Raw genomic sequence first — 57,082 nt, forward strand, 5'->3', positions numbered from 1 at the left:
CCGGTCCCGCGGCGCCGGCGGTCAGGATTGATCCGGTCTTGGTGGGGTAGGTGCCGCCATGGTCGACGCCAATCGGCACGGAGATGACGGGAGTGCGCCGACCCGCGCCGACGGCACCGACCATGCCGGTCTGGCGGCGATCGCCGCCCGGCTTCGCGGCCGTACGGTGGCCACTCTGCGGGACCGCCTGCTTCGGGCACGCGCCATCAGCGGGCTCGCCGTGCAGGCGGGCCTGGCCGCGTCGCTGTCCTGGCTGGTGGTGCACGAGGTGCTGCACATCTCGCAGCCGGTGTTCGCGCCGATCTCCGCGGTGTCGACCCTCGCCGCGTCGGTCGGCCAACGGCTGCGCCGCACGATCGACCTGGTCCTGGGCGTCACGGTCGGGGTGCTGATCGGTGACCTGCTGCTCGCGGTGACCGGTACCGGCTGGTGGCAACTCGCCCTGATCGTCGTGCTGGCGATCGTCGTCGCGTTGTTTCTCGTTGGCAGTGCGGCGGTGGTGATCCAGGCCGGGGCGACAGCGGTGCTCATCGCCACGCTCAGTCCGTCCGTGCGGGACCTGGAGATCCCCCGGTTCGTGGACGCCCTCGTCGGTGGAGCGGTGGCGTTGGTGGTCACCGCCGTACTGCTGCCGCTGAACCCGCTGCGGGTGCTCAACCGGGCCGCACGGCCGGCTCTGGACCTCCTGAGCACACAGCTCGACGCCACGGCCGGCGCGTTGGCCCGGCACGATGCCGCCCCGGCACGTGCCGCCATGGTCAAGCTGCGGCAGAACAAGGACGAGCTGAGCGCACTCGTCGAGGCGACCCAGGGCGCACGGGAGGCCAGCACCCTGTCGCCGGTGCACTGGCACGAACGGCACGGACCGGTGGGCCGGTACGCGCAGGCGGCGGAGCCGATCGACCGGGCGATGCGCAACAGCGGGACGTTGATCCGCCGGTCGGTGAGCCTGATCGAGGACGGCGAGCCGATACCGGAGCCGATGCCGAGGGCGGTCACCGACCTGGCCGAGGCGGTCCGGCTGATGAAGCGGCAGTTCGCCGCCGGCGACGAACCCAAGCGGGCGCGGGAGCAGGCGCTGCGGGCGGTCTGCGCGGCCGGCGACGCCTACCGGGAGGGGGTCGGCTTCTCCGGTGCGGTCGTGGTCGCCCAGGTCCGTACGACCGTCAGTGATCTGCTGGTGGCCACCGGGGTCGCCCAGGAGGCCGCGAACCGCATGGTCCGACGCGCCTTCGGTGAGCTGAGGACGTCCACCCGGGTCCGTGGGTGAGCAGCGCATTTCCGAGCGGAATGACACCCACCCCAGGGCGATGGCATCACTGTGAGCCAAAGGTGTTGCGTGATGAGCCAAAGTGGTGCCATGATGGTGCCATGGAATTGAGGCCGTACGTCGAGAACCTGCGTAACGAGTACGCCGTGGCCGCGGAGGGGGTCGACCCGGACGGCCGGGCCCTGGCCGAGCGGCTCTTCACCCAACTGGAGGCGGCGACCCGTCTCATGCTGCTCGACGCGCTGTCCGACGCGGCCGACGAGATCACCCGCGAGCTCGCGCCGGGCTCGGTGCACGTCCGGCTGCGCGGTCGCGAGCCCGACTTCGTGGTGACGCCGGCCAGCACCCCGGCCGAGCCGGTCGAGGAAGCCGGCCCGCCGGTGCTGCCGACGCCGGTGCCCGCGCCGGACGGTGACGACGGCGGCACGTCGCGGATCAATCTCCGCCTCCCGGACCACCTGAAGACCAGCGTCGAGGAGGCCGCCGGCCGGGCCGGACTGTCGGTCAACGCCTGGCTGGTGCGAGCCGTCGCCGGCGCCGTCGGGGCTGGCGAGCCGGACCGCCGCCCGCCGCGCCGGGTGGAGCCGCGGTCCGGCCAGCACTTCACCGGCTGGGCGCGCTGACCGCGTACCCCTTCTTTCTTTCCCCCCACTCACCTGCGGCGATGCCCGCTGCCCACATTCCGGGAGACCACCATGCCTGTTTTCGATACGCCAGAGCCCATCTCCGTCCAGATCGAGCTGCCCGTCGGGGACGCGTGGATCGCCGCGACCGACCGCACCGACACGGTCGTGCAGGTGCGGCCCCGTGACCCGTCGAGCAAGGCCGACGTGAGCGCCGCCGAGCAGACCACCGTCGAGTACGCCGCCGGCCAACTGATGATCAGAGCGCCGAAGAGTTGGCGTCGCTTCGGCCCCGGCGCTGGACCCTCGGTCGACCTCCTGATCGAGGTGCCGAGCGGGTCACGGATGCACGCCACGGCATCCTGGGCGGCGTTCCGCTGCGAGGGGCGGCTCGGCGAGTGTTACGTCAAGACCGGCGGCGCGATCCGACTCGACCGGACCGGGCCGCTGGAGATCGACACCAGTCACGGCGAGGTGGCCGTGGAGCACGTCGCCGGATCAGCCCGGGTGAAGGCGTCCTCCGGCAAGGTGCGCATCGGTGCGGTCGACGGTGCCGCCGAGATCAAGAACTCGTCCGGGGACTGCTGGATCGGCCGGAGCGACGGCGACGTCCGGGTCAACACCGCCTACGGCGACATCACCCTCGACGGGCCGATGGCCTCAGTGACGGCACGCACCGCCTACGGCAACGTTCGGCTCGGCGAGGTCGTGCGGGGGTCGATCGAGTTGCAGACCTCCTACGGGGCCATCGAGGTTGGCGTCCGCCGCGGGACCGCCGCCTGGCTCGACGTCAGCTCCAGGCACGGCCGGGTGCACAACGCGCTCGAAACGACCGACAGCCCGGCGCAGACCGACGACACGGTCGAGGTCCGGGCGAACACCTCCTACGGCGACATCACGATCCGGCGCGCCTGATGGATCGCACGACGACACCCCGTACACGAATCGAGGAGACCATGGCCAGCCCTTCCCGACCCGCGATAGTCGCGACCGGCCTGCGCAAGTCCTACGGCGACAAGGTCGTGCTCGACGGCGTCGATCTGGAGATCGCCGAAGGAACGATCTTCGCGCTACTCGGCCCCAACGGCGCCGGCAAGACCACCACCGTGCAGATCCTGTCCACCCTGATCGATGCCGACGACGGCGACGCCCGCGTCGGCGGCCACGACCTGACCCGGGAGCCCGACGCGGTACGCGCACTGATCGGCGTCACCGGCCAGTTCTCCGCCGTCGACAACCTGCTCACCGGTCGGGAGAACCTGAGCCTGATGGCCGACCTGCGCCACCTCGGCAGGGCGTCCGGCCGACGACGCGTCGTCGAGCTGCTGGCGCAGTTCGACCTGACGGAGGCGGCGGACAAGCCGGTGGCGACGTACTCCGGCGGGATGCGCCGTCGGCTCGACCTCGCGATGACCCTGGTCGGCGATCCGCGCGTCATCTTCCTCGACGAGCCGACGACCGGCCTGGACCCGCGCAGCCGCCGCGCGATGTGGCAGATCATCCGTGATCTCGTCGCCGACGGCGTCACCATCCTCCTGACCACCCAGTACCTGGAGGAGGCCGATCAACTCGCCAGCCGGATCGCCTTCCTCGACCACGGCCGCCTGATCGCCGAGGGCAGCCCGCACGAGCTGAAACGGCTCATCCCCGGCGGTCACGTCGTGTTGCAGTTCGCCGACCAGGCGGGGCTCGACGCGGCCACTGGCCTGCTGGCGTCGGGCACCCGGGACGACGCGGCACTGACCCTGCAGGTCCCGAGCGACGGTGGGGTCGGGTCGCTCCGAGCCCTGCTCGACCAGCTCGACCGCGCCTCGGTGGGCGTGGCCGGTCTCACCGTGCACGGCCCGGACCTGGACGACGTCTTCCTCACCCTGACCGGCCGACCCGACAACGAAAGGGCCATGGCGCGATGAGCACCCTCACCCTCGCTGCCCGCGACTCGAGCACGATGCTGCGGCGCAACCTCCTGCACATGCGGCGCTATCCGTCGATGACGCTCCTGCTCATCGGCATCCCGGTCATCATCCTGCTGCTCTTCGTCTACGTGTTCGGCGGCACGCTCGGCGCCGGCCTCGGGCCCTCCGGCGACCGGGCCCAGTACGCCAACTACGTCACCCCCGGCATCCTGCTCATCACGGTTGTCAGCGCGGCGCAGGGCACCGCCATCTCGGTTGCCATGGACATGACCGAGGGCATCATCGCCCGGTTCCGCACCATGGCGATCTTCCGACCGTCGGTCCTCACCGGCCACGTGCTGGGCAGCCTGATCCAGACGCTGCTCAGTCTCGCGGTCGTGACCGGCGTGGCACTGCTCGTCGGCTTCCGGCCGAACGCCAACCCGGTCGAGTGGCTCGCCGTGATCGGCGTCCTCGCGATGATTACTCTCGCGCTCACCTGGCTGTCGGTGGCCCTCGGGCTGGTCAGCGAGAGTGTCGAGACGGCCAGCAACCTGCCGATGCCGCTGGTGCTGCTGCCGTTCCTCGGCAGCGGGTTCGTCCCCACCGACTCGATGCCGACGGCGGTGCGCCTGTTCGCCGACTACCAGCCCTTCACCCCGGTGATGGAGACCCTCCGTGGCCTGCTGCTCGGCACCGGGATCGGCGCCAACGGGATCCTCGCGGTCGCCTGGTGTGCCGTCATCACCGTGCTCTGCTTCTTCTGGGCCAGGGCGTTGTACAACCGCAACCCCGCCCGCTGAGCGCAGCGCCCGCTCGCGGTTCAACAGCCGCGAGATCCCGATGGCCCGGCCGACAGGCCGGGCCATCGGCGTGCCGTCCCGCTGTCGGGCTCCCGGCTGACGTTACGGAGCTGTTGCCGGCGGGTGTCTTGACGAGGATAGATGTGAGCGTTAACACTGGGCGCGTTGACGGTGGAGGTGGACATGAATCCTGTGGACGGAGCTGGCGAACGCTACGTCGTCGGTGTCGACTTCGGCACCCTGTCCGGGCGAGCCCTGGTGGTCCGGGTCGGCGACGGCGCCGAGCTGGGGACCGCGGTGCACGAGTACGGCGACGGAGTCATCAGCGCGGCCCTCCCTTCAGGTCGGCCGCTGCCGCCGGACTGGGCTCTGCAGAATCCGGACGACTACCGCGACGTCCTGCGGTACGCCGTCCCGGCCGCCGTGTCCGCCGCGGGGGTGGACCCCGCCGCGATCGTCGGCATCGGCATCGACTTCACCGCCTGCACGGTGCTGCCGACGCTCGCCGACGGCACGCCCCTCTGCGAGGCGCCGGAGCTGCGCGACCGCCCGCACTCCTGGGTCAAGCTGTGGAAGCACCACGCGGCCCAGCCGCACGCCGACCGGATCAACGCCCTCGCCCACGAGCGGGCGGAGCCGTGGATCGGCCGGTACGGCGGAAAGATCTCCGCCGAGTGGCAGTTCGCCAAGGGCCTCCAGATCCTCGAGGAGGACCCCGAGGTCTACCACCGCGCCGAGCGCTTCATCGAAGCCGCGGACTGGATCGTCTGGCAGCTGAGCGGCGCCGAGACCCGCAACGTCTGCACGGCCGGTTACAAGGGCATCCTGCAGGATGGCCGGCACCCGTCGCAGAGCTTCCTGACCGCGCTCAACCCGGCCTTCGGTGACTTCATCGCCAAACTGGACGGTCCGCTGCTGCCGCTGGGCGCCCGGGCCGGCACGCTCACCGCCCGTGCCGCCGCATGGACCGGCCTGCCGGAGGGGATCGCGGTTGCCGCCGGCAACGTCGACGCGCACGTCACCGCGGCGTCCGCGCAGGCCGTGGAGCCAGGTCGACTCGTGGCGATCATGGGCACCTCCACCTGTCACGTGGTCAACAGTTCGCACCTCGCCGAGGTGGCCGGGATGTGCGGCGTCGTCGACGGCGGCATCAGCGCCGGCGCGTGGGGCTACGAGGCCGGGCAGAGCGGAGTCGGCGACATCTTCGGCTGGTTCGTCGAGCACGCCGCCCCGGCCGGGGTCGCCTCGCACGAACGCCTCACCGAGCTGGCCGCCAGCCAGCCGGTCGGCGCGCACGGCCTCGTCGCGCTGGACTGGTGGAACGGCAACCGGTCACCGCTGGTCAACCACGACCTCAGCGGGATGATCGTCGGGATGACCCTGGCCACCCGGCCGCAGGACGTCTACCGGGCGCTGCTGGAGTCCACGGCGTACGGCACGCGAATGATCATTGACGCGTTCGTCGAGGCCGGGGTGGCGGTGAACGACCTGGTGATCGCCGGTGGTCTCACCTCCAACGAGCTGCTGATGCAGATCTACGCCGACGTGACCAACCGGCCGCTGAACATCATCGGCTCCGCGCAGGGGCCGGCGCTCGGATCGGCGATCCATGCCGCCGTCGCCGCCGGCGAGTACCCGTCGATCCACGAGGCGTCGCAGGCGATGGGTCGGGTGCACGAGGCGGTCTACCGACCGGATCCGGACCGGGCCCGCGCGTACGACGCCCTCTACGCCGAGTACCGGACACTGCACGACCACTTCGGTCGTGGAGGCAACGACGTGATGCTCCGTCTGCGCGCGATCCGCAACGCGGCGGTCGAGGCCGGCGCAGCCACGCAAGAGACCGCGCTGGAGGTGGTCGCATGAACGCCGAGGTGAAGCGACAGATTGGCGAGCTGCGCGAGACGGTGGCCCGCCTGCACGGCGAACTGACCCGGTACCGCCTGGTGGCCTGGACGTCCGGCAACATCTCCGCGCGGGTTCCCGGCCGGGACCTCATGGTCATCAAGCCGAGTGGCATCGGCTACGACGACCTCTCGGCGGACACCATGGTGGTCTGCGACCTCGACGGCGTCCTCGTCGAGGGAGACTTCGCCCCGTCCAGCGACACCGCCGCCCACGCCTACGTCTACCGCGCCATGCCGGAGGTCGGCGGGGTGGTGCACACGCACAGCTCGTACGCCACCTCCTGGGCGGCTCGCGGGGAGGCGATTCCCTGCCACCTCACGGCGCAGGCCGACGAGTTCGGCGGGGAGATCCCGGTGGGCCCGTTCGCGCTGATCGGCGGGGACGACATCGGCAAGGGCATCGTCACCACGCTTGCCGGGCACCGCTCACCCGCGGTGCTCATGCGTAACCACGGCGTCTTCACCATCGGCCGTGACGCCCGCGCGGCGGTCAAGGCGGCGGTCATGTGCGAGGACGTGGCCCGCACCGCGCACCTCACCCGCGCACTCGGGCAGCCGTTGCCGATCGCGCAGGCGGACATCGACGCGCTCTACCACCGCTACCAGAACGTCTACGGCCAGCAACCGACCGCACCGGCGAGTTCCTGACCGGCGACCCCGGCACAGCCCGCCGGGCTGCACCACCGACGGCACAGCCTGCACCACCCGCGTACGCCGCCCGCCCCCACGTCGGCGGTCACGCGGGCGCCCAGAACCCCCGAGCCAAGGAGATCCGATGAGAAAGATGCGAACGCACTCCGCTCCGTGGCGCGCCGCCGCGGTCCTCGCCACCGTGCTGCTCGTCGGCAGCGTGGCGGCCTGCGGCAACAGCGACACCGGCGGTGGCGCCGCCGACGACGGCAAGATCACGCTGGGCTTCTCCCAGGTCGGCGCGGAGAGCGGCTGGCGTACCGCGAACACCACCTCGATCAAGGATTCGGCCGCCGCCGCGGGCGTCGAGCTGAAGTTCGACGACGCGCAGCAGAAGCAGGAAAACCAGATCAAGGCGATCCGCAACTACATCCAGCAGAAGGTCGACGTGATCGCCTTCTCGCCGGTGGTGGAGTCCGGTTGGGACACCGTGCTCAAGGAGGCGAAGGATGCCGGCATCCCGGTCATCCTGACCGACCGCTCGGTCGACTCGGCCGACAAGAGCCTCTACAAGACCTTCCTCGGCTCGGACTTCATCAAGGAAGGCCGGCTCGCCGGCGAGTGGCTGGTCGAGCAGAAGAAGACCGCGTCAGGGCCGGTGAACATCGTCGAGTTGCAGGGCAGCGCGGGCGCCGCCCCGGCCAACGACCGCAAGAAGGGCTTCGCCGAGGCGATCGCCGCCAACCCGAACCTGAAGATCATCGCTTCGCAGACCGGTGACTTCACCCGGGCCGGCGGCAAGCAGGTCATGGAGCAGTTCCTCAAGGCCAACCCGAAGATCGACGTGCTGTTCGCGCACAACGACGACATGGGCCTGGGCGCGCTCGAGGCGATCACCGCGGCCGGCAAGGTGCCCGGCAAGGACATCACCATCATCACGGTCGACGCCGTCAAGGACGGCATGCAGGCCCTCGCCGACGGCAAGTTCAACTTCATCGCCGAGTGCAGCCCGCTGCTCGGCCCGCAGCTGATGGACCTGGCCAAGAAGGTCACCGCCGGGGAGGAGGTGCCTGCTCGGATCGAGACCGAGGAGACCACCTTCACGCAGGAGCAGGCCAAGGAGGCCCTGCTCAACCGCAAGTACTGACCGACGCCGGGGGGTCGCCGCGCTCGCGCGGCGGCCCCCGTGTCCAACCTCCAGATGAGGCTTGATCGGATGACGGATAACCGTCCGGTCGTGACGATGACCGGGATCAGCAAGACCTTCCCCGGGGTGCGCGCACTCCACGATGTCAACTTCCGGCTCCTCCCCGGCGAGGTGCACGCCCTGATGGGCGAGAACGGGGCCGGCAAGTCGACCCTGATCAAGGTGCTGACCGGCGTCTACGACACCGATGAGGGTGCGATCACCCTCGACGGTGCGCCGGTGTCCTTCAGCGGGCCGATGCAGGCCACGGCCGCCGGGGTGAGCACCGTCTACCAGGAGGTCAACCTCTGCACCAACCTCTCGGTGGCGGAGACCTTCTTCATCGGACGCGAGCCCCGGCTGCTCGGCGCCGTCCGCTGGGGCGAGGTCCGCCGTCGTGCCCGTACGCTCCTGGCCCGCCTCGACCTCGACCTCGACGTCAGCGCGCCGCTCGGCTCGTACTCCCTGGCCATCCAGCAGATGGTCGCCATCGCGCGCGCCATCGACATCCAGGCCCGGGTGCTGATCCTCGACGAACCGACGTCCAGTCTCGACGCGGGCGAGGTCGCGCAGCTGTTCCGCATCATGCGGCAACTGCGCGACGAGGGCATCGCGATCCTGTTCGTGACCCACTTCCTCGACCAGGTCTACGAGATCGCCGACCGGATCACCGTGCTGCGCAACGGCGGGCTCGTCGGCGAGTACCCGACCGCCGAGCTGCCCCAGCTCAGCCTCGTCGAGAAGATGATCGGCAAGGAACTCGATGTCCTCGAGGGCATCGAGGAGCACTCGCGACGGGACCTGGCCGCCGTGGAGGAGGGCCGCCCGCTGGTGGCGGTGTCGAACCTCGGGCGGGCAGGCGCGGTCGAGCCGTTCAGCCTGACCATCCACGCCGGCGAGGTGGTGGGCCTGGCCGGTCTGCTGGGTTCCGGGCGTACCGAGGTGGCGAGGTTGCTGTTCGGTGCCGACCGGGCGGACGGCGGTCAGGTCGCGGTCGACGGCGAGCCGAGCGGCCTACGCACCCCGGCGCAGGCCATCGACCGGGGCATCGGCTTCTGCTCGGAGAACCGTCGCGCGGAGGGCATCGTCGCCGACCTGTCGGTCCGCGAGAACCTGCTCCTCGCCATGCAGGCCGCCCGGGGCTGGCTTCGGCCCATCCCACGTCGACGCCAGGACGAGCTGGTCGAGAGGTACATCAAGGCCCTCAGCATCCGGCCCGCCGACCCGGAGGTGCCGGTCCGCAATCTCTCCGGCGGCAACCAGCAGAAGGTGCTCCTGGCCCGGTGGCTGATCACCGAGCCGCGGCTGCTGATCCTCGACGAACCCACCCGGGGCATCGACATCGGCGCGAAGACCGAGATCCAGAAACTCGTGACGCAGCTGTCCGACGGCGGCATGGCCGTGCTGTTCATCTCCGCCGAACTGGAGGAGGTGCTGCGCCTCAGTCACAAGGTCGCCGTGATGCGGGACCGGCAGATGGTCGCGCAGCTCGCCAACGACGAGAGCCTCGACGCCGACCGCGTCATGCAGACCATCGCCAGTGGAACCCACCGGGAGGAGGCAGACCGATGAACGACACCGTGGGCCGCTACCGGGCGATCACCGGTCACCGGCTGTTCTGGCCCGCCGCCGTGCTCGTCGTCATGCTCGCCGCGAACACGGTCTACCGGCCCGGGTTCCTGTCCGTCGAGCTCAAGGACGGGCACCTGTACGGCACGCCGATCGACATCCTGCGGCTGAGCGCGCCGCTGATCCTCGTCGCGCTGGGCATGACCGTGGTCATCTCGACCGGCGGAATCGACCTGTCGGTCGGGTCGATGTGCGCGATCAGTGGCGCGACCGCCTGCCTGTACATCAGCCAGCAGCCCGACCAGAACAGCCTTCCCGTGGTGCTGACCGCCCTCGCGATGGCGCTCGGGGTCGCGCTCGTGCTCGGCGCCTGGAACGGGGTGCTGGTCGCCGTGATCGGCATCCAGCCGATCATCGCCACCCTGATCCTGATGGTGGCCGGCCGAGGCCTGGCGCAGCTGATCACCGAGGGCCAGATCATCACGATCAACTCCGGCCCGTACCGGGCGATCGGGCTGGGCCACGTGCTGACGCTGCCACTGGCCATCCTCATCGCGCTCGCCGCGGCGCTGCTCGTCGCCGCGTTCACCCGCCGTACCGCGCTCGGCATGATCATCGAGTCGGTGGGTGGCAACGCCGAGGCGAGCCGACTGGCCGGCATCCGCTCCGGCCGGGTCATCTTCCTCGCGTACGTCCTCAGCGCCGTCTGCGCCGCGGTCGCCGGGTTCATGATGACCGCCAACGTCTCCAGCGCCGACGGCAACGCCGCGGGCCTCTGGGTGGAACTCGACGCCATCCTCGCGGTCGTCATCGGCGGCACGTCCCTCGCGGGCGGGCGGTTCTTCCTCAGCGGCACCATCCTCGGCGCGCTGATCATCCAGACCCTGACCACCACGGTGTACGCCATGAACATCTCACCGCAGACGTCGCTGCTGTTCAAAGCGGTCGTCGTCATCACCGTCTGCCTCATCCAGGCGCCGGCGTTCCGGGCGCGGTTCACCCGTCGCAGGAGCAGTGCCCCGCCGCCCAGCACCGTCACCGACTCGCCGAAGGAGCAGGTGCCGGCATGACCACTGGATCGCTCACCGCTGGCCGTACCCGGTTCCGGCTGCCGAGGCGGCAGATACCGGTCCTGGCCACGCTCGTCCTGCTCCTGGTCATGTACGGCATCGGCGTGTCCCAGTACCAGGCGTTCTCCAACGTGCAGGTCATCTTCAACGTCTTCATCGACAACGGCTTCCTGCTCGTCGTCGCGGTGGGGATGACCTTCGTGATCCTCACCGGCGGCATCGATCTGTCCGTCGGCTCCGTCGTCGCCATGACGGCGATGGTGTCGGCCTCGCTGCTCCAGCAGGGCCTGCCGGCGGCGCTCGTGCTCGTCATCGCCCTGCTCATCGGCCCGACGCTCGGCCTGCTGATGGGCTGCGCCATCCACTTCTTCGACATCCAGCCGTTCATCGTCACGCTCGCCGGGATGTTCTTCGCCCGGGGGATGTGCACGTTCATCTCCGGCTCGTCCATCCCGATCACCGACGGGTTCTGGACCAGGATGTCCCAGGAGCGGATCGGAGATCCCCGGGGCAACTTCGTCTCGATCAGCGTGCTCATCGCGTTCGCCGTGGTCGTCGTCGCCGCGTACACGCTGGCCTACACCCGTCTCGGCCGCAACGTGCACGCCGTCGGCGGTAACCCGCAGTCGGCGCTGCTGATGGGCCTGCCGGTGGGGCGTACCCGGATCGCCGTCTACACGATCAGCGGCCTGTGCTCCGCGATCGGCGGGATCCTGTTGTCCTTCTACACCCTCTCCGGCGCGCCATTGATCGCCGTCGGCATGGAGTTGGATGTCATCGCGGCGGTCGTCATCGGCGGCACCGTGCTCACCGGTGGCTCGGGATACGTCTTCGGCACGGTGCTCGGCGTCCTGGTCCTGGGCGTGATCCAGACCCTCATCACCTTCGACGGAAGCCTCAACTCCTGGTGGACCAAGATCGTGATCGGCGGCCTGCTCTTCGCGTTCATCCTCCTCCAGCGCCTCATCGGAATCCGTTACAAGTGACGCCCCTCTCGCGGAAGGCAACCCCATGGCACCACACACCGCACCCGAGATCTGGTTCCTCACCGGCAGCCAGGGAATGTACGGCGAGGAGACTCTCCGGCAGGTGGCCGAGCAGTCCCGCCTGATCGCGGCCGCGCTCGACGGCTCGCCGCAGATTCCGGCCCGGGTGGTCTGGAAGCCGGTCCTGACCAACAGCGGTGAGATCCTGCGGGTCTGCCGCGAGGCTGCCGCCCAGGGGGCGATCGGGGTCGTCGCGTGGATGCACACCTTCTCTCCGGCGAAGATGTGGATCGCCGGGCTGGACGCCCTGCAGACGCCGCTGCTGCACCTGCACACCCAGGCCAACGTCCTGCTGCCGTGGGACGACATCGACATGGACTTCATGAACCTGAACCAGGCCGCCCACGGCGACCGTGAGTTCGGGTACATCCAGACCCGGCTCGGTGTGGCCCGCAAGACCGTGGCCGGGCACGTCAGCGATCCGCGGGTGACCGCCCGTGTCGGGGCGTGGGCCCGCGCGGCGCTCGGCTGGTCGGCGATGCGGTCGCTGCGGCTGGCCCGCTTCGGCGACAACATGCGCGATGTCGCCGTGACCGAGGGCGACAAGGTCGAGGCGGAGCTGCGCTTCGGGGTGTCGGTCAACACCTACGGCGTCAACGACCTTGTCCAGGTGGTCGACGAGGTCGCCGACGCGCAGGTGGACGATCTGGTCAAGGAGTACGACGACAGCTACCGGATCGTCCCGGCGCTGCGTTCCGGGGGAGAGCGGCACGACTCGTTGCGCTACGCCGCCCGCCTGGAGCTCGGCATGCGCGCCTTCCTGGACTCGGGCGGGTTCCGGGCGTTCACCACGAACTTCGAGGACCTCGGTGGGCTGCGTCAGCTGCCCGGCATCGCCGTGCAGCGGTTGATGGCGGACGGCTACGGGTTCGGTGGCGAGGGCGACTGGAAGACCTCCGTGCTGGTCCACACCCTCAAGGCGATGTCGGTGGGCGTGGACGGCGGCACATCGTTCATGGAGGACTACACCTACGACCTCACCCCGGGCGAGGAACTGGTGCTCGGCGCGCACATGCTGGAGGTCTGCCCGACCATCGCGGGCGGCGTCCCGAACGTGGAGGTCCATCCGCTGAGCATCGGCGGCCGCGAGGATCCGGTCCGGCTCGTGTTCGACGCCGCACCCGGACCGGCGGTGGTGCTGGGGCTGGCCGACATGGGTGAGCGCTTCCGGCTCGTGGCCAACGAGATCGACGTGGTGTCTCCGCCGCAGCCGCTGCGGCGACTGCCGGTGGCCCGGGCGGTCTGGCGTCCGCGACCGCACCTGCCCGGTTCGGCCGAGGCGTGGATCACCGCCGGCGCCCCGCACCACACCGTGCTGTCGCAGGCGGTGGGCGTGGAGGAGTTGCACGACCTGGCGGAGATGAGCCGAACCGAACTGGTCGTCATCGACGCCGACACCGAGCCCCGCCGCTTCGCCGACGAGATCCGCTGGAACCAGGCCTACTACCGGCTGGCCCGCGGTTTCTAACATGATCACGAGGCAGTGACCGTGACAGGCGGCGTGGGCGGCAGGATGCCCTGCCCCGGCAGGAGACGCCCACGCCGCCCGGGACGTCACCCCTGGCCAGCCGCACGCCTGGTCAGGGCTGTGGCTGGCGTAGACTGGCGGCTATCCAGCGCTGGTCAGCGGGGGTTTGGCATCGGCGTGGTGGCTGAGCGCCGGGATCGGCCGACCGCTCCAGTCGACGTCGGCGGGCCGCGACTTCGGGTACGCAGACGGGGGAAGTGACATGGCCGTGCATGGTCCGGCGATGACGGACGTCGCCCGTCTGGCCGGTGTCTCCCACCAGACGGTGTCGCGGGTGCTGAACGGGCACCCCAACGTCCGTGAGCAGACCCGGCTGCGGGTGCGGGCGGCGATCGAGGAACTGGGCTATCGACCCAACGGTGCTGCGCGTGCATTGGTGACCGGCCGATCGCAGGTGATCGGCGTGGTCGCGCAGAACACGACGTTGTACGGGCCGGCGTCGTTGCTGGCCGCGCTGGAGCAGACCGCCGCGGAGGAGGGTTTCGCGGTGAGTGTGGGCAGCGTGCGGGACCTGGACCACCGTTCCATCTCGGACGCGGTCGAGCGGCACCTGTCGCACCGGGTAGCCGGCATCGTCGTCATCGCGCCGGTGGAGTCGGCCGGTGAGGCGCTGGAACGCCTGCCCAAGGACGTCCCGCTGGTGACCGTCGACGGTGACCCCCGCCGTCCGGTGCCGTTGGTGACGGTCGACCAGGTGGCGGGTGCCCGGGCGGCGACCCAGCATCTGCTCGACGCCGGGCACCGCACGGTCTGGCACGTGTCGGGGCCGTCCGACTGGTTCGACAGCGTTGGGCGTATCGAAGGCTGGCGGGAGGCGCTGCTGGCCGCGGGGGTCGACCCGCCACCGTTGATGCAGGGGGACTGGTCCGCGGCCTCGGGTTACCGGTCCGGGCAGCTGCTGGCGCGGATGCCGGAGGTCACCGCGATCTTCACCGCCAACGATCATCTCGCGCTCGGCGTGCTGCGGGCGTTGCACGAGTTCGGTCGACGGGTGCCGGACGAGATCAGCGTGGTCGGCTTCGACGACGTGCCGGAGGCGGCGTACTTCATTCCGCCGCTGACCACCGTCCGGCCGGACTTCGGCGCCGTTGCGCGGGCGAGCATCCAGCTGTTGCTGGCCCAGATCGAATCGGGCACCGGAGGGGCGCTGCGGCAGACCATCGCACCGACCCTGGTCGCCCGCGACAGCGTCGCCCCACCCCCGGCCCGCTGACACTGTCTGGTCGCTGGCGGCCGGCTGGCAGCGCCCAGGCCCATGCCACCTCCGATTCAGACCGGCCGAGCGCGGCTTGTTGCCGCTTGATCGTCTCGTTTTCCTTGATGTCGGGGTGTCCAGGCATCGGGGATGCCCCGGTATCAGTGATGACGAGTCGATCACCGGCGGAACCTCAGGCGGAGGTCCTCAGGGGCGGCTGTCTGGCCGGTCGCTGTCTGGTCGCTGGCCGGCCGACCTCACACCTGCTTCCTGTCGACCTGCTCCAGATGTGGGGCAGGGAGGTGCCTGGACCGGGCCGCGGTCGGATCGGTCCGCCGTCGGTCCGCCGCAGCGGCTCCATGCCGCTTGATCGACTCGGTTTCGTTGATGTCGGGGCGTCCGGGCGTCGGGGAGGCCCCGACATCAACGAAGACGAGTCGATCACCGGCCGCTCTCGGGCGCAGATTCGCAGGGTCGCTGTCAGGGCGGTCGGCAAGTCCGCGCCGGCCAGCTGAGGCCGCGCCGGCCAGCTGAGGCCGCGCTGGCCAGCTGAGGTCGCGCCGGCCAGTCGCGGGCCGCGTCGGCCAGTCGCGGGCCGCGTCGGCGAGGCCGAAGCCGCGCAGGCCGGCTTGCCGGGTGGCCGCCGTTACGAGACCGTGACGCCGGCATTTCGGATTAAGTGTTGACGTGGTCTATGTGAGCGCTAACACTACCCGGGAAGATGACAGGTGGCCCCGGCGGTCGGCTGGGGAGTCCAGAGAGGAGAGGCCCGTGGGCAGGAAGTTCCTGGTTGCTCTCGGCGGCGCGGTGCTGGCGCTGAGCCTGGCGGCGTGCAGTGGCGAGGGTGCTGGCAGCGGCGGTGACACCAGCGCGAAGAAACCCGGCGACCTGACCATCGGCGTCTCGATGCCGACGCAGACCTCCGAGCGGTGGATCGCCGACGGCAACGCGGTGAAGCAGAAGCTGGAGGCCAAGGGCTACAAGGTCGACCTCCAGTACGCGGGCGACGACATCCCCACCCAGTCGCAGCAGGTCGACCAGATGATCACCCAGGGTGCGGACGTTCTGGTCATCGCGGCGATCGACGGCACGGCGCTCAGCGGCCAGTTGCAGGCCGCCGCCGACGCGAAGATCCCGGTGATCGCGTACGACCGGCTGATCCGCGGCAGCAAGAACGTCGACTTCTACGTCAGCTTCGACAACTACAAGGTGGGCGTCGCCCAGGCCACCGGGCTGCTGGTCGGCCTCGGCCTGCAGAACAAGGACGGCTCGAAGGGTACGGCGAAGGGTCCGTTCAACGTCGAGCTGTTCGCCGGGTCGTTGGACGACAACAACACCCAGTACTTCTTCGGCGGCGCGATGGACACGCTGAAGCCGTTCATCGACGCCGGCACGCTGAAGGTGAAGTCGCGACAGACCACCATCGAGCAGGTGGCCATCCTGCGGTGGCAGCAGGAGACCGCGCAGAAGCGGATGGAGGACCTGCTCACCTCCAGCTACAACGACGGCGCGCGGGTCGACGGGGTCCTGTCGCCGTACGACGGCATCTCCCGGGGCATCATCACCGCCCTGCAGAACGCCGGCTACGGCAAGGCGGGTAAGAAGCTCCCGGCGGTGACGGGTCAGGACGCCGAGATCGCCTCGATCAAGCTGATCAACGACGGCGTGCAGACCTGCACGGTCTTCAAGGACACCCGGCTGCTGGCCGAGCAGGCCGTGAACGCCGCCGAGGCGTTCCTGCAGGACAAGCAGCCGCAGGCCAACGACACGCAGACGTACAACAACGGCGTGAAGGTCGTGCCGTCGTACCTGCTGCCGATCGTGACCGTCTACAAGGACGACATCAAGACGGCGCTGATCGACTCGGGCTACTGGACGGCGGAAGAGGTCGCCGCCGGTCAGGCCAAGAAGTAATCTGCCTGCCGGGCTCGGCGTTCACCGCCGGGCCCGGCATCATGGCGTACCGCGTCCCGATCCGACTGAGGACAGTGACCATGGACGACACCATCCTCGAGATGCGTCGCATCACGAAGACCTTCCCCGGGGTGACCGCGCTGGAGGACGTCACCCTCGCGGTGCGCCGGGGCGAGATCCACGCCATCTGCGGCGAGAACGGCGCCGGCAAGTCCACGCTGATGAAGGTGCTCTCCGGGGTGCACCCGTCCGGCTCGTACGACGGCGAGATCCTGTTCGACGGCAAACCGATGCAGTTTCGCGGTATCCGGGACAGCGAGGCCAACGGCATCGTCATCATCCATCAGGAACTCGCCCTGGTGCCGTACCTGTCGATCGCCGAGAACCTCTTCCTCGGCAACGAGCGCCGCGGCCGCAGTGGGCTCATCGACTGGAACCGGGCCAACGCCGACGCGGCGGAGCTGCTGGCGTCCGTCGGGTTGCACGAGAATCCGGTCACTCCCGTCATCCAGCTCGGGGTGGGCAAGCAGCAGCTGGTGGAGATCGCCAAGGCGCTGTCGAAAAAGGTGCGCCTGCTCATCCTGGACGAGCCGACCGCCGCCCTCAACGACGTCGACTCGGCTCACCTGCTCGACCTGTTGCGGCAGCTCAAGGAGCAGGGAATCACCTGCATCATGATCTCGCACAAGCTCAACGAGATCACCGCGATCGCCGACTCCACCACGGTCATCCGGGACGGGCGCGCGGTGGAGACCCTCGACATGAGGGCCGACGACGTGACCCAGCAGCGGATCATCCGGGGCATGGTCGGGCGCGACCTGGACAGCTTCTATCCGGACCGGGTGTCGTCCCCCGGCGAGGAGGTGCTCCGGATCGAGGACTGGACGGTACGGCACCCGACCCAGGACCGGCTGGTCGTCGAGGGCGTCGGCCTGTCCGTGCGGGCCGGTGAGGTCGTCGGTATCGCGGGGCTGATGGGGGCCGGGCGCACCGAGCTGGCGATGAGCGTGTTCGGCCGGTCCTACGGCCGCGACATCAGTGGTCGGCTGTTCGTGCACGGGCGGGAGGCGAAGGCCCGTACGGTCGCGGAGGCGATCGACAACGGCATCGCCTACGTCACGGAGGACCGCAAGCGGTTCGGCCTGAACCTCATCGACGACGTCCGCCGCAACGTCTCCGCCGCCGCGTTGGCCAGGCTGGCCCGGCTGGGCTGGGTGAACGGCAACGAGGAGATCAAGGTCGCCGAGGCGAGCCGGCGGGAGATGAACATCAAGGCGCCCAGCGTCATGGCGGTGGTCGGCAAGCTCTCCGGCGGCAACCAGCAGAAGGTCGTCCTGTCGAAGTGGCTTTTCACCGACCCCGACGTGCTGATCCTGGACGAGCCCACCCGCGGGATCGACGTCGGGGCCAAGTACGAGATCTACACGATCATCAACCGGCTCGTGGGCGAGGGCAAGGCGGTGATCATCATCTCCTCCGAGCTGCCGGAGCTGCTCGGGATGTGTGACCGCATCTACACCCTCGCCGCCGGCCGGATCACCGGTGAGAAGCCGGTCGGCGAGGCGACCCAGGAGAGCCTCATGGAGCTGATGACCAAGGACAAGGAGCTCGTCGGATGACCAGCATCAAGACCCCCTCGACGGAGCGCCCGACGCCCCCGGACAGCGCGCCGGCCGCCGCCCTGCACACCGGGACGAGCGACCTTCGGGCCCTGGTGCTGAACAACCTGCGGCAGAGCGGGATCTACGTCGCCCTGGTCGTCATCGTCGCGCTCTTCGCGATCCTGACCGACGGGGTGTCGCTGAGCCCCGGCAACATCACCAACATCGTCCTGCAGTACTCGTACATCCTGGTGCTCGCGATCGGGATGGTCATCCTGATCATCGGTGGGCACATCGACCTGTCGGTGGGTTCGGTGGTCGCGCTGACCGGAGCGGTCTCCGCGGTCCTGGTGATCCAGCAGGGCTACCCGTGGTGGGTCGGCATCCTGGCCGCGCTCGTCGTCGGCGTCGCGGTGGGCGCCTGGCACGGCTTCTGGGTGGCGTACGCCGGGATCCCGGCGTTCATCGTGACCCTGGCCGGGATGCTGCTGTTCCGGGGTCTCACCCTGCGGGTGCTCGACAACATCTCGCTGTCGCCGTTCCCGGCCGAGTACCAGCGCGTCGCGGCGGGATTCCTCAACGGACTGTTCGGCGGGCAGGGCTTCGACGCCTTCACGCTGCTGATCGGAGCCGTCGCCGTGGCCGGGTACGCGGTGAGCGGTTTCCGCACCCGCGTCGCGCGCATCCGCTACCAGCAGCCCGTCGAGTCGTTCCCGCTGTTCGTCGCCCGGGTCGCCGCGGTCGGCGCGGTCATCATGTACTTCGCCTGGCAGTTGGCGCACGCCCGCGGCCTCCCGATCGTGCTGATCGTGCTGGCGGTCCTCGTCCTGGTCTACGGCCTGCTGACCCGGCGTACCGTGTTCGGTCGTCAGGTCTACGCGATCGGCGGCAACCTCTCGGCCGCGGCGCTGTCCGGGGTGAAGGTCCGCACCGTCAACTTCTGGATGTTCGTCAACATGGGCTTCCTGGCGGCGGTGGCCGGCGTCATCTACTCCTCGCGGTCCAACGGCGCCCAGCCCGCCGCCGGCAACATGTTCGAGCTGGACGCGATCGCTGCGGCGTTCATCGGTGGCGCGGCGGTCACCGGCGGCGTGGGCACCGTGGTGGGCGCGATGGTCGGTGGTCTGATCATGGCGGTGATGAGCAACGGCATGCAGCTGATGGGCGTCGACCAGTCGACACAGTCGGTGGTGAAGGGGCTCGTTCTGCTGGTGGCCGTGGCCTTCGACGTCTATAACAAGCGACGCGCCGCCGGAACCCGCTGACGCCGCGTCGCCCGGCCTGGCCCCTGACCACCGCCGGCGATCCCGCTGCGCCGCGAGCAGCGCAGCGGGGTCGACGGATCAGTGGCAGTTGCCGGTGCCGCTGTCGTTGTAGGTCTGCCCGGCGACCGGCACGAACTGCCAGTCGTAGCTGCCGGCGTGCAGGGTGAACTTCAGTACCCCGAACGCCGAGCTGTTGCGGGCCTCGCTGTTGGGCTGGATGGTGCCGAAGCTGTAGTGGTCCGCACCGCCCATCCCGGCGACGAAGCTGCGCATGCCCCGGCTGGCGTCGTAGCCACCGGCCGGGTTCATCGGGCCGAACCGTTCGTACACGTGGTTGTGCCCCCAGACGACCACGTCGGCGTTGTAGTCGTAGAGCGCCTGGTACAGCGGCCGCGTCGACGTCGACGGCGCGTGGTTCGAGCTCGACGTGAACAGCGGGTGGTGCCAGTAGGCCAGCGTGCACGGCTTGCTGCTGGCCGCGAGGTCGGCCCGTAGCCACTGCTCCTGGGTGGAGCCCGCCGACATGCTGATGTTCGAGTTCAGCGACACGACGTGCCAGTTGCCGAGGTCGTAGGAGTAGTAGCCGCGCCCGCTGGGGCCGGCCTGCGTACCGAAGTAGTTGTAGTAGGGGGTGGCTCCCGAGGTGTTGTAGTCGTGGTTGCCCGGCGCCGGGCGGGTGCGCGCCTTGTGCCGGCCCCAGGTGGGGGCGTAGTAGCTGTTGAACTCGGCGGCGGTGCCGTTGCTGTAGACGTTGTCGCCGGTGGTGAAGACCGTTCCGGGAATGTTGTCGAGCAGGGCAGCGGTGGCGGTGTCGCCCGAGCCGGAGTTGGCGATGTCACCGGCGCCGACCAGGACCGGGTCGCCGGAGGGTGGCGGCGTGGTCCCGGTCGTGACCACCAACTGCGGTGCGTCGGCTCCGCTCTCCCGCGAGTCGTAGTAGACGCCGTCACCGCTGGCGGAGGTCACCCCGAAGCTGTACGTGCCGTTGCCGGTGACCGCCGCCCGGACGTCCAGCTCGTACCAGGTGTCGCCGCTGACCGCCCCGATCGAGCCGAGCGTGGCCCCGTCGATGGCCGGCTGGTTGTTCCAGGTGGTGCCGGTCTCCGACCAGCTCGTGTTGGACATCCTCCGGAACGTGCCACCGGCGTCGCTGCCGCTGTTGCCGCTGATCGTGCGCAGCCGCAGCTTCGCGGTGGTCACCGTGCCGCTGACGCCGCTCACGGTGAAGCGCAGGAACGACCGTCGGACGGGGGAGTTGTCGGCCACGATCTGCGTGGACGTGCCGTAGTTGGTGGACGCCGTGTCGCTCTGGACGTAGGTGTCGGCGACCGGCGCGTACGTCACGGTCGCCGCCGACGCCGCACCTGCGCCGGTCACGACGACCGCGGCGGTGGCGGCGACCAGCACCGCGATCGCCCCCAGCGCCACCGGTGGGCGGGGAAATCGAATGTCCATCCAGGACCCCTTCTCTGCGTGTGTCGAGCGCAAGGAACGTAGGAAGGTCGCCGGACCGGCGGACTACGGCCAGATGAACAGTACGCTCAAACAGCGAAACATTTCGATGTTGGTGACGTGTTCACCCGACGCTCGTCTGCTCGCTCCCGACGGCTCCTTGTAACCCCTCCGATTAGTTCGCAGGATGGCTGACCGTCAGGCCGCCGATTCGAGGAGATGCTCGTGTACCTGTCGACCGTCTCCCGACCGGGCGCCGACCCGCCCCCCTCCGACCCGCCCGCCTCCGGACGGCCCCGCCGCCGGCTGGCCCTGGTCGGCGGCAACGTCGTGGCCCTGGGCACGGTCAGCCTGATCACCGACGTCTCCGCCGAGATGGTGACCGCCGTCCTGCCGCTCTACCTGGTGCTGGGTCTGCAACTCAGCCCACTGGCCTTCGGCGTGCTCGACGGCGTCCACACCGGAGCGAGCGCGCTGCTGCGAGTCGTCGGTGGCTTCGCCGCCGATCGTTTCCGTCGGCACAAGCTGGTGGCCGGCGTCGGCTACGCGCTCTCGGCGGCCGCCAAGCTCGGCCTGCTGTTCGCCGGCCGGTCCGTGCCGGCCATCGGCGCCGTCATCGCCGTCGACCGGCTCGGCAAGGGCATCCGCAGCGCACCGCGCGACGCGCTCATCACGCTCTCCACACCACCCGAGGCGCTGGGCCGGGCGTTCGGTGTGCACCGGGCGATGGACAGTGTCGGCGCGTTCCTCAGGCCGCTGGCCGCGTTCGCGGTGCTGCTGGCCGTCGGGCAGTCGTACGACGCGGTCTTCGTCACCAGCTTCTGCGTCGCCGTGCTGGCCGTCGTCGTGCTCGTGCTCTTCGTCCGGGAGCGTCCGCACGGCGAGCCGACGGACGGCCCGGACGACCCAAAGGTCTCCGTACGCGAGGCGCTCGGTCTGCTGCGCAGCCGCCCCGCCCGCCGCCTGCTGCTGGCGGCGGCACTGCTCGGGCTGGCCACGATCGGCGACGGCTTCGTCTATCTGCTGCTCCAGCGCCGCGAGGACCTCGGCCTGCGGTGGTTTCCGCTGCTCGCGGTGGGGACCAGCCTGGCGTACCTGGTTCTCGCCGCCCCACTCGGTGTGCTCGCCGACCGGATCGGCCGGCTGCCGGTGGTGGTGGGCGGCTACGCGACCCTCGGCGTGACGTACCTGCTGCTGGCCGGCCCGGTCCACGGCTGGCCGGTGCTCGTGCTGACCCTGGCGCTGTACGGCACGTTCTACGCGGCCACTGACGGCGTGCTCATCGCGCTCGCCGGCCCGGTGCTGCCACCACGGCTGCGGACCACCGGCATCGCGCTCGTGCAGACCGGGCAGGCGTTGGCGTACCTCGTCTCCTCGGTCCTGTTCGGTCTCACCTGGCATGCGTGGGGACCGGAGACCGCGATCCGGCTCGCGGCCCTGGCCGTCGGCGGTGTCCTCGTCGTCAAGGTGCTCCTGCTGGCCACCCCGTCCCGCCTGCTCACCCGGAAGGTGCCCCGATGACGTTGTCGACCCGAACGAAACTCGGTGTGGTGGCCGTCTCGACGGTGTTGCTGGGCACCGTGGCGGTCGGATACACCGCCACGGCCGCGCGACGGGACCGGACCCCACCACCCGCCGCCGGCGCGGATCAGGCGGTCACCCTGACGCCCGGGCCGCGCCTGCTCGCGATCACCGACCGGCACGTCTCGTCGGTCGCCGTGGCCGACCCCGCCGGGCCGCGCACCGTGACCAACCTGGAGTGCCTTCGGGTGTACGCGGCGGCCGGCACCGGCGTCTGCCTGAAGCCGGAGACGCCGTGGACGTACCAGGTCGTCGTGCTCGACGCCGCGCTGCGACCGACGCGGTCCGTTCCCGTGCCCGGCCTGCCGAACCGGGCCCGGGTCTCGTCCTCCGGCCGGATGGTCTCCTGGACGACATTCGTCGGCGGTGACTCCTACACCAGCAGCGGGTTCTACACGCGCACGGGCATCCTCGACACCACCACCGGCGCCACGGTGATGTCACTGGAGGAGTTCGCGGTCACCCGGGACGGCCGCGATTACCGCAATCCCGACGTCAACTTCTGGGGCGTCACCTTCACCGCCGACGACAACCGCTTCTACGCGACCATGTCCACCGACGGAAAGCGGTACCTGGTCCGAGGCGACGTCGCCGCCCGCACCCTCGAGACGATGAAGGAGAACGTCGAGTGCCCGTCGCTGTCGCAAGACGGCACGCGGATCGCCTTCAAGGAGGCCGTCGACGCCGACCCGGCGAAGGGCTGGCGGCTGTCGGTCCTCGACCTGTCGACCATGCGGGTGACCGCGACGGCGGAGACGGCCAGCGTCGACGACCAAGCGGCCTGGCTGGACGGCGTCACGCTGGCCTACACGCTGCGCCAGAGCGACGGCCGTCCCGACGTCTGGACCGTCCCGGCCGACGGGTCCGGTGCGCCGACACTGATGCTGCCCGGCGCCGAGTCCCCGTCCCCGGTCACCTGATGGCGAGCGCGGCCGGCGGAGCTGGCTCCACAAACCGGTGGCGGAGCCGAACGGCCGGCATCATGATCAGCGTATGCTCGCCGACCTGTGGCCCCAGTACGGCCTGATCATCTCGACGTCACGACTCGAACTGCGCCTGCCCCGGGACGAGGAGTTGGCGGCGTTGGCCCAGCTTGCCGGCGACGGCGTGCACCGAGCGGATGAGCGTCCGTTCCTGACCCCGTGGACCGACGGCAGCCCGGAGGATCGGGCGCGGTCCGTGTTGCAGGGACACTGGGACCAGCTCGCGGGGTGGAGCGCGGCACGGTGGCGGCTCGGGCTCGGAGTGTTCCACCACGGGCGCCCGCTCGGCGTGGTCACCCTGCGAGCGAACGACTTCGCGGTCGTCCGGGAGGTCACGACATCGGCCTGGCTGGGACTCGACCACCAGGGCAGGGGCTACGGGACCGAGGCCCGCGTGGGTCTGCTCACGCTGGCCTTCGACCACCTGGGCGCGCGGGCCGCCCGCACCGAAGTGTTCCAGGACAACCACGCCTCCCAGGGCGTGTCCCGCAAGCTCGGCTACGAGCACGACGGCATCTCCGTCGACGCTCGTGGCGACGAGGCCCTGGTCTCTGACCGGCTGAGGCTCACCAGGCAGACGTGGACGCGGCAGCAGCGGCCCGCGGTGCGCGTCGACGGGGTGGCGGCCTGCCGGCCGATGTTCGGCCTCTAACGCCGGCTCGTCAACCGGCGGCGGGGCCGCGCTCGCCGCTCGTCACCTCGCCGTTGCGGGAGGTCGACGGGTTCACGGTGGCGCGCAGGGTGATCGACTCGCCGGTGTGGTCGACCTCGAAGAGCGTCCCGGCCGGGAAGGTCGCCAACGTCTCCGGCGGAAGCTGGATAGTGCCGTCCCCGGCCACCACGGCGAAGTCCCGACCGTCCCGTCCCTCCGCGCCCACCCGGCCGTCGCGGATGGTGACGGCTCGACCCAGCTGGGCACCGACGTCACCGTCGTGGGTCACCACGACCACCGTCGTCCCCCGCTCGGAGTTGATGGTGGCCAGCGCGGCGAGCACCTCGTCGCGACCGGCCCCGTCGAGCTGACTGGTCGGCTCGTCGACCAGGAGCAGGCCGGGCCCGGCGGCGAGCCCCTGTGCCAGTGCGGCCCGCTGACGCTGCCCCGGGGTCAGGTCCCTCAAGCGGCGCGCGCCGGCGCCGGCGAGACCGACGAGCTCCAGGATCGCCTCCGGCGGATCCAGCCGGCGCCCGGCGAGCCGCGCCGCCGGCCGCTGGGCCAACCAGATGTTGCGCGACAGCGACACGTACGGCAGCAGGTTGCGTTCGGCGCCCTGCAACACCGTCCCGACCGTGGGCCCGCGGAGGGCGGCCAGACCGGTCGGGGACAGCCGGGACAGGTCGTGCTCGCCCACGTACGCCCGGCCGGCGCTGGGCCGCATGAGCCCGCCGAGAATGGAGACCAGGGTGGACTTGCCCGAGCCGGACGGCCCGACCAGCGCCAGCATCTCGCCGGCGGAGATGGACAGGTCCACGCCGGAGAGCGCGACCACGTCGCCGGTCCCGGTGGAGTAGATGTGGATCAGCCGGTGGCAGGTGACGGGGACGCCCTCGGAGGGCGGTGCGGCGGTCATCGGCCGGTCCGGCGGCGGACCGAGGCGGCGACGAACCGGCCGAGCACCGCCGCGGTGAGGGCGAAGAGAACGACCGTGGGCACCACGAACAACAGCAGTCGGCCAACGTCCGGCCAGTCGGGCAACGGGACCGGCGACCGGCCGTCACCGAACAGGCGCTGCCCACTCCGCATGAGGATCCAGATCACGAGGGTGGCGAGGCCGCCCGCCACGGTGGCGACCGCGACCGGCCATCCGTAGCCGCCGCGGACGGCGCGTGGGGGCAGCCCCTGCCGCCGGAGCGCCACCAGCATGGCGACCCGGTTGCGCTGTTCGGCGGCTGCCGCCGCGATGAGACCGGCCGCCCCGATCAGGACCCCGGCCAACGCGGCGAACAGGTTGAAGCGCAACGCCAACGCCGGCCCCTGCCGGTCGAAGCCCTGCCGCATACTGGCGGTCGTCCGGTCGTATTGGATGACCAGACCCTGTGCCCGCAGCCGGTCGACGATGTCGGCGGGCGCGGTCGGCGCCAACCAGACCTCCTTGACACCGGTCTGGCCGGCGACGGAGAGCCGGTCGGCGTACTCCAGGTCGACGATCATGCCGGATCCCCCGAGTCGGGGCAGTCGGTCCGCCAGGCCCTCAACCGTCGCCTGCGTCGGCGACCCGTCGATCCCCTCGTACGGGTATCCCCGTTGCAGGGATGCCGCCTTGGACCGGGTCAACCAACCGGGTAACGGGAACGGCGAATCGATGACGGCGATGCCGGCCGGCGTGGACCGACGGTTCTCGGCCACATCGAAGACCAGAGCGGCATCCCGGCCACTCGTGGCGGTCAGGAAGGTGTCCGTCGGGTCGGATTGCCGCCACCGTCGCAGGTCGGCCAACTCCGCTCCGGTCAGCCGCTCCGCGTCGCTGTCGCCGGTGCGCAACTCCTCGAAGCGGATCTTCAGCGGCCGGGAGACGACCGGGGCGACGATCTCCATGTTGACCAACCGGCATTCCTGCGCGCACTCGGGCACCTGCACGCGGTATTCGCGAAGGTCGGGACTGATGTCCTTGTGGGCGGTGATCCGGCGGGTGCCGGTCCTGCTGGCGACCGAGACGAAGAGGCGGACACGGTTCCCGCCGAAGGCGTCCTCGTCGTAGCTGGCGGAGAGGACCACGGTGAGTTCACGCCCCCGCAGCAGGAACGGTGCTCCCGGCGCCTCGGGGCGGATCTTTCGTGCGACGTCCGCCAGGGCCACGCCGTACGACGAGTGCGGCGCGGCCACCGTCGCCAGCCGGTCCGAGTCCACGGCGAGCACCGGCGTGCCGACCCCGGTGGCTGCCTCCTTCACCACCGCGGCCATCGCGAAGCGACCCTCGGGGTCGACGGCTCGGACGGACTCCAGCAGGTGCCGGTGCGACAGCGCGTCGACGCCGACCACGCGGGGTGCCCCGACCTCGACGGTCGCCCGATCCGTGTAGGCGGCCGACGCGACCTCGCTCGTCGCGGCGGTGAAGGCGAGCATCGCGACGACCACGGTGAGCAGCGCGATCAGTGGTCGGAATCGTGGTTGGCGGGTCACCTGAACGAGAGCGAGGCCAGCGGTTGTCCGGCCCCGTGCCAGCAGCGCCGCCCCCACCGCCGCCCCGGCGATCATGGCGACCCGCGCCAGCAGGAGGCCCGCGGCGAGCGCGCCGGCCACCGGAGCCAACAGGGCCAACCCCGAGGGCGACCCGCCGGAGCGCAACTGCACCAGGGCGGCCACCGCGATGGACACCGCCACGATGTCGCCGACGGTCGCCCGCCACCCCCGCATCCGCGCTGGCACCCGGCGCAGCAGGTCGACGACCGGTGCGGACAGGGTCCGCGCCTGGGCCAGCAGCACCGCGGTGAGCGCCCCGGCGGCGCCGACGGCGGCGTAGCCGATCACGGTCGTGTCCACCATGACGTCGGCACGGGCGGGCAGGGTGTGCGCGGCGAGCAGTCTGGCGGCGGCGAGGCCACCCAGGCAGCCCAGGGGGATCGCGACCAGCACGGGTACGGCGTGCTCGCCGATCGCCAGTGCCCACAGCCGTCGGCGCTGCACCCCGCGGAGCAGGAGCAGGCCCTGTTCCGGTCGGCGCTCGTCGGCCGCCGAGCTGACCGCCACGAAGAGCACCAGCCAGCAGAGCAGGACGAGCAGGCCGGCACCCAGTGTCACGCCCGCGGCCAGCTGCCCACGTTGGAGGGTGACGCGATCGAGCAGGCTCGGCAGCGAGGTGCCGGCACCGAAACCCTCGCGGCTTCCGTCGCGCGTCACCGCCGCGGCGGTGTCCCGCAGGTCCTGCCCCGACCGGGTCGACACCGCCTGCTCGGTCACGTACAGGTCAGCAATCGATCGGTACAGGATGGCGTCGTCGTCGGCCAAGGGCGAGGACTCGGAGGTGAAGATGGCGTCAGGTGCGCTGCCCACGGCCGACGGGGGCGCCGAACCCGGTGCGGGTGGCCGGAGATATTCGCCGCCGAGCCAGAACGGGTCGGTCGCGTCCAGCGGCCGGTAGACGCCGGCCACCCGCACCGGCACCGCGCCGAACGTGAACTGGCCGCCGGTGGCGACACCCAGATGCGCTGCGGTATTCGTGCTGACCAGCACCTCGGGCAGCTGCCCCTTGGAGGTGGACCGGGGGCAGGCGCCGACAATCACGACCCGTTCGCACACCCCCGCTCGGTAGATCAGGTTCGAGGTCACGCGCCCGGCTGGGCCGGCGGCGACGCCGCCGCTCTGCGCGCCGAGGACGACCACGAACCCGGCCGGCGCGAGTCGCTCGACCTTGGCGGCGAACACACTCCCGGTCGGGTCGCCCGGCATCCCCGGGTACTCCGTGGGGTCGGTGAGCCGCAGCCGCAGTTCGTTCGGGTCGGCGGTGGAGAACTCGTTGCTGGCGAGGGCCCGCCCGGCGGCGGCCACGTAGCCGGGTGCGGCCGCGGCGGCGGCACTGGCGAGCACCGCGAGCAGGAGCACCGCCAGGGCTTGCGCCCGGCGGGCCGCGAGCGCGCCCCCGATGACGGCCAACATGGACGGTGACGCTACCGACGAGCCGGCCCGCGCACCGCCCCGCGTACGCGGATCGATACGGACCGGTTACCTACCGCAAGCTACCTCAATCGCGCACGATCTCCGCTCGCCCGTCGACGAGGTGCAGCTCCGCCGCGCAGGCGGCGGCGACCTCCGCGTCGTGGGTGGCGAACACGACGGCCGCGCCCCGCCGGGCCTCGTCGTGCAACAGATCCAGCACCCGTTGCCGGTTGCCCGCGTCCAGCTCACTGGTCACCTCGTCGGCCAGCAGCACACCGCCGCCCAGGGCCAGGCCGCGGGCGATGGCCGTACGCTGCTGCTGGCCGCCCGACAGCTCCTCGACCAGCTGGTCGGCCTGCCCGGCGAGGCCCAGCTGAGCCAGCGCCGTGGCGGTCTGCCGGCGCGCCTCGGGCGGTGCCACGCCGCCGGCGACGAGAGTCACCTGCACGTTCTCCGCGGCGGTCAGGATCGGGGCCAGCCCGTTGTCCTGGGGGATGAGGACGATCCGGTGGTCCACCGCGTGATCACGGTCGCGGAGCGGCTGCCCGTCAACGGTCACCGCCCCGTCGCGCGGCCGCAGCAGCCCCGCCATGGCGTTGAGCAGGGTGGTCTTGCCCGCGCCCGACGAGCCGGTCAACGCCAGCACCCGACCCGGCCGGACCGTCACCGAGACGTCCGTGAGGACGGGTGGCGCGTCGCCGTACCCGAGCGTCATCCTTTGGATGGTCAACATCTGCAACCGCCCCTCCCCGAGGATTCGCACAGTGCCATGGCGAGCGGGGGCGGCACAATCCGTCGATTCGTCGCGCCGCCGTCGAGAACGTCGTCACTGAACCGGCGCGGTGAACCTCTCGTACAGGACGAGGATGGTGAGGAAGACGGTGAGCAGCCCGAGGGCGGCCAGTGCGGGCAGGACCCCGGCGACCGGCACCAGCAGCAGTGTCACGCCGATGGCGACGAACTGGCTCGGCGAGGTGCGGACGGTCAGCCGGAGGAACAGGAACCGGCCGATCAGGTAGACCGCGGCGCCGCCGTACAACACGATGGCTCACCGCCCCGTCCTCGTGCTGCCACGCGTCGGGGATCACCAGTGTGGCCACGAAGATGGCGGCCATCGCCACGATCATCCCGGCCCGCACCAGGCCGACGTCGGCGCGGACCTGGTTGCTCAGCCAGGTGTAGCAGCTCCAGGCGTACCAGAACCAGGTCGAAGAAGATCTCGAAGGTGGTCGCCCGGTGTGACTCCTCCAGGAGCACCGGTCGGGTCCGAAGGACGCGGCTCATCAGCTCATCCTCGCTCAGGCACCCGTCGTCGAGCCGAAGATCAGGTCGAGGTGGGCATCCAGCGCCACCAAGGCCTGCTCGGCGGTGTACTGCCCGCCCAGCAGATAGATGCCCAGCCCTTCCATCAGCGCCAGCAGGCCGGCCGCGGCGGCGTCGGCGTTCCGAAGGGGCAGCAGGCCGGCGATGAACCCGGTCAGCTGCCCGGTGTCCTCGCGCAGGCTGGACGCGGCTGCCGGCCGCACCGCGGTGTAGGCGAGGAACGCCAGCGCCACCCGGCCGTCGTCGCGGGTCCGCTCGTCGAGTGGCAGCAGGGCGGCGATCATCGTGCGGAGCAGCAGCCGAGGGGCTGGGTCCGGGCCCAGCCGGTCCATCGCCTCGGTGACCCGGATCTGGCTGCGCTCGCGGACCACGGCCAGCGCGAACGCCATCATCTCGTCCTTGGTGCGGAAGTAGTGCTGAACCATGCCGGCGGACACGCCGGCCTCGGCAGCCACGTGACGGAGGCTGACGGCCTCCAGGCCCTGATCCGCGGCGACCCGCATCAGCGCGTCAGCGATGAGGGTGCGTCGCTCCTGGTGATCGACCTTCTTGGGCATGACCTCGATCATCTCAGAGTGGATGGCGCGGACACGCCGCCGACGGGCGGCGGCTACCGGCTGACGGCGCCGGTCGCGGGGGTGCCGCGAGCGCTGCGCAGGAGGCCGTCCGGATCGTCGGCGTACAGCCGCAGCTCGTCCATCGGCTCGGTCCGACCCTTGGGCAGGTCGAAGGTCGTCGGTCGGCGCAGCAGAACGTCGATGCTGGTCTGAGCGCCGACCGAGATGTTCAGGACCCGTCGTTCGCCCTCCTGCTCGACCTGCACCGACCTGCTGGAGGGCAGCGAGCGGTGACGCTTGCGCAGGGCCTCGATGTCCGTCCACGGGATCCAGATGTCGATTCCCGAACTCAGCCGCACCCGCAGGCCCCGGTCACCGACGAGGTGTGGGTGGATCCGCATGCTCGCGTAGAGACCGGCCATCCAGAGCAGACCCCAGATGCCGAGGCCGAGCACGATCCAGCGGGCCGGCCGCCACGGCACCACGTGGGTGACGATGAGGTCGAAGACCGGAATCTCGACGATCGACAGGGCGATGAAGATGCCGAGGATCGGCTTGACCACGCCGAGGTAGCCGAACGGATCGTCGCCCTGGGCCAGCGGCAGCGGCTTACGCCGTGCCCACACGTAGAGGCTGCGCCACATGGCGCCCTCCGTCGCTGCGGCCCGGCGGAGCAGTGGAGCCACCCTCGCCCTGGTCGGGGCCTTCATGTCGGTCATTCCTCGTCCTCGCTCGTGGGCTGGCGGTCAGTGGACGGTGACGGTTCCGGCGCCGCCGTCGACGGTGACGAGTTGGCCGGTGGAGATGGTCCGGGTGGCGTCAGACACGCAGATGACGGCGGGGATGCCGTACTCCCGGGCCACGGTGGGGCCGTGCGCCATGATCGCGCCGGTCTCGGTGACCAGCGCCGAGGCGGTGAGGAACAACGGCGTCCAGCCGGGGTCGGTGGTCGCGGCGACCAGGACCTCGCCGGGCTCGATGTGGGCGGTTGCCGGGTCGTGGACGACCCGGGCGGAGCCGGTCACCCGGCCCGCCGACGCCCCCACACCGGTGAGGGTGCCGTCGCGGGCGGGTTCCGAGGGCAGGATGGTCTCGACGTCGGTGCCGTCGGACAGCAGGGCCACCGGTACCGACCTGCGGCGCAACTCCCGGTGGTGCACCGCCCGGCGGGAGGTGACCGTGGCCCGGTGATCGGTGCTGCGGTGGACCGCAGCCTCCGCCTCGTCCAGGGTCAGGAACATGATGTCGTCGGGCTGCTCCAGCAGACCGGCGGCGGTGAGGTCGGCGCCGATGAGCAGCAGTTGCCGGCGGTTCTCCCGCAACGGGTACAGCCCGGCGAACTTGCCGGCCTCCCGCAGGCCGGCCAACGACCGGGCCCGGCGTAGCAGGAACCCGGCGATGGTGCCGCGTACCGGCCGGCGACGGCGGGCCCGCGCGGCCAGTTCGTCCAGCGCGGTCTCGGCTGCCGCGGCGGCCCGTTGGAAGCGTTGATCGGGCCCCTGCTGCGGGTCGGTGACCCGCAGGTAGTTGGCGATCGCCGCGAAGACCGGTGCCGGATCCTCCGCCCAGCGCGGCACGCCGAGGTCGACCTCAGCGACGCCGCGATGACCGTAGGCGTCCAGGAACGCGGCCATTCCGATGTCGGGCAGCGTGCCGCGCAGATAACGCGCGGCCAACTCGTCCGGCGGGGTGTCGAGCAGGAGTTGGCGGTGCTCGTCCGCGTCCCGGGCGAGTCGCCAGAGCGCCAGGTCCATCTCGATGGTGACGTTGTGCGGCATCCCGCCCAGCACGGTGTGGATCTCGTCCGGGCGGGCGACGCCCTTGAGCAACGAGGCCGGCAACGCGGCGGCGAGCATGCCCGTCACGATGGGCCACATGATGTCGTCCGCACTGTTCTCGCCGTCCTGCGCGCGAAGGAAGCGCAGCCGGTCGGTGGAGGTCCGCAGGTCGTCGGGCGCCGCCGACCGCACTTCCATCCGCTCGACCGCCTGGAACATCCGGATCCGCGCCGCGTCGGGACGGGCCAGCGCGCGCAGGATTCCCACCACCGCACGGCCGGCCGTGCGCAGGGACGCCCCGGCCGCCGCGCCGCGCTCGGTGCTGCCCGTGGTCGGCGCGAACCGCGGATCCGCCAGGACGTGCTCCATCACCGCCTGTGCCCGCGGGCCGAAGTCGACCGCCATGAGCTTGACCAGCCGCTTGCGGGACGACCTGCTCCGGGCCAGCTCGGTCAGGTCACCGTAGAGGCGACCGCCGATGTCGACGATCTCGACCCGGACGCCGAGCGCGGCGAGCATCGCCGCGATCTGTGACCGCAGCGTGGACATGCCCATCGGTGTGACCGGTTGCAGCATGCCCTGAACGTGACCGAACTCCAGATAGACCCGGGGGAGGGGCTTGCCGGTCTCCGGAGGGAGGAGAAACAAGCTGGTGATCGGCCGGGACTGTAGCAACCACAGCAGGCCGTCCCCGTCGATGGCCCATTCCACGTCCTGCGGGGAGCCGAAGTGACCCTGCAGCCGCGCACCCGTGGTCCGCAGCTCCGCCAGGTGCGCCGATGTCAGGCATCCCGTGTCGTCCCGGGTGACGCCGTCGAGGACGTAGTGGTCCACGGTCGTCGCACCTTCCACCACGGTGGTGCCGAGCCCCGGCGCCGCGTCGACCGCCATCTCGTCGCGGCGGCCGGTCAGTGGGTTCGCGGTGAACAGCACTCCCGCCACCACAGGGGTGATCATGTGTTGCACGACGACGGCCATCCGCACCGCCTGATGATCGATGGCACGGGCGTCGCGGTAGGCCGTCGCGCGGGCGGTGTGCAGCGAATCCCAGCACTTCCTGATCGCGGCGATCAGCTCGGTGGCGCCCGTGACGTTCAGGACCGTGTCCTGCTGCCCGGCGAAACTCGCGTCGGGCAGGTCCTCCGCCGTGGCGCTGGAGCGCACCGCCACGGGGCCCGCGCCGAGTCGCTGGTACGCGGCGAGGATCTCGGCCTGCGGGATGACACCGAGCCGGTGAGACTCGGCGGTGACGCAGAACCCCTCGGGGACCCGTTCGCCCAGCCGGATCAGCTCGCCCAGCCCGGCCGCCTTGCCACCCACCAGGTCGACCATGTCGGCGGTTGCCTCGGACAGCGCGATCACGTGCATCTGGGCCCCTTTTCGATGCAATGCAACTGCATTGCATCCCACCGTACCCGGTTCGCGATACGACTGCAATGTCACGTCGGGCGGCGGCCGGACGGCAGCCGTGACCCGGAGCTGAGGCGTTGCCGGGATCTGCCATGCTCGGTGCGGTGACGACCGGCCACCCCACCAGAGTCCGCACCCACCGCCGCGTCCGCAGCCGCACCACCGTCCGGGTTCTCGTCGCGCTCGTCGCGCTCGGAGCCCTCATTGGCGTAGCCGTGGTCGTCGTGCCGATGCTGCGACCGCCGGGCCCGCGTCCGCTCTTCCAACTTCCCGTCTCCTGCGGCGAGACGTGGCAGCTCAGCACCTATCCCGGCCACGACGACTACGACGTCGACCTGTTTCCGACCGAGGGTGAGGCGTGGGGACGGCCGGTGCTCGCGTCCTACGCCGGCACGGTCACTGTGGCGGGCGTCAACGGATCGCTGGGCGGGCGTAACCCGGAGAATCCGGAGGGCCCGCGCGGTCGCGGTGGCGGTTACTGGGTGAAGATCGACCACGGCGGCAAGTGGGAGACCCAGTACCTTCACCTGCTCGAACCGCCGCTGGTCCGGGAGGGGCAGCGGGTCGCCCAGGGCGACCAGATCGGCCGCCTCGGCAGCACCGGCAACTCCGGGGCCCCGCACCTGCACTACGAGCAGCGCCGCGGCTGGGACAAGGTCGAGACGCACTTCGACGGGGAGCCGTCGGGTATCACCACCGACGAGCGCGAACACATCGTCAAGCGGACGAGCAACAACTGCCGCCCGGAGTGACGGTCGGCGCCACCGTCCGCTGAGGACCGCGCGACCCACGTTTGCCCAGAACGGCTCCGGGCAACTGATGAGGTGACAGTTCAGCCGCAGGGAGGAGCCGACGATGACCAAGGGTGACGTCGACACGTACCACGAGGACGGGCAGTGGAAGAACCGGCCCGAGGGCAATGAGCGGGCCAGCAGTACGCATGACTCCAAGGCCGACGCGCAGGCCCAGGGTCGCGAGATGGCTGCCGACCGTGGCGTCGAGCACGTGATTAAGAAGCAGGACGGCACGATCGGGGAGAAAAACACCTACCCACGCAGCCGCGACCCGCGAGACATTGAGGGCTGACCGCCTCCAGCCTCCTGCGGACTGACCTCTTCGGCGCGGCCGAGGAGGTCAGTCCGCGTTCAGCGACTGCGTGACCCGTCAGCACTGTGCTTCATCTTCGTCCGCGAACTGTGCGTGCGTCATACGGCCGAGCGTGGGCTACTGGGGCCTGACCCGCCCCGTCGGACAGGGGCCGAGGCGGCCCGGGTCAGGCCGGCACCACGTACGGGAAGGCGTCGGCGCGGGCGGCCTTGGTCACGTCCGGGGTGAGGCCGGACGTCATCCCGGTGTTCAGCACCAGGGAGAACATCACCTCGGGCGCGTTGTCGGCCATGGTGCGACCGTTGCGGACCGCGAAGCCGTAGTTGGCCGCCGTCCCGACCTGGTACGGCAGCACATCGGGATACACCTGCCGGACCACGCTCCAGCCGTACGCCTGGGGATCCGGCGCGGTCCCGTTCGCGGCGACCACCCGCGCGACCGCTGACGCGATCTCCTCGCCGTCCTCGGTGAGGTCCTTGCTGGGGTGTCGCGCGTTGGCCGGGTTGGAGAAGTCGGTGTCGGTCGGCCAGAAGGTCGGCCACATCATCGGGTGGCCGCCACGGTTGATCGGCCGCCACCCCCCGGCGTCGGTCGCCAGCTTGGTGGTGCACCAGACGCCGATCTGCGTGCCGTCGCGCAGCAGCGGCTCGTCCTGGGAGACCTCGAGGACGATCGACTCGACGGTGGTGCCGGCGAAGCTGTTTGTGGCCTGGTCGGCCTTCCACGCCGCGCGGTCCAGCTTCGCGCCGTTCTTGAACGCGGCGTTGACGGTCGCGAGCTGGCCGAGGTCGATGTAGAACGGGTCGGTGATCCGCCCGGCCCAGATCCGGACGTTTCCGCCGCTCGACACCTCGCCGGTCCGGCCCTCGACGACGGGAGTACCCATCGCGGCGTCGTCACGGGCATCCGCTCCGGTGAGCTCGTACACCATCAGCGTCTGCTTCCCGGCGCCGTCCGGTTCGCCGAAGGCCACCCGGTAGGTCAACTCCTCGAACTCGCCGCCATCGACGTGAATTTTGATTTCGTAGCGCGCCTCGGCATGGAAGCCGCGCTGGATGTCGGCCTTCGTCACCGAGCTGTTGACGTCCATGACGAACACGGTGGCGCGCTCTCCGTTGAAGACGTACAGGTCGTTGATGTAGAGCTGGCCGTTCTGGGCGGCGAGGGGGGTGTCGAGGTGGTGCGACATAGGTTCACTCCCGGTGATGCCGGAATTACTGGGCGAATCCGAACATAGCGGGCATCGTTTGTTCGTCTCGGGTCATCGGCCGAATCCGCGCCCCGGCCTTCCGCTCGGCTGATCAGGAGCTGCGGGTCACCGGGGGTGCCGCCCGCTGGGGGAGGGCGACGATGGTGGAGCGGAGGCGGTTGAGGGCTTCCGCACGAGCGCCGGTCAGCGACGGTTCCTCCGTCAGCAGTGCCCGACGGACCTCGACATGGCGGGGCATCTGGGTGAACGCCGTGGTGATGGCATCGAGGACCGCCGGATGGCTGCCCCAGGGCCCGCCGAGGATAACCAGTCGCGGGTCGGTGAGCGCGACGATGGCGGCGAGAACGCCGCTGACGGCGCGCCCCAGCGCTTCACGCGTGGCCATGTCGGTCTGACGGACGCGATCCGCGTCGATGGCCGTCGTGCCGGCGCGGCGCAGATCGAGGTCGGCGAACACGTCGATGAACCGGGTTGCCTGGCCGTGTGGGCCGATGGTCAGCAGGTGGGCGATCTCGCCGGCCAGCCCGGTGTGGCCTCGGCGTACCTCGCCGTCACTGACGACCGCGCAGCCCAGCCCCTCGCCGAGGAAGACGTAGGCGAAGTCGCTCAAGCGGGTCGGATCGTTGTCTCGTTCGGCCTGTGCCGCCCAGTTGACGTCGTTGTCGACGATGACCGGGCCGCCGACCTGTGACGCCAGCACATCGACCGGGTCGAGGTCGCCGAGCAGGAACGGTGCGTCGGGCAGTCGGACCAGTCGACCGCTGGCGCGTTCCACCGGGTCGGCGGCGCTGACGACCGCCAGTCGGATCGCTCCTCCGGCGCTCTCCCGTGCCTGTGCGGCGGCGGTGCCCAGGGCCGCCGCGACCTGCTCGGCCCGTGCCGGCCGGCTGATGTCGTGGCGGGTCCGCCCGAGGATGTCGCCGTGGGCGTCGACCCGCTCGACGACCACTCCGTCGGGCGCGATGCTGATGGCCAGGGCGGTGCCGGCCGTGTCGGCGAGGGCGTAGTACGAGCCGACGCGGCCCCGGCCGCGCCCGCCGGGCGTCCGTTCCCCGGTGTCCACGACCAGGCCGGCTTCGGCCAGTCGGCGCACGCTCTCGCCAACGGTGGGCTTGGACAGGCCGCTGCGGGTCGCCAGGTCGGCCCGGGTCAGCCGCCGTGCCTGCATCAGCTCCCGTAGCACGTGCTCGTCGGTCAACGAGCGGAGTAGCTCCAGCGAGGGCTTGACGGTGGTCACCCATCGATTCTAGGCAGGAGCCTTGCCTAGAAGGGTGCCCGCCTCCTACAGTCTTTCCAAGAAGGAGCCCTAACTAGAAGGAGTCGCGCCGTGAACGCCCAGCCCGCTCTGGCCGCCGCACCGCTCCCGCCCCTGCCGCACTGGGAGTCGCCGCCGGACGACCTTTCCGCCGCGATCAGCGAGATCAAGGCCGCGCTGCGGGCCCGAATCGAGGCCTCCGGCCGCACCGTCGAGGAGGTGTTCGCGGTCGTCGAACAGCGGGTCCAGGCGAAGGTCGACGACATCACCGCCGCCAGGGAGCGCGGCGAGACGATCTGGCCGGTCATCGAGTACGCGGACATCGAGGCCGGCACGGTGTCAGCCGAAGCGGTGGAGAAGCTGCGCGAGCGGGGCTGCCTCGTCGTACGCGGGCACTTCGACCGCCAGCAGGCCCTCGACTGGGACCGCGACATCGTCGACTACGTGGACGGCAACGGCTTCTTCGAGGCGTACCTAGGGCCCGGCGACGACTTCTTCGGCAGCGTGGGGTCCAAGCCTGAGATCTACCCGGTCTACTGGTCGCCGGCCCAGATGCAGGCCCGCCAGAGCGACCGGATGGCCCGGGTGCAGGCGTTCCTCAACAGCCAGTGGAAGCAGGAGTCCGAGGGTGTGCGGTGGTTCGACCCGAACCGCGACTCGCTCTACCCGGACCGGATCCGCCGCCGGCCGCCGGGCGCCGACTCGGGCGGTCTGGGCACCCACCTCGACCCCGGCACCCTCGACCTGTGGATGACCGAGGCCTACCAAAGGACCTTCCGGCACCTCTTCAGCGGCACGGTCGAGCAGTACGACCCCTGGGACGCCGCCCACCGCACCGCCGGACCGCAGTATCCCGGCACCACCATGTGCTCGGCCTTCCGCACCTTCCAGGGCTGGACCGCGCTCTCGGACATGGACCATGACCAGGGAGTGCTGCACACGGTCCCGATCCCCGAGGCGATGGGCTACCTGATGCTCCGGCCGCTGCTGGCCGACGTGCCCGCCGACGACATGTGCGGCGTCACGGTCAACCAGGTCTTTCCCGCCAACGACAGGTGGCACCCGCTGCTCATGCGGGCCCTCACCGGCATCCCCGACGTCAGGGCGGGCGACTCCGTCTGGTGGCACTGCGACATGATCCACAGCGTGGCGCCCGTTCAGGGGCAACAGGGGTGGGGCAATGTCATGTACATTCCCGCGGCCCCGTGGTGCCCCCGCAACGAGCGGTACTCGGCGGCCGTCCGGGAGGCGTTCCAGACCGGGTCCAGCCCGACCGACTTCCCGGCCGAGCACTACGAGCGCGGTTGGCCCAACCGCTTCCAGCCCGACAGCCTCAACCCCACCGGACGGCGCGGCCTGGGCCTGGACTGATCGCCCGCACCGGACAGCGGGCCGACGGTGCGGGCCTCCGTCGGACGGAGCGCAACAGCGCATGGCGGTGGGCCGCCCGAAGATGCTCTCGGGCGGCCCAATCGCGGGTGGTACGAGCTGTCGGCGTCCTCAGATGCGGGACCACTTCTGGTTGGCGGCGCCGATGCAGTCCCACAGGTGCAGTTTGCCGCCGTTGGCGGGGTTGGCGTCCCGAACGTCCACGCACCGGTTGGCGCTGACGTTGATCAGGTCGCCGGCGGCGTTGAGGGTGAAGCGTTGGGCGGGATTGCCGTTGCAGGAGACCAGGTTGACCTCGGTGCCGTTGGCGGTGCCCGCCCAGGCGGGGTCCATGCACTTGCCCATCGCGCGGACGGTCCCATCGGAGGCGAAGGTCCAGGCCTGCGCGGCGGTGGTGTTGCAGTCCCAGATCTGCAGCTTGGCGCCCTCGACCGGGTTGGCGCTGGGGATGTCGATGCAGCGTCCGCTCTGCGCGCCTCGGATCCGGCTGGTGCCGGGGGCCGGGTCGCCGCCACCGCCGGAGGTGTAGCCGGACACCCGGACGTAGTCGACGAGCATCTGCTGCGGGAACTGCGTGGAGCCGTCCGGGTAACCGGGCCAGTTACCGCCGACCGCCACGTTGAGGATCATGAAGAAGGGGTGGTCGAAGACCCACCGGTTGCCGCCCAGCCGGGCGGGGTCGACCCGGTGGTACTGCACCCCGTCCAGATACCAGGTGATCACGTTCGGCTCCCAGTCCACCCGGTAGGTGTGAAAGCCGTCGGCGAGTGGCCCGCCGAGGGTGCGGCTGCCGGTGATGCCACCGCCGCCGGAGTAGCCAGGCCCGTGCACGGTGCCGTAGACGGTGTTGGGTTCCCTGCCGATGTTCTCCATGACGTCGATCTCGCCGACGTTGGGCCATCCTCCGCTGCCGGTGCCGAGCATCCAGAACGCCGGCCAGATGCCCTGACCGCGCGGGATCTTGATGCGGGCCTCGAACCGGCCGTACGTCTGGGTGAAGGTGGCCGCGGTCAGCAGCCGCGCCGAGGTGTACTCGCAGCGCCCGTAGTGGCACTGATAGTTGGCGGGGTTGTCCCGGCGGGCGGTGATGACCAGATTGCCCTGGCCGTCGTGGACGGCGTTGCTGGTGCTGTTGGTGTAGTACTGCCGCTCGTTGTTGCCCCAGCCGCCACCGCCGATGTCGAAGCGCCATTTGCCCTGGTCGACGGCTGCGCCGGCCGGAGCGTTGAACTCGTCCTGCCAGGTGATCGGGCCGATGGCGGCCTCGGCCCGGTCCGGGTGCGCCGGGAGGACGAGAGCCGAGGTGGTGGCGAGGAGAGCGACCGCGGCGAGGACGAGGGGTCGGAAACGGGGGGCGGGACGGGCGTTGAACACGGGGGGCTCCTCAGCGAGTGGGGTGGCGGAGGCTGTGCACCGGAGGGCCTGAGAGCGCTCTCTATAGCGAAGCATGTCGATATGACGGTCTTTTTGTCAAGAGTGTTTCCAATGCGACGACAGTCCACTACCGGAGCGTCGCAGTCGCCCGGGTCGGGCTGGTCCACCGTCCGCCCATCCGGGCGCCGCTCCCACCCGGCGGCCGACCGCCGGGCCGACTCTCGCCTGCCTTCGACAGCGGCGGCAGGACCCGGTTCGGGAGCGGGGGCTGGATCTGGTTCGGGAGCGGGTGGCAGGACCGGTTCGGGAGCGGGGGCAGGACCTGCGGGTCTGCGGCCGCACCGGGCTGAGGGCACCTTCTTTGCCGCCTTTGCTCTGCTTCAACCCGCGCAACGGTTTCGGGCCGCGAGTGTTGCGTGGGTTGAAGCAGAGCAAAGGGTGCGAGCTGACCACTGGCGCGTCCGCTGGCGAACCGACGTCGCTGGCGAGCCGACGTCGCTGGCGAGCCGACGTCGCTGGCGAGCCGACGTCGCTGGCGAACCGACGTCTCCGAGGGTCACGGTTCGCCGGTGAACCTGTGCACCGCCATCCGCTGCGGCTCCGGAGCACATTCCTCCGATAGGGGTCTAATCGATCCTTCCTATTGCCGTGAGGCGTCCACGGGGGACAGGATGACGAGGCTCGCCGGAAACATCCCCGTAACCTGCGTGCTGCTGGTCTCTGTCACGAGGAAGTGGGAGTCAGTCATGAGCGACGTGTCGACGGCGCTGGGTGTGCGCCTCTACCCGGACCTGGTCGAGCGGGGTGGTCTGGCCCCCGCGCTCATCGAGATCGCCGCCCGGCACGAGCTCGACCTCGGCCGGATAACCGCTCCCGAGCAGGGGCGTGCCCGGTTCACCTGCGCCGAGCTGCACTCCGACCAGGGCGTGGTCTGCGTCGGGCTGGGTTCTCAGGCCCGGTACTTCATGGTGGACCTTCGGGTTGCCGGCGAGGTTCAAGCACGGGGCGACGCCATGGACCTCGTGCAGGTGGCCCAGCTGGCCGCGGCCTGGCGGGCCGGGCTGACGCTCACCGAGCTCACCGTCCGGTTCCCCTTCATGGAGGAGATGAAGAGCCGCCCGACGTCGGTGGCTCAGGCACGCTAGCGAGCCTGCCGCAGCGCGGTCGGGCCAAAGGCGGGTCAGCAGCGCAGCCGGGGTGGCAACGGTGCGTCGGCGGTGGCCTCGCGGTCCAGATAGGTGGCCTCGACGAACGCGAGGAAGCGTTCCGCGTCGGCCGCGTTGGAGGCCAGACCGAACGAGACGCGGACCGCGCCACCGGTCGGCAGCCGCAGCGCCCCGAGATACTCATCGATCGTGTCGATCCGCGCGAGCAGCCGCCGGCGCAGCGAGCCGCGGCTGATGCCGAACGCACCCTCTCCCGCACCCGGGTTGCAGAAACAGCCGGTACGCAGGGAGAAGCCCGCCGCCGCGGCCTCCCGCGCCACGAGCCGCTCGTCGACCAGGGAACCGTCCGGGTGGCGGAGGTTGAACGTCACCGTGCCGCCCCGGTCCGCACCCGTCGCCGGCCCGTACACCTGGACCAGTGGCCGGCCGGTGCGGTGCCGCAGCGTGGTCAGCCGGGCCAGCAGCCACCCGGTGAGCAGGCCGACCCGGGTGTGCACGAGGTCCACGCCGATCGCGTCGAGCCAGCGCAACCCGAACTCCACGTCCGGGATGCTCAGGAAGTTGAGCGTGCCGTCCTCGAACGCCGACTCGTCGTCCATCGACCGGTGCCAGTCGCCCTGAACGCTGACCGCCCGGATCGTGCCGCCGGCGAACCACGGCCGGCGCAGCCGGGCCAGCGCGTCGCGGCGGGCCAGCAGCGCGCCGACGCCGGTGGGGTAGCCGAAGAGCTTGTACCAGCTCAGGCAGACGAACTCGGGTTGGACGGCGCGGAGATCCAACCGGTTCGTCGGGGCGTACGCGGCGGCGTCGAGCAGCACGTCGTACCCGTGCCGGTGGGCCAGCTCCACCCAGCTCAGCGGGTGCTGCACGCCGGAGAAGTTGCTCTGCGCCGGGTACGCGAACAGGCCCCGACCGCCGGGCCGACCCCGCCGCCCGCCCAGCCCGCCGCGGTTGGCGTCCAGCACGTCGACCAGGTCCGCCTCGGCGACCCGCAGCTCCGGACCGGCCAGCGGTACGTAGCGCGCCCGCGCGCCGGCTGCCCGGGCGTACTCGCGGATGCCGTTGACCGAGTTGTGGTTGTCCCAGGTCAGCACGAACGGTGCGGTCCGGCTGAAGTCGTACGCCTCGCCGACCAGCCGGCAGGCGCCGCTGGCGTTCGGGGTGAAGACGACCGCGTACTCCGCCGGGTCCGCCCGGAAGAAGTCGAGCACCGCGTGCCGGGCCGACTCCACCAGGGAGCCGGCCGCCTCCGAGGTCGGGTTCTCCGAGTGCGGATTGCTGTACAGGCCCGCCAGCAACCGGTCGTGGTGGGCTCTCACCTGTGCCTGTGCGGCCACCCCGGACCCGGCGTAGTCCAGGTAGACGTGGCCGTGCCGGTCGAGGTGCCGGTATTCGGTGGCGCGCAGTTCGTCGATCCGGGCGGTGCCGGCGTACCCCGGCAGCTTCGCCGGCGATGTGCCGGCGGCGGTGCGGGACGCGGGTTCAGGAGGCACGGTGACGCTCCCTGCGGACCAGCACCACCCAGGTCGCGGCGAGGAAGAGCAGCACGAAACCGCCGAGCACCAGCCAGTTCACCCACACCGGGCGGGAGAAGCTGTCGCCGTAGGTGGCCAGCAGGGGCGGACCGAGCGGGGAGGCGCCCTCCCGCCAGAGCCGCTCCACCCCGGCTGTGTGGCCCAAGCCCTCGAACGCCCACCGGTTCGACATCGCGTAGCTGAGCCACTGGCCGCCGGCCGCCATGGCCGGCACCGGCAGGATCGCGCCGACGAACAGCACCTGCGGGAAGCAGAGCATTGGCAGCATGAGCGTGGCCTGGGCGGCGTCGGAGACGGCCGCGGAGCAGAGCAGGCCGAGGGTGAGCGCGGCCGCCGAGGAGAGCAGCAGCGTCGTGTACAGGGCGGTGAAGCCGGCGCCGTCGACCGGCGGCAGTCGATCGGTGCCGCGCAGCACACCGAGCAGGGCGAGGTCCACCAGGGCCAGCAGGGGCAGCAGCACCGCCACCTTCGCCACCAGGTACGGCAGCAGCCGGACACCGGCCAGCCGCTCCCGGCGCAGGATCGGCAGCTCGGTGCAGATCTGGAGCAGGCCATAGGTCAGACCGAAGAAGAAGCCGCCGAACGCGATCCAGAACAGGATCATCACGGTCACGGTCGGGCTGGGGTGCGCCGGGTCGAACGCCCCGGGGCGGAACAGCAGCGCGAACATACCGAGCACCATCAGTGGCGAGCCGAGCAGGATCGCCAGGGTGAGCCGGTTTCGGGCGACGATCTCGGTGTTGCGCGCGGTGAGGACGCCGAACTGGCGCAGCCGGCCGACCTGCCGGTGCCCCGCGGCGCCCGGGTCGACCGGACGGGCGGGTGGGTCGACGTCGCGGTGCGCGGCGAAGCGGTCGGGCAACGCGGCCGGGTCGGTCTCCTCGTCGAGCCGCAGGTGCACCTCGGCGAGGGACCGTAGGCCGAAGAACTCCTGGGCGTCAGCCGGGGTGCCGGCGAACGCCAACCGGCCCTGGCGGGTCAGCACCACGACCCGGTCGCACCGGTCCACGTCGGTGATCTGGTGGGTGGTGAGCACCACGGTGGTCCCGGCGTCGGCGAGCGTGCGCAGCACCCGGAGCAGGTCCACGGCGATCGCCGGGTCCAGCCCGGAGGTGGGCTCGTCCAGGAAGAACACGCCTGGCCGGGTGAGCAGCTCGACGGCGATGCTGGCGCGTTTGCGCTCGCCGCCGCTGAGCCGGCCCACCGGGACGGAACCCCTATCGGTCAGCCGCAACCCGGCGAGCACCTCGGCGACCCGTTCGGTCACCTCGACCGGGCCGGTCTCCGGTGGCAGGCGCAGTCGGGCCGCGTACCGCAGTGTGCGTTCCAGGGGCAGCTCGCGGTGGATGATGTCGTCCTGCGGAACGTAGCCGACCGCACCTTCTCCGGTGGGGCCGTCGTACGACACGGTGCCGGCCGCCGGTCGCCGTATCCCGGCGAGCGTCTCCAGCAGGGTGGTCTTGCCGGCGCCGCTGGCGCCGATGATGGCGACGACCTCACCCGGTTGGATGGTCAACGAGATGTCGTCGAGGATCCGGCGCCCGTCCCGGACGCTCTGGCCCAGGCCCCTGGCGATGATGCCGACGCCGGTGCGCGGGGAGGACGTCGTCTGCTCGGTCGTCATGTGGGGTGTGCTCGATCCGGTCGGGAGTGGGCCGCCTGAATATCGTGCCTCGCCGATGCTACGTCCGGGTGCCCACTCCACCGTCCCGGCCACTCAGTCGGTCGTGGTCCGCGCCTCCGCCGGCACCTGGAGGAGGTCGAGGCAGTTGCGCCACAGCGTCTCCAGCTGGGCCGGATCGTTGAGCAGCTTCGCGAGCAGCACCCGCCCCTCGATCTGGGCCACAATGGACCGGGCGGCTTCCCGGGTGTCGACCGCCGGGCCGGCGAGTCCGTTCGCCTTCGCCTCGACGACCACCTGCTCGATGAGGTCGATCTGGGCCTCGAAGATCTCCTGGAGCCGGCGGCGGATCTCCTCGGCCTGGTTGCTGAGTTCGAGGGCGAGGTTGCCGAACAGGCAGCCGGCGACCACGCCGGCCTTCTGCTGGCCGGTGCGCTGGACCGCCTCGGTGGCCTCGAACAGGTCCCTCAGCCGCCGCAGCGGGTCGCGCCCGCTGCCGAGCAGCTGCTCCCACTGGCGGCGCTGGTTCGCCCAGTGCTCGTCGATCACGGTGCGGGCGAGCGCCTGCTTGGACTCGAAGAAGTAGTAGAAGCTGCCCTTCGGCACACCCGCCGTCGCGCAGATCTCCGCCACGCCCAGGGCAGAGTAGCCGCGCTGCTCGATCAGCACCGCGGCCGCGTCGAGAATCTTGTTTCGCGCGTCACTGGTCCGTCCCATGCTTTGACGATACCCGACCGGTCGGCTAGCTTTTAGTCGACCAGTCGTCTAGTGATCATCTCGGCCGGGCCAAACGGTCCCGGCCCCCTCCGGCCAGTCAGGAAGTGGTTCTCATGAACACCAGTCAGGGGCAGAAGGTCGTCGTGATCACCGGTGCGTCACAGGGCATCGGCGCCGACCTCGTGGACGCCTACCGCAAACTCGGGTACGGCGTCGTGGCGACCTCGCGCTCGATCGGCCCCGCGGACGACCCGGAGGTCGTCACCGTCCGCGGCGACATCGCCGACCCGGACACGGCAGAGCGGGTGGTCCGTGCCGCCCTGGACCGTTTCGGGCGTATCGACACCCTGGTGAACAACGCCGGCGTCTTCGTCGCCAAGCCGTTCACCGACTACACCGACGAGGAGTTCGACCTTGTCACCGGGGTCAACCTCGCGGGGTTCTTCCACCTCACCCGGCGCGTCCTGCCGCACCTGCTGACCACCGGCGCCGGGCACATCGTCACCATCACGACCAGTTTCGTCGACCAGCCCAGCTCGCACGTCCCGTCCGTGCTCGCCTCGTTGACCAAGGGTGGCCTCAGCTCCGCCACCAAGTCCCTGGCCATCGAGTACGCGGCTCGCGGAGTCCGGGTCAACGCCGTCGCACCCGGCATCATCAAGACCCCGATGCACCCGGTCGAGACGCACCAGACGCTCGCCGGCCTGCACCCGGTCGGCCGGATGGGGGAGACCAGCGACGTCGTCGACGCCGTCGTCTACCTCGAGTCCGCGCCCTTCGTCACTGGCGAGATCCTGCACGTCGACGGCGGCCAGAACGCCGGTCACTGAACGCCCAACCCCACCCCGGAAGAGGAGCAGAGAATGCCGATCGTCACCATCCAGATCACTCGCGAGGGCAACACGCCGGGCACGTCCGCGGCGACCGCCGAGGAGAAGGCCGCCCTCATCAAGGGCGTGAGCGAACTGCTGCGCGACGTCCTGAACAAGCCGTTGACGTCGACCTTCGTGGTGATCGACGAGGTCGAGACGGAGAACTGGGGTCGCGGCGGCCTCCCGGTCGACCAGTTCCGACAGCAGCAGAGCGGGGCCGTACCCGAGTAGCGGCCCCACCGCCACCGGCTCTCGAACCGCGGCGCCGGGGACGTCGGAACGCCGACGCCCCCGGCGCGGTCTAGCCGGGTGCCCAGTGGCATGAACACCCCGGTCGCGGGAAGAACGTCGTCCGCCGCCGGAGTGGGGAGTCGGGATGAGAGCCGTCGTCTACGCGGACGTCCGGACCGTCGAGGTGCGGGAGGTGCCGGACGCGACGCTGGAGACGGAGACCGACGCGCTAGTGCGGATCACCTCCACCGCCCTGTGCGGCACCGACCTGCACATGTACGACGGGCGGACCGGAGCCGAACCCGGCCTGGTCTTCGGCCACGAACCGCTGGGCGTGGTCGAGCAGGTGGGCAGCGCCGTCCAGACGGTCCGTCCGGGCACCCGCGTGGTGATCCCCACGCACCTGTTCTGCGGAACGTGCGTGATGTGCGCCCGGGGGCTCTCGGCGGCCTGCCTGCGCGTCCGCGCCGAGGGGCCGGGCGCCGCGTACGGCTACGCCGGGATGGGCCCGTACCGGGGTGCCCAGGCCGACCTGCTGCGCGTGCCGTGGGCGGACGCGAACTGCGTACCCGTCCCCGGGGAGCCGGGTGACGGGTACGAGGACGACTTCGTGCTGCTCGCCGACGCGTTCGTCACCGGGTGGCACGCCACCGCGACCCTCGCCGGGGTCGAGGCCGGCGACACGGTGGCCGTGTTCGGTGCCGGCACCATCGGCCTGCTCAGCGCCTACTCGGCGCTGATCCGCGGTGCCAGGGTGGTGTACTGCGTGGATGGTGTGGACGCCCGGCTGGACAAGGCCGGTGAGATCGGCGCGGTGCCGGTCGACTTCCGCCGGGGCGACCCCGTGGAGCAGATCCGCGCGGAGCGGGCCCGGGCGGGACTGCCGCTGGGCGAGGAGAAGCTGGGCGGGATCGACAAGGTCGTCGACGCCGTCGGGTTCCAGGCCCGCGACCGCGAGCGCCCCGATCAGGAGCGCCCCGACCAGGTCATCGCGGACGCGGCCCGGCTGGTCAACCCCGCCGGAGCGATCGCGGTCGCCGGCGTGTACCCGGAGAAGGACCTGCGACCGCGCCCCGGCGCGAGCGCCAGCGAGGAGTTGGTGGCACCGTGGGGGACGCTGTTCAACAAGGGCGTCTCGGTCCGGTTCGGCCGTACCCACGACCGCCGCTACACCGTGCTGCTTCGTGACCTGGTCGTCTCCGGCCGGGCCCGGCCCAGCGTGATCGTCACCCACCACGGCACCCTCGCCGACGCGCCCGAGCTGTACCGCAGTTTCGACCGCCGGGAGAACGGGGTGATCAAGGCGGTCCTGCGCCCGTGAGCGCCGGCGCTCCGGCCGGCGTCAGAGGTTGAGTGGCGCCGGGTCGGCGGCCAACTCCCGGAACCGCCCACGCGGGTCGGGCACCAGCCGCCGGGTCGACAGATCCAGCAGCCCGCCCACCCCGGTCAGCCGCGCCACCGGGGTCCCGTCCGGGAGGGTGTAGTCCTGGTCGATGTGGAAGGCCCGGCCCTCGCCCCAGCGGAACTGGCAGGAGACGTCCACCTCGTCCCCGCCGCGCAGCTCGCGCAGGTACTTCACGGTCACCTCCATGGCGACCGGTCCCACTCCGGCGGCGAGAAGCCGGTCCTGCGCGATGCCGGCCGCGCGCAGGCATTCCCACCGGGCGTGCTCGCCGTACTGGAGGTAGACGGCCTGGTTCAGGTGGCCCTGGGTGTCCAGCTCGTAGCCACGAACGGTGATGCGTACCCGGAACGGATCTCCCATGGGCTCGAGGGTAGTTGGGCACCCGGGCGGCCGACGTACGTGGTGATCCTGGTCTTCGCCGGGGGTCATCCGTCAGTGGTCGTCCGCCCGAGGCGTTGATCACATCGCTGTCCGGGGTGGGTCGCATCGCCGCTGGTCAAGGTCGTCGGAGAGCTGCCGATCAAGATCGCTCGATGGCGGCGGCGTCCGCTCGCGGTGCCTCGCGAGCCGCCCGGAGCGCGTTGTGCCTGCTGGCGGCCCCGGGGATGCTGGCCGAGGTCGATCGGCCCGTCACGCCAAGTCGATGGGGTGTGACGAGCGGCGGTCGGGGCGCCGGTGGGGCTACGGCGGCTGTTGGGACGTGTGAACACTGCGCGACGTCGATATTGCCGGATTGTTACATTTTCAACAGGCCCTCGCCTTGCGGATGACCCTTCCACCGCAATACGTTGCCGTCAACAACAAAACCGAGTGAAGGTCAAACCTTCCGGAGGCAACCGATGACGTTGGCGAGGTGGTACGAGCGATGAGCGACGTGCCCATCCTCCTTGAGATGCGCTCCATCACCAAGGAGTTTCCCGGAGTCAAGGCCCTCTCCGACGTCAACCTGGTGGTTCGCGCCGGCGAGATCCATGCCATCTGCGGCGAGAACGGCGCGGGCAAGTCCACGCTGATGAAGGTCCTCAGCGGGGTCTACCCACACGGCACCTACGAGGGCAAGATCGTCTACCAGGGCGCGGAGACCCGGTTCTCCGACATCCGCGCCAGCGAGAACGCCGGAATCGTGATCATCCACCAGGAGCTCGCGCTCATTCCGGGCATGTCGATCGCGGAGAACATCTTCCTCGGCAACGAACCGCGCAAGCGGGGCGCGATCGACTGGAAGGCCGCGAACCGGATGGCGCTGGACCTGATGGCCCGGGTCGGTCTCGAGGAGGACCCGGACACCCTGATCAAGGACATCGGGGTCGGCAAGCAGCAGCTCGTGGAGATCGCCAAGGCGTTCGCCAAGGACGTGAAGCTGCTCATCCTGGACGAGCCGACCGCGGCTCTGAACGAGGCCGACTCCCGGCACCTGCTGGACCTGCTGCGTGGTTTCCGCTCCCGCGGCATCACCTCGATCATGATCTCGCACAAGCTGAACGAGATCGAGGCGATCGCCGACCAGATCACGATCCTGCGCGACGGCCGGACCGTGGAGACCCTGGACGTCAAGGCGGACGGGGTCGACGAGGACCGGATCGTGCGGGGCATGGTCGGCCGCGAGCTGAGCAGCCGGTTCCCGGAACACACGCCGAAGATCGGTGAGGTCTTCTTCGAGGTCCGGAACTGGAACGTCCGGCACCCGATCTCCGCCGAGCGGCAGGTCTGCAAGAACGAGAGCTTCGTGGTGCGTCGCGGCGAGATCGTCGGCTTCGCCGGCCTGATGGGCGCCGGCCGCACGGAGCTGGCGATGAGTGTCTTCGGCCGCTCCTACGGGGTGTACGAGTCGGGCACGATCATCAAGGACGGCAAGGAGATCGTCCTGAAGTCGGTCGCGGACGCGATCGACAACGGGCTCGCGTACGTCAGCGAGGACCGCAAGGCGATCGGCCTCAACCTGCTCGACGACATCAAGTCGTCGACGGTCGCCGCCAAGCTGTCCAAGATCTCGCACCACGGCGTCCTGAGCGAGGTCGAGGAGTACCAGGCGGCTGAGGCGTACCGCAAGGAGTTGCGGACCAAGGCCCCGACGGTCGACGAGAGCGTCTCGAAGCTCTCCGGCGGTAACCAGCAGAAGGTCGTCCTGGCGAAGTGGATGTTCACCGACCCGGACCTGCTGATCCTCGACGAGCCGACGCGCGGCATCGACGTGGGTGCCAAGTACGAGATCTACGGCATCATCCAGCGGCTCGCCGACCAGGGGAAGGGCGTCGTCGTCATCTCCTCGGAGCTGCCTGAGCTGATCGGGCTCTGCGACCGCATCTACACCGTGTTCGAAGGCTCCATCACGGGCGAGATCGCCCGGGAAGATGCCAACCCGGAAAACCTCATGAAGCAGATGACCTCGACGAAGAAGATGCTGACACGATGAGCCGTTTGAAGGACCTTCAGAAGAACCTGTTCGGAGGCACCACCTCCAACGCTCGCCAGTTCGGGATGATCTTCACCCTGGTGGCGATCGTCGTCCTGTTCCAGATCCTGACCGATGGCCTCACCCTGCGGTCGGACAACCTGATCGCGCTGTTCCAGCAGAACTCGTACATTCTGATTCTGGCCATCGGCATGCTCATGGTGATCGTCGCCGGGCACATCGACCTCTCGGTCGGCTCCATCGCCGCCTTCGCGGGCATCCTGGTGGCCAAGTCGATGGCCGACTGGTCGCTGCCCTGGCCCGTAGCCATCCTGTTCGGCCTCGCGATCGGCGCGATCATCGGCGCCTGGCAGGGCTTCTGGGTGGCATACATCGGGGTCCCGGCGTTCATCGTCACCCTGGCCGGCATGCTGCTGTTCCGCGGTGGCAACCAGTACATCGGTAACGCCAACACGATCCCGGTGCCGGAGGGCTTCCGGGAGATCGGCTCCGGCTTCCTGCCCGAGTTCGGTCCGAACACCGGCTACAACAACGCCACGCTGCTGCTCGGCCTGGCCGCGGCGGTGGCCGTGGTGTGGCGCGAGATCCAGGCCCGTAAGACCCGCAGGGCCATGGACGCTGACCCCGCACCGATGTGGATCTCGATCCTGCGGATGGCCGTCATGGTCGGGGTGATCGCCTTCGCATCGCTGCGCTTCGCCAGCGGTCGCGTCGGCACCAGCTTCCCGATCTCCGGCATCATCCTGCTGGTCCTGGTGATCGCGTACTCCTTCTACACCCGCAACACGGCCGGTGGCCGGCACATCTACGCGGTGGGCGGCAACTCCCGGGCGGCCGAGCTGTCCGGTGTGAAGCTCAAGCGGGTCAACTTCTTCGTCATGATGAACATGTCCGTCCTGGCTGCCCTGGCCGGCATGATCTTCGTGGCCCGCTCGGCGGCCTCCGGACCGCAGGACGGTAACGGCTGGGAACTGGACGCGATCGCCGCGGTCTTCATCGGTGGCGCGGCGGTCTCCGGCGGTATCGGCACCATCAGCGGCTCGATCGTTGGTGGTCTCGTCATGGCCGTGCTCAACAACGGCCTGCAACTGATGGGCGTCGGCACCGACCGCGTCCAGATCATCAAGGGCCTGGTCCTGCTGCTGGCCGTCGCGATCGACGTCTACAACAAGAGCCAGGGGCGGTTCTCCATCATCGGAAGTCTGATGCGACCGTTCCGTCGCGAAGACTCCGCCCCACCCGCCTCACCGCCGGACGCGGAGCGCGAGCCCGCCAAGGCAGCGGTGTCCGGCTGACGGCCACCGACCTCTCCACCCGTCTCAATTATCAGAAAGGCAAGTCCTCCCATGCGTAAATTCTTCGGCACGTCGGTGGTTGCCATCAGCGCCGCCGCCATGCTGGCTCTCGCCGGCTGCGGCTCCGGCCGTGACGGCGACGGCGACTCCAGCGGCGAGGCCGCCAAGGGCTTCGCGGCGAACTCGCTGATCGGCGTGGCCCTCCCGGCCAAGACCTCGGAGAACTGGGTCCTCGCCGGTGACCTCTTCAGCAACGGTCTCAAGGAGGCCGGTTTCCAGGCTGACGTGCAGTACGCCGGCGCGTCGACCACGGTGGCCGACCAGCAGGCCCAGATCACGGCCATGACCACCAAGGGTGCCAAGGTCATCGTCATCGGCGCGACCGACGCCGCGCAGCTGTCGACCCAGGTCGCGGCGGCCCACGCGGCCGGCGCGAAGGTCATCGCGTACGACCGGCTCATCACCAACACGCCGGACCTCGACTACTACGTCGCGTTCGACAACTTCAAGGTCGGCCAGCTCCAGGGCCAGGCCCTGCTGGACGGCATGAAGGCCAAGAAGCCGAACGGCCCGTACAACATCGAGCTGTTCTCCGGCTCGCCGGACGACAACAACGCCGGTGTCTTCTTCAACGGCGCGATGAGCGTGCTCAAGCCGGAGATCGACAAGGGCACCGTGGTCGTCGCCTCGAAGCAGACCGACGTCAAGCAGACCGCCATCCAGGGCTGGAAGGCCGAGGGTGCGCAGGCCCGCATGGACCAGCTGCTGACCTCGACCTACGGCAACAAGGAGCTGGACGGCGTCCTCTCCCCGAACGACACGCTGGCCCGCGCGATCCTGACCTCGGTCAAGGGCGCTGGCAAGCCGACCCCGGTCGTCACCGGCCAGGACTCCGAGGTCGAGTCGGTCAAGTCGATCGTCGCTGGCGAGCAGTACATGACGATCAACAAGGACACCCGCAACCTGGTGAAGGAGACCATCAACATGGTCAAGGCTCTCCAGGCCGGTAACACCCCGCAGGTGAACGACACCAAGTCCTACAACAACGGCAGCAAGGTCGTCGACACGTACCTGCTCCCGCCGGTCGCCGTCACCAAGGCGAACGCGGCTGAGGCGTACGCCAACGACCCGAAGCTCGCGCCGCTCACCAAGTAAGCACCACACGGTAGGCAGTGACACCGATGGGTCCCGGATCTCCTGTTCCGGGACCCATCGTCGTCCTGACACCCCCGCACCAGCCGGTACCGATCCGGAAGGAGGTCTGACCGTGGCATCACCAGTCCGGGCCAGGCCAGCCGGCGTCGGCCGCAACTCCGAATCCCCGCTGCCCGCGGTCCCCGGCGCCAGCCAGGAGGAGATCCGGCGGCAGAACCTCGGCGCCGTCCTGCGCTACGTCCACCTGCACGGGCCGACGTCCCGGGCCGAGCTGACCAGCCGACTCGGCCTCAACCGCAGCACCATCGGCGCTCTCGCGGCCGACCTGGTCGCGAGTGGCCTGGTCACCGAGGAGGCGCCGACCACCGCCCGTCGGGCAGGCCGGCCCTCGCTGGTGGTGAGCCCGCGCTCCGACCGGGTCTACGCCCACGCGCTGAGCATCGACGCGGACCGACTGCGCGCCGCCCGGGTCGGCCTGGGTGGTCGCATCCTGGACCTGCGCGAGGTCGCCCGACCCGGTGGCATGACGGCGGTCGACGCGGTCGGGCCGCTGGCCGACCTGGTCCGCGACATGGAACGCTCCGTGGCCGCCGACGCGCTGCTGGTCGGCGGCGCGGTCGCGGTCACCGACACCACCTGCGAGGCGGACGGTCGCATCCGGATCGCCGGCGTCGACGAGACTCTGGGCGTCGCGCTCGAGGCCGAGTTCGCCGTCGGCCCGGGCTTCGTGGCCGGCGACCTGGCCGACATCGCCGGCCTGGCCGAGCACGTCCGCGGCGTGGCGGCCGGCATCGACGACCTCATCTACCTGCACGGTGACCTCGGCATCAGCGCCGGCATCATCGTCGACGGCCGGCTGGTGATCGGGCACCGGGGCCACAGCGGCAAGGTCGGTCACATGGTGGTCAACCCGAACGGGCTGCCCTGCGGCTGCGGCTCCCGCGGCTGCTGGGAGACCGAGATCGGCGAGGCCGCGCTGCTGCGGCACGCCGGTCGGGACCCGGGCGACCGCGCGGCAGTGGCCGAGGTGCTGCGCGCGGCGGCGGACGGCGACCGGACCGCCCGGGAGGCGGTCGAGCAGGTCGCCGACTGGCTCGGCTTCGGCGTGGCCAACCTGGTCAACGTGGTCAACCCGGACGCTGTGGTGTTCGGCGGCTCGCTGCGCGACATCTTCATCGCCGGGGCGGACACGGTCCGCAGCCGGTTGGGTGCCATGCCGCTGCCGGGTTCCCGCGAGCACCTGCGGCTGGAGGCGGCGGCGCTCGGCCGGGACGCCGTCCTGATCGGTGCCGCCGAACTCGCCTTCGACAAGTTGCTGGCCGACCCGCTGAACGTCGGCGTCGCGGGTCAGTTGAGCGCCGACGATCAGGCCTAGTACGCGAACACGGTCTCCGTGCCGATCCACCCGCGACGCCCCGCATATGCCTGTCGTACGTTGTACGCTAGAGATGTCGGGGCAGCACCGCCCCGACCGGTCGGGAGGCACAGTTGCGGTTCACGGTCGTCTTCACGCCGGGCGACCCACCCCGGACCGGCGCGGTTCACGTCCACCACCCGGCCGGCGAGGCACTGACCGAGCGGTTCACCGGCCTCGGGCAGCGCGGCGAACTGCGGCTGGCCCTGCCGCGTGACGGCCGGATGGTCCTCGAGACCGTGCCGGTCCGCACCATCGGAGTGGGCGACGCCGTGCGCGGCCTCGCCGCGCTGCGGGACACCGACGTGCTCGACCCGGCCGCCGCGTTCTGGTCGGCGGTCGCGGTCACCGCGCTGCACCTCACCGCCCGGGGGCGGATCCTGCCCGGAGTGTCCCCGCAGGGGTACGACGCCTGGCGGGCTGGCCCGTTCGACGCCGCCGACGTGCAAAGGATCCGAGCGCTGGCCGCCGCCATGCCAGCGGAGGCGCGTGCGGTGCCGCTGGACCCCACCGCGCGTCGGCTGGTCCTCCCCGACCCGGAGCAGTTGGTCCGCGCGTTCCTGGACGCGGTGGCCGACACGTTGCCGCGCACCCCGGCCGCGCCGTGGCTCGCCGGCGACCCCCGGTTCACCGTCGCGGAACCCCAGCGGGCCGAGGAGTTGCGCGGCTGGGCCGGGCAGGTCTCCGTGGGGGTGGACACCGGCCTGCGGATGGCCCTGCGGGTGGAGATCCGGGGGGATCTCGACGCCACCGTGCCCACGGCCGTCGTCCGGCTGCGCAGCCTCGCCGACCCCACCCTGGTCAGCGACGCCGCCTCCCTCTGGGCGGGCGACGAGCACGGCCTCGGCGACCGGGCCACCGTGGAGGCGATGCTCGCCGTGCGGCGCGCGGCCGCACTGTGGCAGCCGCTGGAGCGACTCCTCGACGAGGCCGCGCCGGTCGAGCTGGAGCTGCTCGACGAGGACCTGGTCGACCTGCTCGGCGGCGCCGAGGCCCGGCTCGCCGCCGCCGGCATCGACATCGAGTGGCCGCCGCGGCTCTCGCGTGCGCTCGCCGCCCGGGTGCTGGTCAGCTCACCACCGGAGCAGCCCGCCGACCCGGCGGCGTTCTTCCGCTCCGCCGCGCCGGTGCCGTTGAGCTGGCAGCTGACCCTCGCCGGGGTCCCGCTGACCGACGAGCAGACGGACCGGGTCGCCCTTGCCCAGCCGATCGTCCGCCTGCGCGACGGGTGGGTCCTGGTCCCGCCGGCAGTGGCCCGCAAGGCCGCCGAGCGGCGGCTTCCCCCGCGCCCGGCGTACGACGCGCTGGCCGCGACCCTGGCCGCCAGCACCGAGGTGGCCGGCGAGCGGGTCGACGTGGTGGCCGACGGCTGGCTGGGCGCGCTGTGCGAACTGCTCGGCGACCCGGATGGCGGGCCGGAGCCGCTGACACCGCCGGCAGGGCTGGCCGGCCGCCTGCGCGAGTACCAGCTGCGCGGGCTGCGCTGGCTGGAGCGGATGGCCTCGCTCGGGTTCGGTGGCTGCCTCGCCGACGACATGGGCCTCGGCAAGACGGTCACTGTCGTCGCGCTGCACCTGCGCCGGCAGCTCGACCGGGCGACCGCCGGCGCGACCCTGGTGGTCTGCCCCGCCTCGGTGCTCGGCACCTGGGAACGGGAGATCCGCAGGTTCGCCCCCGGCACGTCCGTGCGCCGCTTCCACGGCACCGCACGGTCGCTGGCCGAGCTGACCGACGGGATCGTGCTGACCAGCTACGGCACCATGCGACTCGACGCCGACGCCCTGGCCGGCCAGCGTTGGGGGCTGGTGGTCGCCGACGAGGCCCAGTACGTCAAGAATCGGCTCAGCGGCACCGCGAAGGCGCTGCGGACGATTCCGGCGCGTGCCCGGATCGCGCTCACCGGCACTCCGGTGGAGAACGACCTCACCGATCTGTGGGCGATCCTGGACTGGACCACTCCCGGCCTGCTGGGCGCGGTGGGGCAGTTCCGTGCGACCTGGGCCCGACCGATCGAGGTGGACCGGGACTCCGCGAGCGTCGCGCGGCTGTCCCGGCTGGTCCGCCCGTTCCTGCTACGCCGCCGCAAGTCGGACCCGGGCATCGCCCCCGAGCTGCCCCCGAAGACGGTCACCGATCACCTGGTCCCGCTGACCGCCGAACAGACCGCCCTCTACGAGAAGGTGGTCGGTGCGGTGCTGGCCGAGATCCGGGCCAGCGGTGGCGGCATCGCCCGCCGTGGCCTGGTGCTCAAGCTGCTGGTCGAGCTGAAGCAGGTCTGCAACCACCCGGCCCACTATCTGAAGGAGCCGCGCGGCCCGCTGCGCGGCCGGTCGGAGAAGCTGGACCTCCTCGACGACCTGCTGGATACCATCCTCGCCGAGGGCGGCGGCGCGCTGGTGTTCACCCAGTACGTGCGGATGGCGCGGCTGCTGGCCCGACACCTGGCCGAGCGGGGCGTACCGGCGCAGTTGCTGCACGGCGGCACGCCCGTGCCGCAGCGCGAGGAGATGGTCCGCCGGTTCCAGGCCGGTGCGGTGCCGGTCTTCCTGCTGTCACTCAAGGCGGCCGGGGCCGGCCTGACCCTCACCCGGGCCGACCACGTCATCCACTACGACCGCTGGTGGAACCCCGCGGTGGAGGAGCAGGCCACCGACCGGGCCCACCGGATCGGGCAGACCAGGGCGGTGCAGGTGCACCGGCTGATCGCCCAGGGCACGCTGGAGGAGCGCATCGCCGCCCTGCTGGAGTCCAAGAGGGCGCTCGCCGACGCCGTGCTCACCGGCGGCGAGACCGCCCTGACCGAGCTGTCCGACGCCGAGCTGCTCCGTCTCGTCCGGCTTGGCGGCGAGGAATGAGGAGCCCGGACGTGACTGGCGACCCCGACTTCGACGACCCGTGGGACGACGACGCCGAGCCGGTCCGCGACGACGGTCGGGCCCGCAGCTTCCCGGCCTTCGGGCCCGACCGGCGGATCGGCCGGACGTTCGCCGCCACCTGGTGGGGCAGTGCCTGGATCGACGCGATGGAGCGGGCCGCGCTCGACCGTGGGCAGCTGAGCCGGGGCCGTCGGTACGCGTCCGCCGGCCAGGTCGGCCCGATCACCGTGAGCCCGGGCCGGATCTCCGCACCGGTGCACGACGGCGACCCGGAGACTCCGCACGACACGGTGATACGCGTGGCCCCGCTCGCCGACCGCCAGTGGGACCGGCTGCTCGACGCGCTCGCCGCGAAGGCCGGGCACATCGCCGCGCTGCTCGACCGGGAGATGCCACCCGAGCTGGTCGACACCGCCGAGGACGCCGGGGTACGCCTGCTACCCGGCTACGGTGACCTGGAACCGGAGTGCGAGTGCCCCTCCTGGGATCAGCCCTGCCGGCACGCCGCCGCGCTGGCCTACCAGACGTCCTGGCTGCTCGACCGCGACCCGTTCGTGCTGCTGTTGATGCGCGGGCGGGCCGAGGCCGAACTGGTGGAGGAGCTGCGCCGGCGCAACGCCCGGCGGCGCTTCGCGGTGGCGGACGACGCCGCCCCGGCCGGCACCGGAGCGGACGAGGCGTACGCCGCCACCCCGGCGCCGCTGCCCGGCCCACCGGTGCCGGTCTCGGGCGAACCGCTGGCGCTCACCCCACTCCTGGCCGGGCACTCCGCTCCCGGCGTCGACGCCGAGGCGCTCGGGCTGCTCGCCGCCGACGCCGCGTCCCGGGCGCGGCACCTGCTCGCCGCCACCCGCGACGAGCCGCTCGCGC

The 57,082-nt window shown here is 70.8% G+C and carries 47 protein-coding genes and 1 pseudogene; 32 read left to right on the forward strand and 16 right to left on the reverse strand.

What is annotated here, in order from left to right:
* Positions 1–58: 58 nt before the first annotated feature.
* From ACWD6N_RS18330 to mmsB (ACWD6N_RS18405), 16 genes are all read left to right on the forward strand, one after another.
* Positions 59–1,270, forward strand: a complete 1,212-nt coding sequence (locus ACWD6N_RS18330; protein WP_354966077.1) for an FUSC family protein — start codon at positions 59–61, stop codon at positions 1,268–1,270.
* Positions 1,271–1,371: 101 nt separating this feature from the next.
* Complete coding sequence (locus ACWD6N_RS18335; protein ID WP_354966076.1) at positions 1,372–1,893, forward strand: hypothetical protein; 522 nt, start codon at positions 1,372–1,374, stop codon at positions 1,891–1,893.
* A 72-nt stretch (positions 1,894–1,965) separates the two neighbouring features.
* A complete protein-coding gene (locus ACWD6N_RS18340) occupies positions 1,966–2,808 on the forward strand; it encodes a DUF4097 family beta strand repeat-containing protein (RefSeq protein ID WP_354966075.1) in 843 nt (280 codons plus the stop codon).
* A gap of 41 nt (positions 2,809–2,849) precedes the next feature.
* Positions 2,850–3,806 (forward strand): ATP-binding cassette domain-containing protein, encoded by a 957-nt coding sequence (locus ACWD6N_RS18345; protein WP_354966074.1) that lies wholly within the window; start codon positions 2,850–2,852, stop codon positions 3,804–3,806.
* Positions 3,803–4,591: an ABC transporter permease gene (locus tag ACWD6N_RS18350; RefSeq protein ID WP_354966073.1), complete on the forward strand. Its 789-nt coding sequence runs from the start codon at positions 3,803–3,805 to the stop codon at positions 4,589–4,591. The genes ACWD6N_RS18345 and ACWD6N_RS18350 overlap by 4 nt, the downstream gene beginning before the upstream one ends.
* A gap of 183 nt (positions 4,592–4,774) precedes the next feature.
* The gene (araB, locus tag ACWD6N_RS18355) at positions 4,775–6,457 is read left to right on the forward strand and encodes a ribulokinase (protein ID WP_354966072.1); all 1,683 of its coding nucleotides are present in this window, start codon (positions 4,775–4,777) and stop codon (positions 6,455–6,457) included.
* The gene (locus tag ACWD6N_RS18360; RefSeq protein ID WP_354966071.1) at positions 6,454–7,146 is read left to right on the forward strand and encodes an L-ribulose-5-phosphate 4-epimerase; all 693 of its coding nucleotides are present in this window, start codon (positions 6,454–6,456) and stop codon (positions 7,144–7,146) included. The genes araB and ACWD6N_RS18360 overlap by 4 nt, the downstream gene beginning before the upstream one ends.
* 127 nt (positions 7,147–7,273) lie before the next feature.
* Complete coding sequence (locus tag ACWD6N_RS18365) at positions 7,274–8,275, forward strand: ABC transporter substrate-binding protein (protein ID WP_450004992.1); 1,002 nt, start codon at positions 7,274–7,276, stop codon at positions 8,273–8,275.
* 69 nt (positions 8,276–8,344) lie between these two features.
* Positions 8,345–9,886 (forward strand): sugar ABC transporter ATP-binding protein, encoded by a 1,542-nt coding sequence (locus tag ACWD6N_RS18370; RefSeq protein WP_450004993.1) that lies wholly within the window; start codon positions 8,345–8,347, stop codon positions 9,884–9,886.
* Positions 9,883–10,953 carry an ABC transporter permease gene (locus ACWD6N_RS18375; RefSeq protein ID WP_354966068.1) on the forward strand — a complete coding sequence of 357 codons (1,071 nt, stop codon included), beginning with the start codon at positions 9,883–9,885 and terminating at the stop codon, positions 10,951–10,953. The genes ACWD6N_RS18370 and ACWD6N_RS18375 overlap by 4 nt, the downstream gene beginning before the upstream one ends.
* Positions 10,950–11,939, forward strand: coding sequence for a galactofuranose ABC transporter, permease protein YjfF (gene yjfF, locus ACWD6N_RS18380; protein WP_354966067.1), 990 nt, complete (start codon positions 10,950–10,952; stop codon positions 11,937–11,939). The genes ACWD6N_RS18375 and yjfF overlap by 4 nt, the downstream gene beginning before the upstream one ends.
* A 25-nt stretch (positions 11,940–11,964) precedes the next feature.
* Complete coding sequence (gene araA / locus ACWD6N_RS18385; RefSeq protein ID WP_354966066.1) at positions 11,965–13,467, forward strand: L-arabinose isomerase; 1,503 nt, start codon at positions 11,965–11,967, stop codon at positions 13,465–13,467.
* 283 nt (positions 13,468–13,750) lie between these two features.
* A complete protein-coding gene (locus ACWD6N_RS18390) occupies positions 13,751–14,740 on the forward strand; it encodes a LacI family DNA-binding transcriptional regulator (RefSeq protein ID WP_354966065.1) in 990 nt (329 codons plus the stop codon).
* 753 nt (positions 14,741–15,493) lie between these two features.
* Positions 15,494–16,636, forward strand: a complete 1,143-nt coding sequence (gene chvE / locus ACWD6N_RS18395; RefSeq protein WP_354966064.1) for a multiple monosaccharide ABC transporter substrate-binding protein — start codon at positions 15,494–15,496, stop codon at positions 16,634–16,636.
* A gap of 80 nt (positions 16,637–16,716) precedes the next feature.
* Entirely contained in the window at positions 16,717–18,255 is a 1,539-nt protein-coding gene (gene mmsA / locus ACWD6N_RS18400) for a multiple monosaccharide ABC transporter ATP-binding protein (RefSeq protein ID WP_354966063.1), read from the forward strand.
* Positions 18,252–19,502: a multiple monosaccharide ABC transporter permease gene (gene mmsB, locus ACWD6N_RS18405; protein ID WP_354966062.1), complete on the forward strand. Its 1,251-nt coding sequence runs from the start codon at positions 18,252–18,254 to the stop codon at positions 19,500–19,502. Before mmsA (ACWD6N_RS18400) ends, mmsB (ACWD6N_RS18405) begins: the two co-directional genes overlap by 4 nt.
* Positions 19,503–19,580: 78 nt before the next feature.
* On the opposite strand, the gene ACWD6N_RS18410 is transcribed toward mmsB (ACWD6N_RS18405), so the two are convergent.
* Positions 19,581–20,957 (reverse strand): CBM96 family carbohydrate-binding protein, encoded by a 1,377-nt coding sequence (locus ACWD6N_RS18410; protein WP_354966061.1) that lies wholly within the window; start codon positions 20,955–20,957, stop codon positions 19,581–19,583.
* Between the two features lie 222 nt (positions 20,958–21,179).
* On the opposite strand from ACWD6N_RS18410, the gene ACWD6N_RS18415 reads away from it, so the two are divergent.
* The 3 genes from ACWD6N_RS18415 to ACWD6N_RS18425 all read left to right on the forward strand — a co-directional run bounded on the left by ACWD6N_RS18415 (position 21,180) and on the right by ACWD6N_RS18425 (position 24,170).
* Entirely contained in the window at positions 21,180–22,475 is a 1,296-nt protein-coding gene (locus ACWD6N_RS18415) for an MFS transporter (RefSeq protein WP_354966060.1), read from the forward strand.
* Positions 22,472–23,455 carry a TolB family protein gene (locus ACWD6N_RS18420; protein WP_354966059.1) on the forward strand — a complete coding sequence of 328 codons (984 nt, stop codon included), beginning with the start codon at positions 22,472–22,474 and terminating at the stop codon, positions 23,453–23,455. Before ACWD6N_RS18415 ends, ACWD6N_RS18420 begins: the two co-directional genes overlap by 4 nt.
* Positions 23,456–23,528: 73 nt before the next feature.
* Entirely contained in the window at positions 23,529–24,170 is a 642-nt protein-coding gene (locus tag ACWD6N_RS18425; protein WP_354966058.1) for a GNAT family N-acetyltransferase, read from the forward strand.
* 10 nt (positions 24,171–24,180) lie between these two features.
* Here ACWD6N_RS18425 and ACWD6N_RS18430 read toward each other — a convergent pair whose 3' ends face one another.
* The 8 genes and pseudogenes from ACWD6N_RS18430 to ACWD6N_RS18465 form a co-directional block, all read right to left on the reverse strand.
* Complete coding sequence (locus tag ACWD6N_RS18430; protein ID WP_354966057.1) at positions 24,181–25,086, reverse strand: ABC transporter ATP-binding protein; 906 nt, start codon at positions 25,084–25,086, stop codon at positions 24,181–24,183.
* Positions 25,083–28,109, reverse strand: a complete 3,027-nt coding sequence (locus ACWD6N_RS18435) for an FtsX-like permease family protein (protein ID WP_354966056.1) — start codon at positions 28,107–28,109, stop codon at positions 25,083–25,085. Before ACWD6N_RS18435 ends, ACWD6N_RS18430 begins: the two co-directional genes overlap by 4 nt.
* A gap of 85 nt (positions 28,110–28,194) precedes the next feature.
* Complete coding sequence (locus ACWD6N_RS18440) at positions 28,195–28,824, reverse strand: ATP-binding cassette domain-containing protein (protein ID WP_387327069.1); 630 nt, start codon at positions 28,822–28,824, stop codon at positions 28,195–28,197.
* A gap of 111 nt (positions 28,825–28,935) precedes the next feature.
* Positions 28,936–29,151, reverse strand: a complete 216-nt coding sequence (locus tag ACWD6N_RS18445; RefSeq protein WP_387327072.1) for a hypothetical protein — start codon at positions 29,149–29,151, stop codon at positions 28,936–28,938.
* 76 nt (positions 29,152–29,227) lie between these two features.
* A pseudogene (locus tag ACWD6N_RS18450) lies at positions 29,228–29,281 on the reverse strand (hypothetical protein); the annotation flags it as partial.
* Positions 29,282–29,407: 126 nt separating this feature from the next.
* Positions 29,408–30,001: a TetR/AcrR family transcriptional regulator gene (locus tag ACWD6N_RS18455; protein WP_450004994.1), complete on the reverse strand. Its 594-nt coding sequence runs from the start codon at positions 29,999–30,001 to the stop codon at positions 29,408–29,410.
* 41 nt (positions 30,002–30,042) lie between these two features.
* Positions 30,043–30,708: a hypothetical protein gene (locus tag ACWD6N_RS18460; protein WP_354966053.1), complete on the reverse strand. Its 666-nt coding sequence runs from the start codon at positions 30,706–30,708 to the stop codon at positions 30,043–30,045.
* Positions 30,709–30,735: 27 nt separating this feature from the next.
* Complete coding sequence (locus tag ACWD6N_RS18465; RefSeq protein WP_354966052.1) at positions 30,736–33,135, reverse strand: PEP/pyruvate-binding domain-containing protein; 2,400 nt, start codon at positions 33,133–33,135, stop codon at positions 30,736–30,738.
* A gap of 134 nt (positions 33,136–33,269) precedes the next feature.
* Between ACWD6N_RS18465 and ACWD6N_RS18470 the strand changes: the two genes are divergently transcribed.
* Complete coding sequence (locus ACWD6N_RS18470) at positions 33,270–33,929, forward strand: M23 family metallopeptidase (protein WP_387327076.1); 660 nt, start codon at positions 33,270–33,272, stop codon at positions 33,927–33,929.
* A 103-nt stretch (positions 33,930–34,032) separates the two neighbouring features.
* A complete protein-coding gene (locus tag ACWD6N_RS18475; RefSeq protein WP_354966050.1) occupies positions 34,033–34,263 on the forward strand; it encodes a DUF2188 domain-containing protein in 231 nt (76 codons plus the stop codon).
* 187 nt (positions 34,264–34,450) lie between these two features.
* On the opposite strand, the gene ACWD6N_RS18480 is transcribed toward ACWD6N_RS18475, so the two are convergent.
* Together ACWD6N_RS18480 and ACWD6N_RS18485 are read right to left on the reverse strand one after the other, a co-directional pair.
* Positions 34,451–35,473, reverse strand: a complete 1,023-nt coding sequence (locus ACWD6N_RS18480; RefSeq protein ID WP_354966049.1) for a DUF4331 family protein — start codon at positions 35,471–35,473, stop codon at positions 34,451–34,453.
* A gap of 112 nt (positions 35,474–35,585) precedes the next feature.
* Positions 35,586–36,731 (reverse strand): ROK family transcriptional regulator, encoded by a 1,146-nt coding sequence (locus ACWD6N_RS18485; protein WP_387327080.1) that lies wholly within the window; start codon positions 36,729–36,731, stop codon positions 35,586–35,588.
* A gap of 90 nt (positions 36,732–36,821) precedes the next feature.
* On the opposite strand from ACWD6N_RS18485, the gene ACWD6N_RS18490 reads away from it, so the two are divergent.
* Positions 36,822–38,120: a DUF1479 domain-containing protein gene (locus ACWD6N_RS18490; RefSeq protein WP_387327083.1), complete on the forward strand. Its 1,299-nt coding sequence runs from the start codon at positions 36,822–36,824 to the stop codon at positions 38,118–38,120.
* 129 nt (positions 38,121–38,249) lie between these two features.
* On the opposite strand, the gene ACWD6N_RS18495 is transcribed toward ACWD6N_RS18490, so the two are convergent.
* Positions 38,250–39,512: a family 16 glycosylhydrolase gene (locus ACWD6N_RS18495; RefSeq protein ID WP_354966046.1), complete on the reverse strand. Its 1,263-nt coding sequence runs from the start codon at positions 39,510–39,512 to the stop codon at positions 38,250–38,252.
* Between the two features lie 746 nt (positions 39,513–40,258).
* Here ACWD6N_RS18495 and ACWD6N_RS18500 point away from each other — a divergent pair.
* Entirely contained in the window at positions 40,259–40,657 is a 399-nt protein-coding gene (locus ACWD6N_RS18500) for a hypothetical protein (protein WP_387327086.1), read from the forward strand.
* 35 nt (positions 40,658–40,692) lie between these two features.
* Here ACWD6N_RS18500 and ACWD6N_RS18505 read toward each other — a convergent pair whose 3' ends face one another.
* From ACWD6N_RS18505 to ACWD6N_RS18515, 3 genes are all read right to left on the reverse strand, one after another.
* Positions 40,693–42,171, reverse strand: a complete 1,479-nt coding sequence (locus tag ACWD6N_RS18505) for an aminotransferase class V-fold PLP-dependent enzyme (protein ID WP_387327089.1) — start codon at positions 42,169–42,171, stop codon at positions 40,693–40,695.
* Positions 42,161–43,837 (reverse strand): ABC transporter ATP-binding protein/permease, encoded by a 1,677-nt coding sequence (locus ACWD6N_RS18510; protein ID WP_354966043.1) that lies wholly within the window; start codon positions 43,835–43,837, stop codon positions 42,161–42,163. Before ACWD6N_RS18510 ends, ACWD6N_RS18505 begins: the two co-directional genes overlap by 11 nt.
* 93 nt (positions 43,838–43,930) lie before the next feature.
* On the reverse strand, positions 43,931–44,551 hold the full coding sequence (locus ACWD6N_RS18515) for a TetR family transcriptional regulator C-terminal domain-containing protein (protein ID WP_354966042.1): 621 nt from the start codon (positions 44,549–44,551) through the stop codon (positions 43,931–43,933).
* A gap of 113 nt (positions 44,552–44,664) precedes the next feature.
* On the opposite strand from ACWD6N_RS18515, the gene ACWD6N_RS18520 reads away from it, so the two are divergent.
* The 3 genes from ACWD6N_RS18520 (at position 44,665) to ACWD6N_RS18530 (ending at position 46,975) form a co-directional block, all read left to right on the forward strand.
* Positions 44,665–45,381, forward strand: coding sequence for an SDR family NAD(P)-dependent oxidoreductase (locus ACWD6N_RS18520; RefSeq protein WP_354966041.1), 717 nt, complete (start codon positions 44,665–44,667; stop codon positions 45,379–45,381).
* Between the two features lie 33 nt (positions 45,382–45,414).
* Positions 45,415–45,654 carry a tautomerase family protein gene (locus ACWD6N_RS18525; protein ID WP_074318313.1) on the forward strand — a complete coding sequence of 80 codons (240 nt, stop codon included), beginning with the start codon at positions 45,415–45,417 and terminating at the stop codon, positions 45,652–45,654.
* 145 nt (positions 45,655–45,799) lie between these two features.
* Positions 45,800–46,975 carry a glutathione-independent formaldehyde dehydrogenase gene (locus ACWD6N_RS18530; RefSeq protein ID WP_387327094.1) on the forward strand — a complete coding sequence of 392 codons (1,176 nt, stop codon included), beginning with the start codon at positions 45,800–45,802 and terminating at the stop codon, positions 46,973–46,975.
* A gap of 21 nt (positions 46,976–46,996) precedes the next feature.
* Here the strand turns inward: ACWD6N_RS18530 and ACWD6N_RS18535 are convergent, their stop codons facing one another.
* Entirely contained in the window at positions 46,997–47,419 is a 423-nt protein-coding gene (locus tag ACWD6N_RS18535) for an acyl-CoA thioesterase (RefSeq protein WP_354966039.1), read from the reverse strand.
* Positions 47,420–47,924: 505 nt separating this feature from the next.
* On the opposite strand from ACWD6N_RS18535, the gene mmsA (ACWD6N_RS18540) reads away from it, so the two are divergent.
* From mmsA (ACWD6N_RS18540) to ACWD6N_RS18565, 6 genes are all read left to right on the forward strand, one after another.
* Positions 47,925–49,472, forward strand: a complete 1,548-nt coding sequence (gene mmsA, locus ACWD6N_RS18540; RefSeq protein ID WP_354966038.1) for a multiple monosaccharide ABC transporter ATP-binding protein — start codon at positions 47,925–47,927, stop codon at positions 49,470–49,472.
* On the forward strand, positions 49,469–50,767 hold the full coding sequence (gene mmsB, locus ACWD6N_RS18545; protein ID WP_354966037.1) for a multiple monosaccharide ABC transporter permease: 1,299 nt from the start codon (positions 49,469–49,471) through the stop codon (positions 50,765–50,767). The genes mmsA (ACWD6N_RS18540) and mmsB (ACWD6N_RS18545) overlap by 4 nt, the downstream gene beginning before the upstream one ends.
* A gap of 51 nt (positions 50,768–50,818) precedes the next feature.
* Positions 50,819–51,922 (forward strand): sugar-binding protein, encoded by a 1,104-nt coding sequence (locus tag ACWD6N_RS18550; protein ID WP_354966036.1) that lies wholly within the window; start codon positions 50,819–50,821, stop codon positions 51,920–51,922.
* A gap of 112 nt (positions 51,923–52,034) precedes the next feature.
* Positions 52,035–53,297: an ROK family transcriptional regulator gene (locus ACWD6N_RS18555; protein ID WP_387327098.1), complete on the forward strand. Its 1,263-nt coding sequence runs from the start codon at positions 52,035–52,037 to the stop codon at positions 53,295–53,297.
* Positions 53,298–53,410: 113 nt separating this feature from the next.
* On the forward strand, positions 53,411–56,191 hold the full coding sequence (locus tag ACWD6N_RS18560; RefSeq protein WP_450004995.1) for an SNF2-related protein: 2,781 nt from the start codon (positions 53,411–53,413) through the stop codon (positions 56,189–56,191).
* Positions 56,192–56,202: 11 nt separating this feature from the next.
* Positions 56,203–57,082: SWIM zinc finger family protein (locus tag ACWD6N_RS18565; RefSeq protein WP_450004996.1), on the forward strand; the 880-nt coding region annotated here is incomplete at its 3' end.

This window comes from Micromonospora sp. NPDC005163, from assembly GCF_053599835.1.

Bases quoted from the DNA above. Each gene is read 5' to 3' on its own strand.
- ACWD6N_RS18410 (WP_354966061.1), bottom strand. From the start codon at position 20,957: ATGGACATTCGATTTCCCCGCCCACCGGTGGCGCTGGGGGCGATCGCG.
- ACWD6N_RS18440 (WP_387327069.1), bottom strand. From the start codon at position 28,824: ATGACGCTCGGGTACGGCGACGCGCCACCCGTCCTCACGGACGTCTCG.
- ACWD6N_RS18435 (WP_354966056.1), bottom strand. From the start codon at position 28,109: ATGTTGGCCGTCATCGGGGGCGCGCTCGCGGCCCGCCGGGCGCAAGCC.
- ACWD6N_RS18460 (WP_354966053.1), bottom strand. From the start codon at position 30,708: ATGACCGACATGAAGGCCCCGACCAGGGCGAGGGTGGCTCCACTGCTC.
- ACWD6N_RS18470 (WP_387327076.1), top strand. From the start codon at position 33,270: ATGCTCGGTGCGGTGACGACCGGCCACCCCACCAGAGTCCGCACCCAC.
- ACWD6N_RS18535 (WP_354966039.1), bottom strand. From the start codon at position 47,419: ATGGGAGATCCGTTCCGGGTACGCATCACCGTTCGTGGCTACGAGCTG.
- araA (WP_354966066.1), top strand. From the start codon at position 11,965: ATGGCACCACACACCGCACCCGAGATCTGGTTCCTCACCGGCAGCCAG.
- ACWD6N_RS18390 (WP_354966065.1), top strand. From the start codon at position 13,751: ATGACGGACGTCGCCCGTCTGGCCGGTGTCTCCCACCAGACGGTGTCG.
- ACWD6N_RS18330 (WP_354966077.1), top strand. From the start codon at position 59: ATGGTCGACGCCAATCGGCACGGAGATGACGGGAGTGCGCCGACCCGC.
- ACWD6N_RS18425 (WP_354966058.1), top strand. From the start codon at position 23,529: ATGCTCGCCGACCTGTGGCCCCAGTACGGCCTGATCATCTCGACGTCA.
- yjfF (WP_354966067.1), top strand. From the start codon at position 10,950: ATGACCACTGGATCGCTCACCGCTGGCCGTACCCGGTTCCGGCTGCCG.
- ACWD6N_RS18420 (WP_354966059.1), top strand. From the start codon at position 22,472: ATGACGTTGTCGACCCGAACGAAACTCGGTGTGGTGGCCGTCTCGACG.
- ACWD6N_RS18480 (WP_354966049.1), bottom strand. From the start codon at position 35,473: ATGTCGCACCACCTCGACACCCCCCTCGCCGCCCAGAACGGCCAGCTC.
- ACWD6N_RS18350 (WP_354966073.1), top strand. From the start codon at position 3,803: ATGAGCACCCTCACCCTCGCTGCCCGCGACTCGAGCACGATGCTGCGG.
- ACWD6N_RS18550 (WP_354966036.1), top strand. From the start codon at position 50,819: ATGCGTAAATTCTTCGGCACGTCGGTGGTTGCCATCAGCGCCGCCGCC.
- ACWD6N_RS18335 (WP_354966076.1), top strand. From the start codon at position 1,372: ATGGAATTGAGGCCGTACGTCGAGAACCTGCGTAACGAGTACGCCGTG.
- ACWD6N_RS18520 (WP_354966041.1), top strand. From the start codon at position 44,665: ATGAACACCAGTCAGGGGCAGAAGGTCGTCGTGATCACCGGTGCGTCA.
- ACWD6N_RS18375 (WP_354966068.1), top strand. From the start codon at position 9,883: ATGAACGACACCGTGGGCCGCTACCGGGCGATCACCGGTCACCGGCTG.
- ACWD6N_RS18430 (WP_354966057.1), bottom strand. From the start codon at position 25,086: ATGACCGCCGCACCGCCCTCCGAGGGCGTCCCCGTCACCTGCCACCGG.
- araB (WP_354966072.1), top strand. From the start codon at position 4,775: ATGAATCCTGTGGACGGAGCTGGCGAACGCTACGTCGTCGGTGTCGAC.
- ACWD6N_RS18365 (WP_450004992.1), top strand. From the start codon at position 7,274: ATGAGAAAGATGCGAACGCACTCCGCTCCGTGGCGCGCCGCCGCGGTC.
- ACWD6N_RS18345 (WP_354966074.1), top strand. From the start codon at position 2,850: ATGGCCAGCCCTTCCCGACCCGCGATAGTCGCGACCGGCCTGCGCAAG.
- mmsB (WP_354966062.1), top strand. From the start codon at position 18,252: ATGACCAGCATCAAGACCCCCTCGACGGAGCGCCCGACGCCCCCGGAC.
- mmsB (WP_354966037.1), top strand. From the start codon at position 49,469: ATGAGCCGTTTGAAGGACCTTCAGAAGAACCTGTTCGGAGGCACCACC.
- ACWD6N_RS18515 (WP_354966042.1), bottom strand. From the start codon at position 44,551: ATGGGACGGACCAGTGACGCGCGAAACAAGATTCTCGACGCGGCCGCG.
- ACWD6N_RS18465 (WP_354966052.1), bottom strand. From the start codon at position 33,135: ATGCACGTGATCGCGCTGTCCGAGGCAACCGCCGACATGGTCGACCTG.
- ACWD6N_RS18525 (WP_074318313.1), top strand. From the start codon at position 45,415: ATGCCGATCGTCACCATCCAGATCACTCGCGAGGGCAACACGCCGGGC.
- ACWD6N_RS18500 (WP_387327086.1), top strand. From the start codon at position 40,259: ATGAGCGACGTGTCGACGGCGCTGGGTGTGCGCCTCTACCCGGACCTG.
- ACWD6N_RS18530 (WP_387327094.1), top strand. From the start codon at position 45,800: ATGAGAGCCGTCGTCTACGCGGACGTCCGGACCGTCGAGGTGCGGGAG.
- ACWD6N_RS18475 (WP_354966050.1), top strand. From the start codon at position 34,033: ATGACCAAGGGTGACGTCGACACGTACCACGAGGACGGGCAGTGGAAG.
- ACWD6N_RS18360 (WP_354966071.1), top strand. From the start codon at position 6,454: ATGAACGCCGAGGTGAAGCGACAGATTGGCGAGCTGCGCGAGACGGTG.
- ACWD6N_RS18455 (WP_450004994.1), bottom strand. From the start codon at position 30,001: ATGATCGAGGTCATGCCCAAGAAGGTCGATCACCAGGAGCGACGCACC.
- ACWD6N_RS18340 (WP_354966075.1), top strand. From the start codon at position 1,966: ATGCCTGTTTTCGATACGCCAGAGCCCATCTCCGTCCAGATCGAGCTG.
- ACWD6N_RS18510 (WP_354966043.1), bottom strand. From the start codon at position 43,837: ATGACGACCGAGCAGACGACGTCCTCCCCGCGCACCGGCGTCGGCATC.
- mmsA (WP_354966063.1), top strand. From the start codon at position 16,717: ATGGACGACACCATCCTCGAGATGCGTCGCATCACGAAGACCTTCCCC.
- mmsA (WP_354966038.1), top strand. From the start codon at position 47,925: ATGAGCGACGTGCCCATCCTCCTTGAGATGCGCTCCATCACCAAGGAG.
- ACWD6N_RS18370 (WP_450004993.1), top strand. From the start codon at position 8,345: ATGACGGATAACCGTCCGGTCGTGACGATGACCGGGATCAGCAAGACC.